A 56962-nucleotide genomic window follows, 5' to 3' on the forward strand; every position below is an offset into this window, starting at 1 on the left:
CGTACCACCCACCGGGAGCAGGTCGGTCAGCTTCGCCTCGCCCGCCCCGTCGTAGATCAGCAACCACGGGGCCCGCCGCCGGCGAAGCTCCTTGAGCACCTCCTGGGCCGGATTGCCCTTCGGCTCTACCCCCAGCTCCTCAGCCAACCGGCCCAGGGCGGTACGCACACTGTGCCGGTCCACGGCGGGGATCCAGGCGATCAGCTCGTAGTCGTAGCCGAACCGGTGCACGTACTCCCGGGCGATGTCGCTCTTGCCGACGGCCTGCTCGCCGTACAGGGTGACCTCCCGCGCCTCGGCCGAGGCCAGCAGGTGGTCGCGGACCGCTTCGAGTTCCTGCGCCCGGCCGACGAAGGCGAGCGGGCGGGGCGGTACCTCGAAGCGGAGCTGCCACGACGGCGGTCCGGCCGGAAAGCGGGGCCGCCAGCCGGGGCCGGCCGGGATCGCCGGCACACCGGCCATGCCGAGCGCGGCCCGCAACCGGTTGTGCGCCAACGCCTCCGAACAGTTGCCAATGTCCGCGGTGCGGTATCCGGACCGGGATCGAGGCACCGGCTCGGCGGCCGTCCGGATGACGATGATGTCGGGCCGCTGGATGTCGGGCCGCTGCCCGGCGGCTGGGTCGGCCGGCAGCAACCGGGCCAGCTCCAGCGACGCGTCCGGGGCGTCGTCCGGGGCCAGGACCATCACCGTGGCCCGTTGCGCGACGTCGGCCCAGAGCCAGTCCACCGGTAGTGGACGGACCCGGGTGCCGGCACCGTCGAGCTGAGCCCGGATCCAGTCCGCCCAGGGCCGCTGGGCCGGCGGGTAGACGAGATAGATCTGTTCCGGCCCGTCGCCGGACTGCAACCCCAGACTGCGCTGGTAGCGGCGACGCATGGCGTCCGACACCAGTGGCACGGTGTCGACGGCGCCGTTGGAGATCGCGCGGGTGAGCCGCTGGTACGCCGTCAGCAGCCGGTGCCGGCTCGGTGACTCGTCCATCAGCGGAGCCAGCACCTGGTCGTACGGCCGGTGCGGCAGCTCGACCTGGACCAGGTCGTCGGCGGTGGTGTCACCGCTGTCGGCGAGGGCGTCGAGGAAGGCCCGCCGGATGTCGCTGCGGCTGCGCTCGCCCTCCGGGCTGTCGCTGTCGTCGAACTGCGTGGCCACGACCATGACCTGCACCCCGACCGGAGCCTCCCGGTGCACCCGGCGGGCGAGTTCGGTCGCGCCGTCGAGCCGGGCCCGCTGACTCGTGAAACAGATCGCGACCGCGTCGCAGACCGCCGCGATCCGGGTGACCGCCGCGTTGCTCACCCCGGCCGGGTCGTCCATCAGCACGTAGTCGTAGTCGGTCGAGCGCAGTTGTCGGCGCAGTTCACTCAGGGGCAGGTCGGGTGGGGGGACCTCGCCGGTGGCGGACGACGGACCGGCGGCCGACGGTACGGGCAGCCAGACCACGTCCAACCGGCCGGCGTCGCCGGTGAGGGCGGCGTACCGGCGGACCAACGGTCGGGCACCCGCCCCGTCCAGCGGCGACACACCGGGCGAACGGAGCATCAGCGTGTCCAGCACCCGGGCCAGCTTCGCCGGTAGCAGGTCGACGGTCCGTCCCTCGTCGACGTGGTACATCTGCAGGTACTGGTGCACCCGCATGCCTTCGAGGTCGGAGTCGAGCACCAGCACCCGCTGGCCGGCGCTGGCCAGGATCCAGGCCAAATTGGTCACGATGCTGGTCCGCCCGGTGTTCCCGGTCGCGGCCACGAACGAGACCACCCGGGTCGGCCCGTGATCAGGGATGCCACCGCCATTGTGTCCCGACCCCATCGCCGCCCCATGCATATCGATCAGCTCATCGCTCGGCAGCTGGTTTGACAAAATTCTCCACGTCCACGTAGTTCTGCCAACTGGCATAGTCCTCGGCCGGGGTACGGCTTTCCGCAATGAGCCGACGCAGGGAGCGCAGAAGAGCGTTACGCGGAACCGCGTCGAGTTCTTCCGTACCCATCCCGGATGCGTCGATCAGCTCTGAGACAAAACGTGTCTCGTCCTGTTCCACTGGATGCGCCATGACCGGCCCCACTTTCGTCCCTATCGGCGATACCCCCGATTCCAGGGGCGAACGGGACATGCGCCACCTCGATGGCTTATCGTAGCGTCCGTCGATGCGATGGCCCGCCTCCGCGCGTACGCCGCAACGCCACACCCGCCCACCCAGGGCCCGCCACTGCCCACATCCGTCCGGCCGACACGCGGGAGAATCCTGAGTGGAATCGCCATTTCACCAGCTAGCCGGCCGCGCCTTCGCCGAGTTCAGCCAGGGCGGCGGCGGGCCTGCCATCATCCGGTCGTTACTCGCCGGCCAATACAGTAAGAACCTGCTGCTACTGCGGGCGATAGTCGAGTTGACGACAGAATCCGGGCACCGCGATCTGGCCCCGATCGGCCGGGCCTACTCGTCCATCCAGGAAATCCGCCGGTACGCGCCGCAGGCCGCCCGGACGGTGTTGACCTACCCCTCGGTCAGCGCCTGGGCGATGACCACCGTGGTGCAGCTCAGCAACGGTGTGGCCGGGACGCATCCCGGGCGTATCGGCGCCCTCGCCACCGCCGTCGCGCTACAGGCCCGGGTGCCGGTGGCCATCACCCTGCCGGCGACGAGTTGGTCGGCTGGCGCTCTCGCCCTACCCTCCCTGGGTCGGATCCTCCTACCGCAACCCGACGCACCGGTGGTCCCGGTTCGCACCGGAGCCGATGGGGCGGCCCTCACCGTCGACGGGGGGTTCGTCTCGTTGACCAGCCCCGACGACCCAGGCCGAGCGGACCGATGGACCGGATCGGCCCCGTCGGACGGCTCGACAGACCCGGCCGAGCCGGGTGGAAGACTGTGGCAGCCCGTACCCCGGCTTTCGGCCGCCCACGGTGGTCTGGCCCTACGTCTCCGGCTCGACGACCTGGGGGCGTTCTCCGGGATCGGCGAGCAGAGCCCGAAGCCGATGGGCCGGGCCGAACTGGCCGAGTGGCAGGGCCTCATCAGCTCGGGTTGGCGGCTGCTCGTCGAGGGACATCGCCCGTACGCGGAGGAGATCGCCGCCGCGATCACGATGGTCGCGCCCCTGCGTACCCCGGACCGGGGCCAGGTCAGCGGCACCTTCCGCAACGCGGTCGGCTGCGTGGCGATGTCCCGCCCCGCCGATCACCGATCGGCCGCCGTCACCCTCGTCCATGAGCTGCAACACACCAAGCTGTCCGCGTTGATGAACCTCTTCCCGCTCGTCGAACCCGGACCGGACGACCGCTTCCACGCACCCTGGCGTACCGACCGGAGGCCCCTGGCCGGCCTCTTGCAGGGCCTGTACGCGCATCTGGGCGTCGCCGCGTTCTGGCGCCGGCAGGCGCGGCACGAGTCCGAACCGACGCACCTCCTACGCGCACAGGTGGAGTTCGCCCGCTGGCGAGAGGCCTGCCGGGAGGTCGCCGACCTGCTCCTGGAGACCGGGCGGCTGAGCCGGGTGGGGCGGTATGTGGTCGGGGGTGCCCGCCGGACGCTGGCCGAGTGGCAGGGGGAACGGCTGCCGACCCGTGCGGTGGCCATCGCCCGGCGGCTGGCCGAAGAGCACCGGGCACGTTACGAGGAGACCTCCTCCAGCACCGGCGCCCCCGGGCAGCCCTGACCTCCCCGCCCTACTGTCCGGCGTTCTTCAGCAGCTCACGGGCCATGACGATGCGCTGAACCTGGTTGGTGCCCTCGTAGATCTGGGTGATCTTCGCGTCCCGCATCATCCGCTCGACCGGGTAGTCACGGGTGTAGCCGTACCCGCCGAGGAGCTGGACCGCGTCGGTGGTGATCTCCATGGCCGCGTCGGAGGCGAAGCACTTGGCCGCCGCACCGAAGTAGGTGAGGTCGGCGTCGCCGCGTTCCGACTTGCCGGCCGCGACGTAGGTCAACTGGCGGGCCGCCTCCAGCTTCATACCCATGTCGGCGAGCATGAACTGGACCCCCTGGAACTGGGCGATCGCCTTGCCGAACTGCTTGCGCTCCTGGATGTAGCCCCGGGCGTAGTCGAGCGCCCCCTGGGCGATGCCCAGCGCCTGGGCGGCGATGGTGACCCGGGTGTGGTCCAGGGTGCGCATCGCGGTGACGAAGCCGCTGCCCAGCTCACCGATCATCCGGTCGGCCGGAATCCGGACGTTGTCGAAGTAGACCTCCCGGGTCGGCGAGCCCTTGATGCCCAGCTTCTTCTCCGGAGCGCCGAAACTCACCCCCGGGTCGGACTTCTCGACCACGAAGGCGGAGATGCCCCGGGACCGGGCGCTCGGGTCGGTCACCGCGAACACCGTGTAGTACTCCGAGACGCCCGCGTTGGTGATCCACCGCTTGACGCCGTTGAGCACGTAGTGGTCCCCGTCACGCACCGCGCGGGTGGTCATCGAGGCGGCGTCGCTGCCCGCCTCCGGCTCGGAGAGGCAGTAGGAGAACATCGCCTCGCCCCGGGCCACCGGGGGCAGGTAGCGCTGCTTCAGCTCGTCCGAGGCGGCCAGCAGGAGCGGCATGGTGCCCAGCTTGTTGACCGCGGGGATCAACGACGAGGAGGCGCAGGCCCGGGCCACCTCCTCGATCACGATGGCGGTGGCGAGCGCGTCCGCGCCCGCCCCGCCGTACTCGACGGGGATGTGGGGGGCGTGGAAGTCGGCGGCGCGTAGCGCGTCGTACGAGGCCTTGGGGAATTCGCTCGTCTCGTCCGCCTCGGCGGCGTTCGGCGCGACCCGCGCCTCGCACACTGCCCGTACGGCCGCGCGGATCTCGTCGTGCTCTTCCGGTAGCCGGTAGGCGTCAAACGCCGATTCTGTCGTCATTATTGCCCTCCCCTGGCGGGTTGTCGTCCCTCGCCGATTATCATGCGTGTCTGTAGCGTCTGCTCATGGCCTGCCGCGTGGATGTGAGGATACCGACCAAGCTTCAGGTGCCCCTTACCGCCGCGTAGGCTCACGAACTATCGTCGCCCTGCGAACCCCGGCGGCAGATACATACAGAAAGATCCTGTTCGGTGCCCGGCCGAGGCGCCGCGGCAAAACGCGACGCGAAGATGCGCCGCCCAGTGCGAGCGGAGAACACAGGCGTGACGATCCCGTACCCGAACACCCAACCCGTGCCGGCGATCGCGACGGTCAACCCGCCGTCCGGCGCTTCCCGCCCCCGGCTGACCTTCCTCGGCACCGGCTACCTGGGTGCGACGTACGCCATCTGCTTCGCCGAACTCGGCTACGAGGTGATCGGCTTCGACGTCGATGCCGACAAGATCGCCAAGTTGGCCAGTGGCGAGGTCCCCTTCCACGAGCCTGGCCTCGACGAGCTACTCAGGCGCAACCTGGCCGCTGGCCGGCTGCGGTTCAGCACCGACATCGCCGAGACCGCGGACTTCGGCGACGTCCACTTCATCTGTGTCGGCACCCCCCAGCGGGCCGACGGCATGGGGGCGGACCTCTCCTACGTCGAGGCGTCGGTCAGCGGACTCGCCCAGCACCTCACCCGCAAGGCCCTGATCGTGGGCAAGTCGACCGTCCCGGTCGGCACCGCCGAGTGGGTCGAGCAGTTGGTCGGCAAGTACGCGTCGGCCGACCTCGGGGTCGAGGTGGCCTGGAGCCCGGAGTTCCTCCAGGAGGGTTTCGCCGTCGAGGACGTGCTGCGCCCCAACCGGATCGTGGTCGGGGTCAAGAGCGAGTGGTCGCACGCGATGCTCTACAGCGCGCACAAGGGCGTGTTCGACCTGGCCGCGACCGAGGACCGCGAGGTGCCCGTGGTGGTCACCGACTTCGCCACCGCCGAGCTGGTCAAGGTCGCCGCGAACGCCTTCCTCGCCACCAAGATCTCCTTCATCAACGCGATGGCCGAGGTGTGCGAGGTCGCTGGTGGTGACGTCACCCAGCTGTCCCGCGCCATCGGCTACGACCCGCGCATCGGCAACCGTTTCCTCCAGGCCGGCCTCGGCTTCGGCGGGGCCTGCCTGCCCAAGGACATCCGGGCCTTCCAGGCCCGCGCCCAGGAGCTGGGTGCCGGCGAGGCGCTGCGCTTCCTGCACGAGGTCGACCTGATCAACCTGCGTCGGCGTACCCGGGTGTTGCAGCTCGCCGCCGACCTGCTCGGTCGCCGCTACGGCCCGGCCGGCCCCGACCTGTCCGGCACCCGGATCGCCGTGCTCGGCGCGACCTTCAAGCCCAACACCGACGACGTACGGGACGCCCCGGCGCTGGCCGTCGCCGCACTGCTGGTCAAGGCCGGCGCGGACGTGCACATCTTCGACCCGCAGGGGATGGAGAACGCCCGGCGGGCGCTGCCGTCGGTCACCTACGAGGACACGATGGTCGACGCGGTCTCCGGCGCCGACCTGGTCTGCGTACTCACCGAGTGGGCCGACTTCCGCAACGCCGACCCGGTCGCCCTGAGCGAACTCGTCGCCGGCCGACGGGTCGTCGACGGCCGCAACTGCCTGGACGCGGCGCTCTGGACCCAGGCCGGCTGGGAATACCGGGGTATGGGTCGCCCCTGATCCGCTGACACCTCGGCCGGCCGCCGACCCTGCTTCCGGGGTCGGCGGCCGGTCTTTTTCCGATCTCGCCCCGGCGAGGGACTATCGAAGAGTTGCTTAGTTTCGGCATGCTTCGGGAAGAGTCCATACCGCTGGTTGGCCGGGTCCGGGAGGTGCCATGAGTACGTACCAGTGCTCGTCGTGCGGTCGCGAGATCACCTCGGCGCCAAAATGTCCACACTGTCACGCCGAGCAGCCCGAGTGGTATGAGGACCTGGGCCGCCTCGAACGCTCCATCGCCGACATGAAGGCTCGCGAGGCGGCGCTCGGCAACGAGCAGAGGCAGATCGCGGCGCAGATGCAGGCGGCGCTCTTCCAGCGCGACATCCTGACCCACGCCGGCGACGAACGAGCCCGGCAGGCCACCCGACCGCGCCGGGTGCTGCGCCGCCGGGCCGGGCGACGTCCGCCCACCGCCGAGGGCGGGGTGCGGTCGGTCACCACCCCGGGGGTACGCCCGGGCACCGACCCCGGACCCCGACCACGCGTCCCTCGGCAGAACACCGTCCACGCCGGTGGTCGAGACCGTCCACCGCCACCCTTCGTGGCAAACGACGAATCGGCCTTCCTCGGACCGGACGCGCCGCAGCCCCGCCCCGAAGCCTCCACCCGCGAGGTGCAGAACATCCTGCTCGGCCTCGGCGCGCTGCTACTCGGGGTGGCCGCCGTCGTCTTCGCCGCGATGGCGCTCAGCTCGCTCGACGACTTCAGTCGACTGGGGATCCTGGTCACCGCCACCGCCCTGATGCTCGCCGCCCCGGTCGCGGTGGCCCGGCGAGGGCTCACCGCCACCGCCGAGACGATCGCCGCGGTCGGCCTGCTCCTGGTGCCGTTGGACGGCTATGCCCTGTGGACCGTCGACCAGGTTCGGGACATGGGTGCCTCCGGTCATGTGCTCGCCAGTCTCACCTTCCTGGCCACCGCGTTGATCGCCGGTGGCTACGCGCGGGTGACCGGCTTGAACGTGCCCCGCTTCGCCGCTGTGATCGCCGTACAGCCGATCCTGCCCCTGCTGGCCTACAACTGGATCAGCGGTCCGGTCGGCTGGGCCTTCGTACTGGCCGCGGTCGCCGCGATCGACCTCTACCTCGTCCGGTTGCTTCACACCGAGCGCCGGCCACGCCGGATTCCCGGCGACGACCAGCCAGACCGGGTAGCCGGTGGGGACCAGCCAGACCGGGTAACCGGTGGGAACCGGCCCGACCGGGCTACTGACGACGACCGGGTCGGCGGGTTTGCTGACGACGATCGGCCGGAGGCCGCTCGGGTTCCCGGCGGGAACCGACCGGGGCACGCTGACGACGATCGGCCGGAGACCGCCCGGGAGGAGGACGACGCGGTCCTCATCACCGAGCCCATCGGCCAGGCCCCGCGCAGCGGACCACCGCGAGCCGGAGTCCAGGCGGATCCGGGCGTCTCCCGCTGGCTGATCGACCTGACCGGGGCGCTGCACGGTCTCGCCGTGGTCCTGGCCCTCGGCTACGCCATCGCCGCCCTACTCCGCGCCGGCACCGTACCCACCGCCGCCCAGGCCGGTTTCGCCCTGGTACTGGCCGCCGGGGTGGGGCTCGCCGGGGCGTTGGCCCTCGGCCGGGCGGCGCTGATCGACCTCGCCGCCGGGGTGCTGACCCTCGCCGTCATCGGCGCCGTCGGTCGAGTGGCGGCAGTCGCCCTACCCGGCCGGGCCCTGCTGGTCATCGCCGCCGCCATCGCCCTCGCTGGGCTCGGCGTACGGGCCCTGCCGGAGATCACCCGACGCGGACCGCAACTGGCGGCGGCGGTGGCGCTCAGCGTCACGGGTCTCGTCGTCGCTGGCGGAGCCCTACGGGCGGCGCTGGCCCCGATCCGGGCCGCCCTGCCGGCCTGGGACGCCGACCTCGTCTTCTACGCCGACAAGCTCGCCGCCGCAGTCGGTCCGGCCGGCTGGCAGCTCGCCACCACCGCCTTCCTGCTGACCATCGCTGCGGTGCTCGCCCTCCCGTCGGAGATCCGGCACGAGTTCGCGGTCATCGGGGCGGCCCTCACCGCGCTCGCCATCCCCGCCTCCTTCGGGCTCGCCTGGAGCGTCGCACCATGGCCGCCGGTCCTGGCCGCCGTCGGGATCGGGGTGCTCGGTCTGTCGGCCCGGACCGACCGAGCCGCGCTCACCCATGCCGTCGCCGCTGCCCTGGTCGGGCTCGCCGGGGCCGGCGCGGCGCTGGCTCGCCCCGGCCTCACCGCGGCGGTCCTGTTCACCCTGGCCGCCGCCGGAATACTCATCTCGTTGCTGCCGATGATCCGCAACGCACCGGAGCAGGCCGGGCTGATCGCGGCCTGGGCAGCCGGCGGGGCGGCGTTCGCCCTGCCCGGGGCGGTCGCCGCGTTCGTGGCGGCGACCATGCCGGCCGAATCCACGCCCACCGTCACCTCCCTACAGGACGCCACCGCTCCGGTCCTGGCCGCCAGCTTCCTGGCGGTCTGCGCGACCCTGGGCTTCGCCGCGCTCGCCCAGGTCTCACATCGACAGATCAGCCTGCCGCTGGCCCTGGGCACCGGCTTCGGCGCTCTGACGGTGACCGCCGCCGCCTTCGGCGCGCCCGGAGCCACCATCACCGACGCCTGGGTGGGAGCACTGCTACTGGTCGCGGCGGTGCTGCTCTTCCTCGCCCCCTCCATCGATGCCGGCCGGCGGGCCGACCGGCTGCTCGACGGCTCCGACTTCGCTGCCGCGGCGGCGACCGCCGGCCTGGTCGGGACGCTCGCCCGGATCGCGACGATCCTGGCACCCGGTTCCGAACTGGTCGCCGCGGCCCTGATCGTCCTGGTGGTCGCCGCCGGGGTACGGGCGATGCCGGTCGAATGGCGGCGTGGCCCCATCCTCGGCCTGTCGATCAGCGGTGGTGTCATCGCCCTGATCGCCGCCTACACGGCGCTACCCGACGGAATCCGGGCGCTGACCGCACCGGGCCGGCTGTGGGAGGCGGACCTCGGTAACTGGCCCACCGGCAGCCCGGACGCGACCGCGTGGCAGGTGCCCCTGGCGCTGCTCCTGCTCTCCGCCGCCGCCGCGATCGTGCTCCCCCGACCGTGGAAGTACGACATCGCCGTGGTCGGGGTGGGACTCGCCACCATCGGCGCGCCGGCCGCCCTCGGCCTGCCCTGGTGGTCGCCGATCGTCCTCGGTATCGCGGTCGCCACCGGGTACGGACTCGCCGCCGTCGCGGCCGTCGATCCCCGGGCCGGCCTGGCCCGAGCCGCAGGCGCGGTCGCCATCGCGCTGCACGCGATCGGGGTCAGCCTGGTCCGGCCCGGTACGACCGCCGCCGCGCTCGGCACCATAGCGCTGGTCGGTGTCGTCGTCGCGGGGGTCGCCCGGTCACTGGCCGGACCGCCAGACCGGATCGACGACGAGGAGGTGCCCGCCCACCTGGCCCAGATCGGCGGGGCAGCCACCGCCGGGGCACTCCTGGCCCTACCGGGCGCGGTCGCCGCGCTGGCCGCCACCCTCGGCTGGCCCGCCGGCACCGTGGTCACCAGTGGACTCGCCGGATCGAGCCTGGGCCTCGCCGTACTGGCCCTGGTCCGTCGACAGGTGCCGCAGTTCCTGCCGTACGCCACCTTCGGCATCGCCGTCGGAGCGACCATCACCGCCATCGCCTCACTCCCCGCCGGTCTGCCCACCGGGGTGTACGCCGCAGCGGCGGCCCTGCTGGGGGTGCTCGCCGAACTGATCCGGTCCACCACGACCCCGCCGGCCGTAACCCATCGGTCGAGCCGCCGCTGGTCGGTGCTGCTCGACGAGGCGATGCGCCGGATGCCCCGCCGGTCGGCCCGTGGCCAGTGGTCGGTGAGCCCGGCCGCCGGTGCGCTGGCCGCCGCCGTGGTGCCGATCGCCCTCGCCGTCCTCGCCATCGCGCCGACGCTGGTCGCCGCGTTGTTCGATCCGTACCGGACACTCAGCCGAATCTGGCAGGGACCGTCGCCACAGCTGCTCGACCCACCGGCTGACGCGGTGGACGGCACCAACGTGCTGGCCGCGCTGCTGCTCACCATCACGGCGGCGCTCGCCGCCGTGGGGCTGGCCGGGGGCCGACCGGCCCGGGCCGTACCGGTGGTCCTGCCCGGCGCCGCGATCACCCTGCTGATCGCCCCGATCGCGCTGGGTTTCGGCTGGCCGAGCAGCACCATGGCGGCGCTCGCCGTCTTCACGATCGCGATGCTCGGGCTGGCGCTCACCCCGCCCCCACCGCCCGCCGAGCGGGCCCGCTCGCTCCGCGTCGCCCGCGTGCTGGTCTTCGCCATCGGACTGGCCGCCGGTGGTGCGGGGCTCGCCGGTGCCCTGGCCGCCCGCAATCTCACTCTCTTCACCCTCGGCGCTGCGGTGGGCGTCGGCGCGGTGGCCGCGCTGGCCGGCCGTACCCAATCCGCCCGGATCCTCGGCTGGCTCTTCGCCGCCATCATGGCGCAGCTCTTCGTGCTCACCGCCGGGCTGGTCGCCGGCCTGGCCCCGGTCTGGTCCGCGTTCGGCGTACTGGCGGTCGGGGCGGCGCTGCTGGTGGCCGCCGCGACCCTGCCCCGACTCCGGCACCCGGCGGCGACCCGCGAGGCGGCGACCGTGGAATGGAGCGGGTACGCTGCCGCGCTGATCGCCGGGGCGCTGGCCTTCGACTCTCCCCGGCACATCGCCGCGCTGCTGGCCGCCTGGGGCGCGGTGCTCGGCATCTCGGCGACCCGGCCCGGCCGTCGGGTCGTGGAGCGGCGGATCCTGTTCTGGGCCGCCGTCGGGTGCGAGATCACCGCCTGGTGGCTGCTGATGACCGTCTCCGACGTCGCCCTGCCGGAGGCCTACACCCTGCCGTTCGCAGCCCTCGCCCTGCTCGTCGGGGTGCTGGAACTGCGCCACCGGGCTGATCTGAGCAGTTGGGTGGCGTACGGCCCGGCGCTGGTCGCGGCGTTCGTACCCACCCTGGTCATCGTGCTCAGCACCAGCACCAGCACGCTGCGTCAGGTGCTGCTCCTGCTCGGTGCGGTGGCCACATTGATCTTCGGCTCGATGCGCCGCCAGCAGGCACCGGTGGTGGTCGGCGCGACGGTCACCGCGATCGCCGCGCTGCACGCCCTCGCCACGGTCGGTCCGTGGCTGGTGCTGATCCCGGTCGGCGTCGTGCTGCTGGTGCTGGGGGCGAGCAACGAGCGGCGACGGCGTACCCAGGAACGCCTCCGGGGCGCGCTGCGCGGCATGCGTTGACGGCCGGTCGTGAGCCGCGCGGCTCCCCGCAAGACCGGACCGCGCGGCTCGGGCCGAGTCCCGCCGCGCGGCTCGGCTTGAGCCCTGCCGCACGGCTCAGGCCAGCGAGGCGCGGAGGGCGGCTCAGGCCAGCGAGGCCCGCCGCGCGGCTCAGGTCAGTGAGGCGCGGAGGGCGGCGTCCTTCTCGGCGACCAACGTCTCCAGATCCGCCTGGAACGCCGTCATTCGGGCACGCAGGGCGTCATCACTGGCGGCCAGGATGCGGACGGCCAGCAGGCCAGCGTTGCGGGCACCGCCGATCGACACGGTGGCCACCGGCACCCCGGCCGGCATCTGCACGATCGACAGCAGCGAGTCCATCCCGTCCAGGTACTTCAGCGGCACCGGCACCCCGATCACCGGCAACGGGGTGACCGACGCGACCATGCCGGGCAGATGTGCCGCCCCGCCGGCACCGGCGATGATCACCCGGATCCCCCGGTCGGCTGCCGCCCGGCCGTACTCGATCATCTTGACCGGGGTACGGTGCGCCGACACGACGCCCACCTCGTAGTCGACGCCGAACTCGTCGAGCGCCTCGGCGGCCCCCTTCATGGTGGCCCAGTCCGAGTCACTACCCATGATCACGCCGACCAGGCTCACTTGCCCTCCCGCAGCCATCGTGCGGCGCGTGCGGCACGCGCCCGTACGTCTTCCATGTCGTCGCCGAGCACCGTGACGTGCCCGATCTTCCGCCCGGGGCGGACCTGCTTGCCGTAGAGGTGCACCTTGGCCCCGGGATCGGCGGCGAAGAGATGATGCAGCCGCTCGTCGATCGACATCCCGCCGTCCGGACCACCGAGCACATTGGCCATCACCACGGCCGGCGCGGTCAACGTGGTCTCCCCCATCGGATAGTCGAGCACCGCCCGCAGATGCTGCTCGAACTGCGAGGTCCGGGCCCCCTCGATGGTCCAGTGCCCGGAGTTGTGCGGCCGCATGGCCAACTCGTTGACCACCAGCCCCGACTCGCCGACACCGTCGACCTCGAAGAGTTCGACGGCGAGCATGCCGACCACGCCGAGCGCGTTGGCGATGTCGATGGCGAGCTGCTGGGCCCGCAGGGCCAGCGCCTCGGGCAGTGCCGGGGCCGGCGCGAGCACCTCGACGCAGATGCCCTCGCGCTGCACGGTCTCCACCACCGGGTACGCCGCCACCTGTCCGAACGGCGAGCGGGCCACCTGCACGGCCAACTCCCGGCGCAGCGCCACCCGTTCCTCGACGATCAGCGGAGTGCCGGCCTCGATCAGCCGGGCGGTCTGCTCGGTCGCCTCCTGGGCGTCGGAGACCAGCCACACCCCCCGGCCGTCGTAGCCGCCCCGGGCCGCCTTGAGCACCACCGGCCAGCCGACCCGGTCGCCGAACTCGACCACGTCCTCGGGCAGGTTGACCGGCTGCCAGGCGGGCATCGGTGCCAGCGTCGACAGCCGTTCCCGCATGGCCCGCTTGTCCTGGGCGTAGATCAACGCGTCCACCCCCGGATGGACCGGTACGCCCTCGGCCGCCAGCGCCCGAATGTGCTCGGTGGGCACGTGCTCGTGGTCGAAGGTGACCACGTCACACCCCTTGGCGAAGGTACGAAGGGCGGCGAGGTCGGTGTGGTCCCCGTACCGGACGTCGGCGGCAACCAGCGCGGCACCATCCTCCGGGGTGAGCGCGAGGACACGCAGGGACTGGCCGAGGGCGATCGCGGCCTGGTGGGTCATCCGGGCCAGCTGGCCACCGCCCACCATGCCGACTACGGGAAGACCGGTACGAGGATCCATAACGGCGATCAGCGTAGCGTCGACCGGGCAACCGCCCCCAATCGCTGGCCCAGAAAGTGAGCATCCCCGTGCGCGACCTTCTCCGTGGTCTGCCCGTACTGGCCCATCCGATGCCAGAGTTCGACGTCGAGGGTGCCCCGCCGGAGCCGACGGAGCTCTTCGTCGGCTGGTTGACCGAGGCCGTCGCCGCCGGGGTGACCGAGCCGCACGCCATGACCCTCTCGACCGTGGACGCCGACGGGCAGCCCGACGCGCGGGTGCTGATCCTCAAGGACCTGGACGCCGAGGGCAACTTCGCCTACGCGACCACCTCGACCAGCGTCAAGGGCCGGCACGTCGCCGCGAATCCCCGGGTGGCGCTCAGCTTCCACTGGCGGGAGCAGGGCCGGCAGATCCGGGTACGCGGCATCGCCCGGCCCGCCGACCCCACCGTCTCCCGGCAGGACTTCCTGGCCCGGCCGGAGGGCTCCCGGATCGCGAGCCTGGTCGGCCGGCAGAGCGAGGTGCTGACCGATCGGACAGAGCTGACCGAGGCGCTGGCAGCGGCCCGGGCCAGGATCGCCGCCGACCCGACCGTGGCCCCCGACACCCACGTGGTGTACGTCGTACGCCCCGACTCCGTCGAGTTCTGGCAGGCCGATCGGCAGCGCGAGCACATTCGGTTGCGCTACCGGCGGGCCGGCGACACCGGCGACTGGGTCCGGGAACTGCTCTGGCCCTAACATCCGACTAGCACGCGGCCGCCCGGCACTAGCCGGCACTAGCCGAGCTGCGCGATCAACTCCTCCACCGAGGTGACCGGTCGGTCGCAGACGAACCCCCGGCAGACGTACGCGGTCGGGGCCCCGTCGAGGGTCGTCCGGTCCCGCAGCAGCGGCACGCCGGCCTGGTCGGCGGTGCCCGCCACGATCACCGCTCCGGGCGGGGCGTGCCGGTGAGCGGTCCGCAGCAGCGGCTCCTCGGCCCGATCGGTGGTGACGATCGCAATCTCGTACGGGCCGGAGAGCAGCGCCTCCCCCACGGCCGCCGCGTAGCCGGTGAACCGGGCGTGCTGCCCGACGATCGGCGCGACCGTGCCGAGCGCCAGTTCGGCGGCCTCCCGATAGCTGGGCTCCCCGGTCAACGCCGAGTACGTCACCAGCGCGGCGACCAACGACGACAGCCCCGACGGGGTGGCGTTGTCGGTCGGGTCGGCCGGTCGGGTGACCAGTTGTTCGGCGTCGTCGGCGGTGTCGTAGAACCCGTCGTTGCCGGTGGCGAACCGGGCTAGCGCCGTGTCGAGCAGCCCGCCGGCCAACTCCAACCAGCGGCCCTCGCCGGTGATCTGGTGCATGGCGCAGAACGCCTCGGCCACGCAGCCGTAGTCGTCCAGTACCCCGGCCGGCTCGCCGACCACACCATCCCGGGACACCCGGCGCAGCCGCCCGTCGACGATGTGCACGTTTGCCAACTCCTCGGCAGCCTCCCGCATCGCCCCCCAGGCCGCGTCGGCGACGCTCTCCATCGTCTGGGACGAATCATCCTCGCCGGCCGGGCCGAAGGTGTCGGCGTACTGGCTAAACTCGGCGATGGCGGTGATCGCCAGCCCGTTCCAGGCGGCGACCACCTTGTCGTCCCGCATCGGCTGCGGGCGGTTGAGCCGAGCCGCCAGCAGCCGGTGGGTGACGTTCCACCAACGCTGCTGCACCGCCGGGTCGGCGTCGTCGATGTCCCGGGCCAGCCGCAGCACGCTGGTGCCGTGTTCAAAGGTGCCAGCGGAGGTCACCCCGAACAGGTCGGCGGCCCAGGCCCCGTCCTCCTGGCCGAGTACCTCGACTAGTTGGGCCGGGGTCCAGGCGTAGGTCAGGCCTTCGACGCCGTCGGCGTCGGCGTCCAGCGCCGACGCGAACCCGCCCCCCGACCGGTGGAGATCGTTGGCGAGGAACCAGGCGGTGTCCTGGGCGACCCGGCGGGCCAGCGGGTCACCGGTCAGCCGCCACAGCTGGGTGTAGACCCGCAGCAGCAGCGCGTTGTCGTAGAGCATCTTCTCGAAGTGCGGCACGGTCCAGTGCCCGTCCACCGAATAGCGGGCGAAGCCGCCGGCGAGCTGGTCGTAGAGGCCACCTCGGGCCATCGCCTCGCAGGTGTGCCGGACGATCTCCAGCGCCTCAGCGGAGCCGGTGCGCTGGTAGTACCGCAGCAGGAAGAGCAGGTTCATGTGCGGCGGGAACTTGGGTGCCCCGCCAAAGCCGCCATTCGTCGAGTCGTACTCCTTGGCGAGCTGCTCGGCGGCGGCGTCCAGCAACTCGGCGGTGAGCGGCGCGGTGGGTCCCCCGACGGCCTGCGCGCCGCCGATCGCCTCGACCACGGCCGCCCCCTGCCGCAACACCTCTTCGCGCTGGTCACGCCACGCCGTGGTCACCGATTCCAGCAACCGTACGAAGTTGGCGCGGGGAAAGTAGGTGCCGCAGAAGAACGGGGTGCCGTCCGGGGTGGCGAAGACGGTCATCGGCCAGCCACCCTGCCCGCTCATCGCCTGGGTGGCGGTCATGTAGACGGCGTCGACGTCCGGGCGTTCCTCCCGGTCCACTTTGATCGACACGAAGTTCTCGTTCAACAGCCGGCCGACGGCCTCGTCCTCGAACGACTCGTGCGCCATGACGTGGCACCAATGACATGCTGAGTAACCAACAGAGATCAGCACCGGTACGTCCCGTCGCCGGGCCTCGGCGAACGCCTCGTCGCACCACGGCCACCAGTCGACCGGGTTGTCGGCGTGCTGCTGTAGGTACGGGCTGGTCGCGCTGGCCAGTCGATTCACCTGACGACCATATCCAGCCCGGGGGCCGCCCCGCGCGGGGTCCGCCCCGGCCGATGCGATCGCGCTGCCCGGAGGGCTACGAAGCCCCGTCGGCGCGGAGCGGGAAGATCCGGGCCGACGGGGCGTCCAGCAGCGAGCGCAGCACGATCACGATCTTGTCGGAGGGCATCGGCTTGAAGAAGTGGTAGCCCTGGGCGGCGGTGCAGCCCAGCTCGGCCAGGACCGCCCGCTGGTCGGCGGTCTCCACGCCTTCGGCGACCACCCGTAGTCCCAGCTCCCGGCCCAGCTCCACGGTGGTCCGGACGATCGCGGCGGCCTCCGGCGACTCGGCCATCCGCATCACGAACGACCGGTCCACCTTCAACTCGTCCACGGTGATGCGGGTCAGGAAGGTCAACGACGAGAATCCGGTACCGAAGTCGTCCACGGCGAGCTGCACGCCCATCGCCCGGAGGGCGGCGAGCACGTCGTCGATGACCTCCAGCTCGCTCATCATCACCGTCTCGGTGATCTCCAGGACGACCCGGTGCGGCGGCACCTGGTGACGACGCAGCGTGTCGGCCACCTCGGCGGGCAGCCGGGGATCGAGCAGGCTGCGGGCCGACAAGTTGATCGAGATCGGTACGTCGAGGCCGTGCCGAGCCCACTCGGCGGCCACCGCGAGTGCCTTGTCGATGACATAGCGGGTGAACGCCCCGAGCAGTTCGCTGCCTTCGACCGGCCGAACGAAGTCGGCCGGGTTGAGCCAGCCCCGGCGAGGATGCTGCCAACGGATCAGCGCCTCCACCCCGGTCGGTGCCCCGGTCGTCAGGTCGACCGCCGGTTGCAGGGCCAGGACGAGCTGGTCGTCGCTCTCCAGCGCCTCCCGGAGTTCGGCCAGCAACGCGAGCTGATCGGTGCTGGCCGCGTCCCGACTGCTGTCGTACGCGGCGACGCTGCTGCCGCCCTCCTTCGCCTGGTACATGGCGATGTCGGCCCGGCGCAGCAGCTCGGTCATGTCGGCGGTGCCCGCACCGGCCACCACCACGCCCACCGAGACCTCCACCGACATCCGTACGCCGGCCACCTCGGACGGATCGGCGAGCCGGTCCACGATCTCCCGGGCCCGACGCAACGCGGGCAGCGTCGGCGGGAGCCGATCGGCCCCGGAGGTGGGCTCGCCGAGCACCGGCAGGCCGGTAATCAACAAGGCGAACTCGTCCCCACCGAGGCGTCCGAGCAACTCACCTGGTCGGGCCAGCGTCGCCAGCCGGGCACCGGCCACCTGGAGCAGCTCGTCACCGGCCGCGTGTCCCAGCGTGTCGTTGACCTCTTTGAAGTCGTTGATGTCCAACAGCAGCAGGGCCACCGGATGGTCGTGACCGAGTTGATGCAGGGCCAGGTCACCCTTGCTGAGCATCGCCGCTCGGTTGACCAGGCTGGTGAGCGGGTCGTGCAGCGCCTCATAGGAGGAGCGGGCCGTCACGATGCGCAGTTCGCAGTGGGTGGCGGCGTCGTGCAGGGCCGCACCGAGGGCATCGCCGTACGCTGACAGGGCGTCCTGCTCGCGCTCGTCCGGTCGGACCGAGCGGGGGAACCGGACCCGCAGCTCTCCGACGTGCACGGCACCCACCATCAGGGACCGGGTCAGTCCGTGATCGCTCCCCTCCGGACGCGGTGGCAACGTCAACTCCCGGTCCACCACTCGACCACTCGCGTCGCCCCGGTAGCGCCACCACCGTCCGTCCCGGCGGAGTACGTCGACGTCGACCAGTTCCGCACCGAACAGGACCAGCGCGCCGCCGATACCGGCGGTGGCGACGTCGCGTTCGTCGAGTTGGTTGAGCGCCCTGGTGGCCTCGGCAAAGGCTCGCCAGGTCCGGCGTTCGTCATCGGCCCGTAGCTGGTGGTGGTAGGTCTGGTGAAGCAGCCACAGCGCGGGGGGCAGGAGCATCAGCCAGCGGGGGTCGAGATCGACCAGGGTGACCACAGCGAGGCCGAACAGCACGTTGCCGACGAACATCAGCAACTTTCCCCGCAGCACCCGCAGCAGCAGCGGCCCGAGGGGCAACCGGTGGCGTAGTGACATCGTGATCCCGGCCACCCCCACCGCGACCAGCAGATAGGTGATCGCACCGAGGGCCAGTCCGACGGCGAGGCTGGGCGTCAGTCCGGTCCCGAGCGGGGTGCCGAAGATGGCGGTGACGCCGGCGGCGAGCGCCACGGCGATGGTCAGTGCCGCGGCGTTGTGCACGACCTTGACGGCTGGCCCCCGGTCCGTGAAGATCGCTGACAGGGTCCAGGCAAGTCCGGTGCCGAGCAGGGTGGCGGCGGGCAGCCAGCCGGGTGGCGCGAGATAGCAGGCGACGACGAAGGCCGCTTCGCCCCACGCGACGCCGACCTCGCCGGTCGCGATCCGGAACCGTAACCGGGCGAGGTGTGCACACATGGTCACCCCGACGACGAGGCCGAACCGGACCGGGGCCGGTAGCGCTTCGTCGGATGGCGGATCCGCCGGCAGGGCGAGACCCGCCCCGGCCACGACGAGCGCGGTGACGAGCAGGGTGCCGGTGACGGCCTGGAGGCGTGGCGGAAGCTCCGTAGAGCCGCTGTGGGCGACGAGCCGCCGGATCCGCTCGCCGGTCGTCACGGATCTCCCCCGGCCGGACGCCCTGTTGCGCTGGGCATCCGACGGCCTGGGCATCGGGCCTCGGGCCTCGACCGGGTACGCGCCGACGTGACCCGTTGTGCGTGGGGGAAATGCGGGGCGACGAATCGTCCCACCGACATCGGTGCCCCCTTCCGCGCATGCTGCGGGGACTTTTGGTCCCCGGCGGGAAGGCTAAGCCAAACCGGTGGCGTGCAACAGGGGTCGGAGGGCCCGGTTGGCCGGCATCATGCCCCCGAGTGTGGGTCCCGCCCCTGGTGAGCGGCTTTGGCGGACTTTCCGTCGGGTTCCTGGGCCACCTGGCCAGCTGTCGGATCAAGGACTGTGGCTGCCGATCGGTCGACGGAACCGTCAGCCGGCTGGTCCGGGAACCGCTCAGGCAGACGGCGCAGCCGACCGTTCATGTTGCGGATCAACAGCACCGTGGCGATCGCCAGCAGCACGATGAGGAACAGGCCCATCGGGCCGGCCAGCCCGCCGGTCCGGGTGTCCCCGAAGTTGTTCTCCGCGAGCACCTGTGCGGCGGTCAACATGACTGGACTCCTTCGCAGTGCGCAACTGGGTCCACGTTACGCCCCCACCCGTCAGCGTGGATCGGTGGTGTCCACGGCCCCAACGGCCCGCACCCCGGCGAACAGGTCGGACTCCGGCAGCGGGCTCTCCACCAGGGATCGAGCAAGCTCGAAATCTTCGGTCGGCCACGCCTGCCGCTGGATCTCCATCGGCACGTGGAACCAGAAGCCGTCCGGGTCGACCTGGGTGGCATGGGCCCGCAGCGCGTCGTCCCGGACCGGGAAGTACTGTCCGCATTCGACCTGGGTGGTGATCCGCGCCCCCTTGTCCGGGCCGTCACCCCACCGCTGGAGCCACTCGACGTACGGCGACTCGTGCCCGGCAGCCAGCATGGCCTCGTGCAACGCCATGATCTTGGCCTTGGAGAAGCCGATGTCGTAGTAGAGCTTCAGCGGCTGCCACGGCTCGCCCAGTTCCGGGTAGCGGGTCGGGTCGCCGGCCGCCTCGAACGCCGCCATGCTGATCTTGTGACACATGATGTGGTCCGGGTGCGGGTAACCGCCGTTCTCGTCGTAGGTGGTCACCACGTGCGGGCGGAACTCCCGCATCAGGCGCACCAGCGGACCGGCGGCAACCTCGACGTCCTGGAGCGCGAAACACCCCTCGGGCAGCGGCGGTAGCGGGTCGCCCTCGGGTAGCCCCGAGTCAACGAAGCCCAGCCAGGCCTGCTCGACGCCGAGGATGGCGCGGGCGGCATCCATCTCGGCACGCCGGATATCGGCGATGTTGCTCCAGACGTCGGGACGGTCCAGCTTCGGGTTGAGGACGCTGCCCCGCTCACCCCCGGTGCACGTCACCACCAGGACCTGGGCTCCCTCGGCGAGGTACCTGGCCATGGTCGCGGCACCCTTGCTCGACTCGTCGTCCGGGTGGGCGTGGACGGCCATGAGGCGTAGCTGCTCTGCCAACTCGGGCACTCCCTCGTCTGTTCCCCGTTACCGACCCGGGCCGGATAGTCTGACCTGCGCCTGGTCGGGCCACCTGCCGGCGCCGGCCGACCAGCCGACTGACAAGATGGACCCTGTCATTCTGGCCGATATAACCGACAACAAGCGTAGGAGATTTCCTCCGGTGTCCGAGACGCACGCCACATCCGTACCGACCTTCCCGCCCGGGCGGTACGGCCGGCGTCGTGCCACCCGGCGTGGCCGGCCATGGCTCGTGGGCCTGTTGGCGGTCGGGCTGTTGGCGGCCATGGCACTGATGTCGGTACGGCTCTACCAGCAGTACGGGGATCCGGCCTACGACGCCGAAGTGATCACCTACACCGACGTCACCGACACGCAGATTCTGGTGAAGTTCCAGGTCACGGTGCCGGCTGACAGCTCGGCTGTCTGTGTGCTGCGGGCCCGCTCCCGGGATGGTGCGGAAGTGGCCCGGGAAGAGGTCCGGGTCACCGCCACGGCCGGCGAGGAGCACCTGGTCGTGCAGCACCGGCTGGTCACCACCGGCCGGGCCTTCCTCGGTGAGGTGCTGCGCTGCCGGGCCGCCGACTGACCCTGGTCGCCACCCGACCTCGGCCACTGTCGCCACCCGACCTCTCGGCACTGTCGCCACCCCACCTCAGCCGCTTCAGGCCGCTGACAGGGCCGGCCAGGGACGGCTCAGACCGTTGACGGCCCGGACCACCGACGGGTTCCGCCGGCTGGCAGGCTGACCCGCCGACCCGGGCGGGTGATGAGGCGAGCGAAGATCATCGGACGTCGTTGCGGCGTCCCACTGGTAACTTGGTAGTTCTTGTCAGTAACGGTAGGCCCGTCCCGCCGTCCATCCAAGGAGATCGTCTGTGACCGACCGCGAGGCGCCCGCCACCTGGTTGTCCCAGGACGCGTACGACCGACTTCAGGCCGAACTCGACGAGTTGATCGCAGGTCGGCCGGCCATCGCCGCCGAGATCAACGCCCGGCGTGAGGAGGGCGATCTGCGGGAGAACGGCGGCTACCATGCCGCCCGTGAAGAGCAGGGCAAGCAGGAGGCACGCATCCGCTACCTCCAGGAACTGCTGCGTACCGCGCAGGTCGGCGAGGCACCGAGCGCCGACGCGGTCGCCCCCGGCACCGTGGTCACGATCCACTTCGACGACGACGAGTCGGACACCGAGACCTTCCTGCTCGGCTCGCGGGAGATCTCCTCGACGACGGACCTGACCGTCTACAGCCCGGAGTCGGCGCTCGGCAAGGCGATCCTTGGCGCCCGGTCCGGGCAAACCGTTACCTACACCGCGCCGAGCGGTGCCGACATCAAGGTCACCGTGGACCGATTCGAGCCCTTCGGCGGCTGAGTTCGACCACTCGCCGGTCGGGCTGGGAGACGACTCTCCCAGCCCGATCAGGCGAAGACCACCTGGTAGCCGCTGCCCCGCAGCGCGCTGATCAACTTCTCGGAGTGTTCCGCCCCCCGGGTCTCGACCGAGAGCGCCACCTCGACCTCACCGAGCCGCAGATGCGGATTCTGCCGCTGGTGCTCCACGTCCACCACGTTGCCCCGGTGCTCGGCGATCTGGTGCAGCAGTAACGCCAACTGCCCTGGCCGGTCCGTACACCGCACCGTGAACCGCAGGTAGCGACCGGCCGCCGCCAGCCCGTGCTCGATCACCCGGAGCAACAGCAGCGGGTCGATGTTGCCGCCGGATAGCACCGCCACCACCGGCGTCTCGACCTGGACCGCACCGGCCAGCAGGGCGGCCACGCCGACCGCCCCCGCCGGTTCCACCACCTGCTTGCTCCGCTCCAACAGCATCAGCAGAGCCCGCGAGATGTCCTCCTCCGAGACCGTGACCACCTCGTCGACCAGTTCGCGTACGTGCGCGAAGGTGACGTCACCGGGACGTCCGACGGCGATGCCGTCGGCGATGGTGGCGTGCTCCGGCAGCCGTACCGGTGCGCCGGCCACCAGCGAGGGCGGAAAGGCTGCCGCGCCGGCCGCCTGCACCCCGATCACCCGTACGTCCGGCCGCAGCGCCTTGGCCGCGACCGCGATGCCCGAGATCAGGCCACCGCCGCCGATGCCGGCGACGATCGTCCGCACCTCGGGGCACTGCTCCAGGATCTCCAGCGCGACCGTGCCCTGACCGGCGATCACGTCGTGATGGTCGAACGGGTGGATGAAGACCGCCCCGGTCCGGTCGGCGAACTCCTTCGCGGCGACCAGTGACTCGTCGACGCTGCTGCCGACCAGTTCGATCCGGGCGCCGTACCCCTTGGTGGCCGCCACCTTCGGCAGCGGAGCGCCCACCGGCATGAAGACCGTGGCCGTGGTGCCGAGCAGGCCGGCGGCGAGCGCCACCCCCTGAGCGTGGTTGCCGGCACTGGCCGCCACCACTCCGCCGGCCCGCTCGGCCGGGGAGAGTCGGGCGATCCGCACGTACGCCCCCCGCACCTTGTACGCCCCGGCGCGCTGTAGATGCTCGCACTTGAGCCAGGCGGTGCCGCCGAGGGCGGCGCTGAGTGGCCGGGACGGCTCCAACGGGGTGGTACGGGTGATGCCGGCGAGCAGTTCCCGCGCGGCCTGTACGTCGGCCAGGCCGACCAGCTGCGTCATGCCTTGATGGTGTCACCCGCCTCCGGCGGCACCGGCAGGTAGGGGACGATCATGGCCGGCAGCACCGGAGCCGACGGCTGGCCCCGCGCGATCCGGCGGTCCTGTGCCGTGGAGATCTTTCTGATCAGCACGATGAGTAGCACCCCGGCCACGATGCTCGCGATCATCGGCAGCAGGTTGCGGGGCAGCGCTGCGGCGTAGTAGTCGGCGTACAACCCGGCGTGGTAACGGCCCTCAGGGAAGGGCAGTTCGTCTGCCTTGCCGCGATCAACCACGTCGACGTACCAGTCGGAGATCACGTATACCAGCCAGGCGGCCCACCAGACGCCGACCAGGACCGGGGTGCGCGCCCGCCACAGGCTGTCCCGGGCGATGTTCGCCATCACCCGGCAGGGTACGACGAAATTGGCGAACGGCACGAGCCAGCCGGCGATGGCCCAGCCGCTGGAGAGGGTCTGTCCGGCATCCGGAAAGGCTTCGAGGTTCTTGTACGCCCGGTAGCACCAGATGATGACCAGTACGGCGGCGGCCACGATGGCCACGCCACTCGCGATGGCCAGCAGCGCCTCGGCGAGGATGGCGAGCACCAACGGATCGGCGTCGCCGTCCCGGGTTGTCTGCTCGGCCACGACCCGACCGAGGCCCGGCACCAGCGCCAGCGCCACGTTGGTGAGCACCGTCACGCCGACCAGGATCATGGCCGCGAGGCCGACTCCGCCCAGCCGATAGGTGGTGGCGGTCGGCCACAGGATCGGTGCGTCCGCCGGGGTCCGGCAGGTGGAGCACTCGGAGAAGTGCGGGGAGATTTCGCCCCCGCAGGTGCCGCACGACATGACGAGCCATCCTCGCGTGTTAATAGGTGCACACACGCTAAAGGATCATGATGTTGACCGTCGATCCGTCGATCGGCTCGCCCGACCCGGCTCAACCGGCGGCGGCCCGCTCGCCCGACCCGGCTCAACCCGCGACGGTCGGTACGCGCGGCCAGTTCGGCGCGTGCCGGGGCCACGGGGCGGCCAACTCGAACTGACCGGCCACGGCGAGCAGCAACAGCTCCGAGCCCGGCGGCCCGACCAGTTGCGCTGCGACCGGCAACCCGTCCGGTCGCAGCCCGACCGGCACCACCAGCGCCGGCAGGCCGGCGATGTTCCACGGTGCCGCGTACGGGGCGTACCGGATGCTGGTCAGCAGGTTGGCCCGCCAGGACCCACCGGCCCAACCGGTGGCCGACGGAGGCGTGGCGGCCAGCGCCGGGGTGAGCAGCAGGTCCACCGAGTTGTCGGCGAAGAACCGGATCGAGCGTTCCCGCCACTGCGCCCGGTCAGCCTCCCGGACCAGACCCCGCCGGTCGACCCAGTCGCCCACGGCCGCATGCCGCCGGCTACGTCGTTGCAGGCTACGCCGGTCCAGGCCGCTCGCCCGAATCTCCTGGGCCGCTGCGGCGAACCAGGTGGCGGTGCCGCGCAGACTGAGCGCGGTGGGATAGACCGGGTCGATGGCGATCGTGTCGTGACCGGCCGCCGCCAGCAACCGGGAAGCGGTGGCGACCGCGTCCCGGTTGGGCTCGTCGGCGCGTACACCCCGCACGGGCGAGCGCAGCGAGGTCGCCACCCGCAGCCGCTGCGGGGGCACCAGCTTGTCCGGCCGGCGGCCGGCGAGTACGGAGAACCCCACCGCCGCGTCGGCGACGGTGGTGGCCAGGATGCCGTGTTCGGCCAGCCCGAACCAGTCGTTGGCACCGAGCTGACAGGGCACCACGCCACGCCCCGGCTTGAGCCCGACGAGCCCGCAACAGGCGGCCGGGATCCGGATCGAACCCAGCCCGTCGTTGCCGTGCGCGATGGGCACCAGCCCGGCCGCCACCGCTGCGGCGGACCCACCCGACGAGCCGCCCGGGGTCCGGTCGGCCCGCCACGGGTTCCGGGTCACCGAGGTCTCGTCGTCGGTGAGCGCCCAGAGGCCCAACTCCGGCATCCGGGTCACGCCCAGGATGACCGCGCCCGCCCCACGTAGCCGACGGACCACCTCGTGGTCGTCCTCGGCGATCGGGCTACGGGCGGCAGCGGAGCCGTTCCAGGTGGGCAGGCCGGCCACGGCGGTGTTCTCCTTGACCGCGACCGGCACCCCGGCCAGCGGCAGATCGGCCAACTCCTCCTGCTCGTCGACCTTCTCCGCCTCGACGATCGCCTCACCGGCCCGGACCACCCGGAACGCGGACAACTCGCGATCCGCAGTGGCGATGTGGTCCAGGTGGTCAGCAACGACCTGGGTCGCCGACGCGTCACCGCGTCGGACCGCCCGGGCGATCTGCTTCGCGGTCGCGCCCACCCAGGTCTGCGTGATCTCCTGCACGGCCACCCCTCCCCAGCGCCTCAGCCGAGAGCCTGCTCCAGGTCGGCGAGCAGATCATCGGCCGTCTCGATGCCGACAGACAGTCGCACGAGATCGGCGGGAACTTCAAGCGGCGAGCCGGCAGCACTGGCGTGCGTCATCCGGCCGGGGTGCTCGATCAGGGACTCGACCCCACCGAGCGACTCGGCGAGGACGAACAGCTTGGCCTGGTTGCAGACCCGTACCGCCTGCTCCTCGCCACCGGTGACCCGGAAGGAGATCATGCCGCCGAAGCGCCGCATCTGCTTGGCCGCCGTCTCGTGCCCCGGGTGGTCCGGCAGCCCCGGGTAGAGCACCTGGCTGACCGCCGGGTGGCCGTCCAGGTAGGCGGCGATCCGCTCGGCGTTGTCGCAGTGCCGGTCCATCCGTACGCCGAGGGTCTTCACGCCGCGCAGGGTCAGCCACGAGTCGAACGGCCCGCTGACCGCGCCCATCGCGTTCTGGTGGAAGGCCAACTCCTCACCGAGGTTGGTGCTGGCGGCGATCAGCGCCCCACCGACCACATCCGAGTGGCCACCGACGTACTTGGTGGTGGAGTGCATCACGACGTCGGCACCGTGCGCGATGGGCTGTTGGAGGTAGGGCGAGGCGAAGGTGTTGTCCACCGCCAGCAGGGCACCCGCCTCGTGGGCGATCTCGGCCAGGGCGGCGATGTCGGCGATGCCGAGCAGCGGGTTGGTCGGTGTCTCCACCCAGACGAGCTTCGTCTTGCCGGGTTGGATGGCGGCCCGGACCGCGTCCGGGTCGGAGACCTTCGCCGCCGTCCAGCCCAGCCCCCAGCGCTGCGCCACCCGGGCGACCAGCCGGAACGTGCCACCGTACGCGTCGTCCGGGATCACGACGTGGTCCCCTGGCCGGCAGACGGTACGCAGCAGGGTGTCCTCGGCGGCCAGACCGCTGGCGAAGGCCAGGCCGATCGGCCCCCGCTCCAGCGTCGCCAGGCAGGCCTGTAGGGCATCCCGGGTCGGGTTGGCCGACCGGCTGTACTCGTAGCCCAACCGGGGTTCGCCGACGGCGTCCTGCGCGAAGGTGCTGGTCTGGTAGATCGGCGGGATCACCGCCCCGGTGTGCGGGTCCGGCTCCTGGCCGGCATGGATGGCGAGCGTCTCAAAGCCGTGACTCATCTGAGTGAGGTTAGTCTGCCCGGATGGCCGACTGTGTCTTCTGTGCCATCGTCGCGGGTTCGGCGTCGGCCTTCCGGGTCGCCGACGAGCCGACCGGGGTGGCGTTCCTCGATACCCGGCCGGTGTTCCGGGGACATGTACTGGTGGTGCCCCGGGAGCACGTCGAGACGCTGGGCGACCTGCCCGCCCCGGAGTTGCCGGGCTACTTCGGCCTGGTCCGGCGGGTCACGCTCGCCGTCGAGGCCGGGCTCGGCGCGGGCGGCACCTTCGTGGCGATCAACAACCGGGTGTCCCAGTCCGTACCGCACCTGCACACCCACGTCGTGCCACGAACCAAGGGCGACGGCCTGCGCGGGTTCTTCTGGCCACGGCACCGGTACGCTGACGACACCGAGGCCGCCGACCACGCCGAACGGATCGCCGCCGCCCTGGCAGCCGCGTAGGTCAGGCAGCCGCATAGGTCAGGCAGCCGCATAGGTCAGGCAGCCGCATAGGTCGGGCTCAGGCCGGGACCCGACCCATCTCGGCCAGGATCCCGGTGCCCTGGCCTACCTCGATCAGGTAACCATCCGGATCTCGCAGGTAGCAGCGGATCTCCACACCGTGGTCCTTCGGCTCGGTGAGGAACTCCCCGCCCCGGGACCGCCACTCGTCGTACACCGCGTGGACGTCGCGTACCCGGATGTTCATGGCGGAGCCGAGCATGCCCGGTTCCGGTGCCGCCCGAGCCTGGATCTCCGGTTTGTCATCGGTCGGACCGCCCTCGGTGTTGAGCACGATGTAACTGTTGTGGAACCGCAGGACGCAGGGCTGCCGTTCCCGGACCGGTTCCGCCCCGAGCACCCGCTGGTAGAACTCCCGCGACCGGTCGACGTCGCGCACGATCAGCAGGTGGGTGAGGACGGCCCCCTCCTCGGGCACGAAGTAGTCGGGTGCCACGCTGCGCATCGTCTCGTTCCTCCCGGTCGGCTACCGACTTCCTCCCGGTCGGCTACCGCCGACTACCCGGCTGACGGACGGCAAACACACCCGAGGCCCTCAGGCGTGCGCCGGCCGGACCCGGGTAAGGATGCGGGGGCCACGGACGTTGTACACGCTGGACAGGTACGAGAGGAGTCCCATCGTGTTCCTTCGTCGCATGAAGGCTGAACTGCCCGCCCCGGACCAGGCGCTGCCCGGCCGGAACACCCCGGTCCGGTCGACCGATCGGCACGCGGTGCTCGACAGCAACCTGCGTGGTCCGTGGCCAGCCGGGGCCCAGGTCGCCGTCTTCGGGATGGGCTGTTTCTGGGGTGCCGAACGGCTGTTCTGGGGCCTGCCCGGGGTGATATCCACCTCGGCCGGCTATGCCGGCGGGTTCACCCCCAACCCCTCGTACGAGGAGGTCTGCTCCGGCCACACCGGGCACGCCGAGGTAATCCAGGTGGTGTACGACCCGGCGAAGATCAGCTACGAGGATCTGCTGAAGGTCTTCTGGGAGAACCACGACCCGACCCAGGGCATGCGCCAGGGCAACGACGTGGGCACCCAGTACCGGTCTGCGATCTACACCACATCGCCGGAGCAACAGCGGATCGCCGAGGCGTCCCGGGACGCGTTCGCCCCGGTGGTCGCCCGTACCGGCCGTGGGGAGATCACCACCGAGATCCGTGAGCTGGGCGACTACTACTTCGCCGAGGACTACCACCAGCAGTACCTCGCCCCGTCGAAGAACCCTGACGGATGGTGTGGTATTGGCCCGAACGGCATGACGTGCCCCGTGGGGGTCGCCCGGATGGGCGGCTGAGCAGCGAAAACACACCCCCGGTCGCCGCTGCGGGGAGCGGGCGGCCGGGGGCTACTCGGCCACGTAGGTGCCGCTGCCGGGCACCCCGACGACCAAGCCGCGAGCCTTGAGCGCGTCCACGGCGCGGGCGACGGTCCGGCGGGCGCTGCCGTACTCCTCGGCCAAGGCGTCATACGTGGGCAGCCGCGCGCCCGGCCGGAACTCCCCCGCAGCGATGCGGCGGGTTAGGTCGGCCTCGATCTCTCGGGCGGTGTGCGGGATGGGCACGCGCACAGGGTCGCGCGTTCCCCTGCATGCCCTACTTACACCCCTGGCACTGCTTGCCCTGATCGCATTGCTGGCACTAGATTGCCAGGTGGAGGCGCGATCAGCGGTAGCCGTGACGGCGGCGCGGGTCGCTGCACGCACGAGGGGCGTCCCGTCGCCTGGCAAGCGGCGGGGCGTCCCGTTCCGTTTCTGGAGGGGTGCCGATGCTGTCCGAAGAGAAACCGCTACGAGTGCCGGTCGACATCAACGGGTGGCGGTGGCCGTTGTGGGTCGGGCGGGTGGAGTGCGGCGAGTGCGGCGAGGCGGTCGCGGCAGAGCGATGTACGGCGCTCTCCGAACTGGCCGAGGCGATCGAGCTGCACGCGTCGAGGTGCCAGCGGGCCTGAAACGACGAAACCCCCGGTACCCATGTAGGTGCCGGGGGTTTCGTGTGTCTGTGGTCAAGCGGGCAGGAGAAGGTACAGCGCGAGGGCGGCGGAGTCCTGTGTCGGCTCGGCAGTGTCGCGGCGGCCGGGCCTCGTGACGGCGGTGCTCATGATCTCGTTCTCTCCTGGTCCGCAGGTCATTGGAGCTGTTCGTGACCCCATGTGCGGAGGCGACGGGGGCTTCCTTAATACCCGCCAACTGCGCACATGGGTACGCCGGTCGCCTGCCGTGGTCTACGACCGTCACCCTCGCGTCTCGGCCGTGCCGGTCGCTAGATGATTGAGTCCTAAATCTTTGCTGGTGGGAGGTGCTGGCGTACTGAAATAGGGAAGGGTGTCGTTGTCTGCTCGTGACAGCTGACATCAACACCCTTCTGACCGCACTGTACGTGTTCGTAGACGATCACCTGGTACCGCGTCGCCGCCGTCCCGGCCGGCCCCAGCAGTTGTCCGACGCCGAACTGGTCTGCCTGATGATCACCCAGGTCCTGTTCGACTTCCCTCGTGAACGGCACTGGATCCGCTGGGCCGGCACCCACCTGCGCGACATGTTCCCGTACCTGCCGACCGCGTCCGGCTACGGCAAACGGGTCCGCGGCAGCGGTCAGCTCATCGCCACCGTGCTCCGGGCCCTGGCCCATGTCACCCCGACCAGTGCCCCGATCCTCAGGTTGATCGACTCCACCCCGGTACCGTGCGGCACCTCACGGGAGACCACGAAACGTTCGGACCTGGCCGGGCATGCCAGCTACGGCTACAGCGCCTCACACTCCCGCTACTTCTGGGGCATGCGCCTGTATCTACTGGCCACAGCCGAGGGCATGCCCGTGCTGTGGTGCCTGGCCAACCCGAAACTCGACGAACGGGAGGTGATGGCCGCCCTCATCGAGGCCGACCACCACCTAATCGCCGACGGGCAGGTCATCCTGGCCGACCGTGGCTTCGCCAGCCCGGAGTTCGACCAGTTCTGCGACCTGCGCAGCATCCACCTGGTCCGCCCGAAACGCGCCAACGCCACAGCCGACGCCCCACGCACCCCGGCCGAGAAAGCCCTGCTCCGCGCCCGCCAATGGATCGAGTCGATCTTCCAGAGCCTGAAAGGCCAACTCTCCCTGGAACGACACGGAGCCCGCCGACACGACGGCCTGTTCGCCCGCGTCGGTCAACGCCTACTCGCCCTGGCCGCCGTGATCTGGCACAACACCAACATCGGCGCACCCAACCCAAGATCACTCATCGCATACGACCATTGACCAGCAAGAATTTAGGACTCAATCATCTAGCGGGGGCCGAACGGGGCGAGCCATCACGACGAGCGAGGCGGCCAGGCCGACTGGGTAGCGCGCTCAACTCCGCCATGAGCGCGCATCGCGGCAGATCCGGACGTCTGGGTGTTCCCCCTTTGGCTGGAGCGAGCTTGTCCTATCCCTGTGCTCTAATCCCGTCATGCATGTCGTCGTCACAGGCGCACTCGTGGAAAACGGCGCGGTCCTGCTAGTACACCGCAGGCCGACCAAACGGGTATACCCAGATGTCTGGGATCTGCCCGGGGGGCAGGTCGAAGCGGGTGAGTCGGAACTACAAGCCCTCGCGCGTGAGATGCACGAGGAGCTCGGTGTTCACATTGTGGCGGAGTCCGCTTCACGGTTGGGCGTCATGCACGACGGCAGTGGTGAGGACGCCGTTCACGTGGGCGTCTGGGAAATTGGAGACTGGGTCGGCTCTCCGACCAACCGTGCACCTGACGAGCATGACGACATTGCATGGGTCGGGATCAGCGAGCTGGGCGGTCTTCCCCTCGTGCATGGCGTCTTGGCGGCATTGGTTCGTTCTCTGCCTGAGTTTGAGTGCGCCCGCAGGCACTCAGATGTCACCGACTGTAACCAGGACAACCGAGTAACCAAGGCCGACTGTCGTGCATGTGCTGGGACGGATTCGTCAAGCGCGCGGTCAGCGCCATGAGAGTGCGCTTCCTGGCGACCTGACGCGATAATCCATCAGTGAACTACGAAGACCGCACGGACTTGCTGCCGCCGGATGCTGTCCTGGGCCCCGATGTGCTCGAACGTCTTCGGTCTGACGATTCAGACCCGGTGGGTTGTCTCAACGAGGTTGGTGAACCGCAGGTCACCGAGGCGGTTCCCCGTGCGGCGATCGCCGCCTTCATCGCCTCGGAGGCTGCAGACGGGGCACCGGAGCCAGCCCTTCATGCCGAGCGAGATGCAGCGGAGTGTGGCTACGCGTTCGGCCAATTGCTCCTTGGTTCCTTCCCTAGCGATCGACTGACCAGCGACGGGGTCTTATCCGACCTCAACCGGATGTACCTGTTCGCCCTCGTTGATCTCGTCGACGAGGCCACACCCTCGTTCAGCACCCAACTGTCGGCCTACCTCGCCCAACGCGCCCGACGATTCCCCGAGGCCGAGGCCCTCGGAGGTGCGCTCGAGGAAGCGACGTCCTTGGCCTGGTGTATGGGATTCGGTACTGCGGTGGTCTTGGCCGACCGTCGGTAGGGATACCCTCTGCCGAAGCACTCACATCGGCAAGACCGAGCACCGTCTTGACCGACCGACTGTGACGCTGCGTGACACGCGGTCGGCGGCTATGAGCGGACGAGGTTGGCGGCAGTCCGCTGCCAAATCCACCGAGTGCTGTCGCCTGCTCATCAAATCTGGCCGTTCCGGCTCCAGATCATGACGCCGGTGGGGCGTGGTTGACTACCGGTCCATCCCTGGAACAGACGGATAGCGAGCTCGTCGGAGCGCCACCATCGATCACACGGCCCCGATGCCTCCGGGACGGGCGGCAGTGCGGCGAGGAGCTCGCCAAGGTGTGCATTGGTCATGTCGTTGGGGACCCACGCCTCCAGCGAGCTGGGCGGCACAGGCTCCCAGTCGTAAAGCTCGTCCATCAGCGCGTGTCCCTCAATCAGGTGATTGATCGAGGGACAGACCTCCAGGAAGGGACCGCCCGAGCTCACCCCGAATCGGCCGTCAGTGTGCGCGAGGTAGAACACGGGTGACGACACGCGCTCGCCGTACCACGCGAATGACCACCCCGTGCGCTCCGCCCGAACCATGTCGAGCAAGTCGAATTGCCAGCGGCGCAGGGTGTCGAGGCGCTCGTCGCCAATGCGGACGCTGCGGCGAACGTCGTAGCGCAAACCGCCGAAGCGGGCGGCGAAGTCTTCCCGCCTAACGGTCAACTCAAGAGGTGCCGCAATCAGCCGTCCCGACCGGTCTGGCACTTGCATAAAGTCGGTCAGCAGTCGAGGCTGCTCCGGCTGCCGGGTCCCGGCGCGGCACAGGAACACCTGAGCCCTCGTTGACAGACCGTCGGGGTTGTCGAGCACGTGCACATGAACTTCCCAGCTGACTGGTGCTCCGCTCCTGCGAGCCTATGACATGCGCGTCAATGACTGCCAGCGGACATCCGACGTACGCACATCGGCCAGATGAGTGCATGGTCCGCCGGACCTAGCAGACCGGCCGTGGTCCGGCCTCGGCACGCGGCAGAATGCATAGTGCCCGGCGTCGTCAGGGTCGACCGCGCCGCCCTCGCACGCGCATGCCAGCGGTGTAAGTCTCCGGGACCCAGGCCAGCCCGGCGGTCACTCGACCGGTCAATCGGGCTGGGCCGATCTCGTGGGCGGGATCGTCCGGGCGACTCATGCGGCGCGGTCCCGGCGGCTCATGGCCTTGCGTACGCGGGCGTGCAGCCGGCGGTTTTCGTTGCGGCACGGCCGGCACAGCCGGCGGAAGCCGTCGAGGGTGCGCCGGTCGCGGCCGAACGCCGACAGCGGGCGGTCGGTGCCGCACTGCGGACACTTCCTAGTGGTCACGTGAGGGCCTTCCGCCGGTTGGCGCGGTGGATCTCGACAGCGCGAGCCACAGAATCGGCGCTGTACGTAGCGTGCCAGGCGACCGAACGGACGGCCAATTCGTCGCGTAGTTCGCGCTCGGCAATGGCGGCCAACTTCTCCGGATCGTCGCCATAAATGGGAGGACGGCCCGGCATAATAAGGCGGTGCGGTCGAATTGCCATGTGGCCAATGTCTCTATGGCTACCAATCTCGGCACGTTCCATGCCCCATTCCATAGCGACCGCGGTGCTTGTTAGCACCTTCATGTCGAGGGTAAAAACGTGCGCAGTGTCGCTCGGCCACTGCCCAATTCGACGCCATTGTTGACCGGCACCGGTGATGTGGCGCATTGTCAACCGGGCGCGGCGGCCGGCGAGTTGGGCGAGTCGGGTAGCGGTCGCGGGGTCGATGTGGCCTGGTTTTGAGCCGCCACCGATATTCGCAATCATGCCATTTCCCTTCTATGGAATGGTTATTGGGTTTCTGGAAATGCCGAACGGATTCGGGCTCACAGTGACGAGCCATGCCTACCGGGAGGGCTTCGGTGGGGGCGGGGGGAAGGCGGCCCCCGCCCCTGCGCGACTGCTCGCGCAGCGCGGCGAACGCACACGCGCAATTCCATAAAGGAACGATGTGATGCGTTCGCTTGCACGTTTACTATTAGCTAATTAGCTCAACTACATTTCATGCCAGCAAGCAGCACACATTAACTCGCCTGCAAGAACGGTGCGGCGTCGACAGCGTGGGCAAAGGCGTATCGGCGTGTGTGCCTTGCTGGTAATCAACAAGGCACACACACCAACCACATTACTCACGCATTCTCGTCGCTACCCTGCTCAATCGGGGGCAGGCCGGCAAGTCGCCGGGCCAATTCCTCCGGCGTGCCTGCCGCTACTTCGGCACGGTAATACTCCTCGTCGGTCATGCCGGCCCGGCGGACGGTGCGGGACCGGCCGGACCTCTCCACGGCATAGAAGAAATTCGCCATGGCGTAATCCAGATTTATCGCGTTCACCTCCCCAGAGGGTCGGAATGGCGGGGGCCGGGTTGTTCACTTGCTGCCCAGCAGGGTCCGATGCGGGCGGTCACGCATCGACCCCTGCGCGGGCGGCGCACTCGGGCGGTCGGCGGCGCGGCAGGCGTTGGAGCAGTAGCGCCACCGGCCCTCCCCCTGCACCGGGAACGGCTCGCCGCAGTGGCGGCACGCCCGCGTGGGGGTTACCGACTGCGGCCCAGGCTCGGGGGCCGGCTGCGGCTCCTCGGCCACCAGGACGCCAGCGGCGCGGGCACGCTCGCGGACGTGGAACTCTTCGTCCCACTCGGCGGACAGCGTCGCTGTCTCCATCCGGGCCAGCAGGACAGCCGCACGAGCGGCCTTGGCTGCCTTGCGTCGCTCGGCGGCGGCGCGGCCTCGGGTCGGCGCACCCTCGCGGTTGGCCTTCTTCCAACCGATGTCGTGGCTTTGCTTGCTCATCAGAGCGGCCCCCGAATCTGCTTGACGATCTCTGCGATGTGGTCGGGCGTTCCGCTCTCATAGCCTCGGATCTGACGGGCCATCCGGCGGATGTCCTCGGCGGCCTCCTGCTCGGCCCGGATGGCGGCGGCGGTTGCGGCCACCTCGGCATCCCAGGCGGCGGCCTCAGCGTCGGTCATCGGGTGGCCGGCGGCGTCGTATCGCTGGTTCATCAGGAACCACTCGCAATCACGCGCAGCGCGCGCAGGAGGTCATCCACGCTGCCCAGACGCCGGAAGCCGTCAACGACGTTGGTGTGCGCGTTGTACTTGGTCGACCGGGGGATCAGCACGGCCAGCCGGTCTGCCATCTTGCGGATCTCGTCCCGGTCGCGCTCCTTGCGCTCCTCGACGTACGGCGTAACCACCTCGACCAGCGCAAACTGCGCGTTCACAGCCGGCGGCATCAGGGCGCGGTGCGCGGCGATGATCTCATCGCGGCGGGCCTCCCAGAACACATCCGGCTTGGGCTGCCTCACCTTGCCGGCCAGCGCGGCGGCCTTCACCTCGGCCTTGTCGTCGGCGTACTCGTCGGCCAGGTCGTCCATCTTGTCGGCGGACGCCTCCAGGGCCTCAACGGCGGCGGTCAGCTTGTCGAGCGCGGCGGCCACCTCGGGCACCTCGGCGGCGATCTCGTCAACGAACGGCGGCAGGTGCGGCGCGCGGCGGCCAGGCTTGGCGAGGTGCTCGGTGCCGTGGCTGGTCTGCGTGACGGCGGTGTCGAGGTTGGGGAACTGGACGCTAGACACGGGGGAACTCTTCCGTTGCTCGGGCGTCTCCGCGTTTCCGAGCGAGGGGTAGCCGGTGACCGACCGGCGGCGGGGTGGATCAGTTGGCGAACGGGTCGTGGTCGCGGGCGGCCTCTTCACAGACGAGGCAGCCGGGGACCGGCCACAGCGAGACGTGCGCGCGGTGGCGCTGCCACTCGTCGCGGTTGCGGGCGGCGTGGCGGACGTTGCGGGGGTGGGCGGCGCGGGCGTCGCGGGCGGCCATCAGGGCGGCGAACTCGGCGGCCCGGCGGCGGTCACGGTTGCTCATCCGGCCACCCCGAGCGGGGCACAGGGCGGGGTCGCGCAGACTCCGCACGCGGTGCCGATCTCACCGGTCGACAGGATCGCTACGTAGGCGGCCCGGTGGCCGCATCCGTTGGCCTCACAGCGGAAGTTGGACGCCATCAACAGCTCGTGCCGGCGCTCGGGCGAGACGTGAATGGCGGTCAGCGGGTTAGGCATCGGGGAGACTCCAAACGGGTGTAGAGCGGCGCTCACCGGGGGCCGTCCAGGTCTGCGGCGTCAGGCGGCCGAGCGGCGACGGTGCCAGGCACGCAGCGGCCAGGCGGGCGAGCGTGTGCATGAGCTGCCGCATCACAGCCGCTCCCACAGCGGACGATCGCCGGGCCGGGTGTACGTGCGGTGGCGCATGATCAGGCGCTCGCGGCGGGTGCGGTCGGTGTAGATCGGGGCACCCCGCCAGAGATGCACGCCCATCCATCCGCGCTTCCCGTGGACTACGGCGCTCATGAGGTATTCGCGGGCGGCGGCGGCGAACGTCTTGCGGCCGGCGGGCATGATCTCGCCAACGGCCGGGCCGCGCTTGACGGCCACGCGAGCGCCGATCATCTGCGTGTCGGCGAACATGCCACCGGGGGCACCGGTCATCAGCACCGGGTCAGCGTCGTAGTCGAGCGTTTCCAGGGTGGAGAGGTACGCCTCGAACAGCGCCGGGCCTTCCGTGAACCGGCCGATCAGCCAGCGGAACGTTTCCAGGTCGGTTAGCCAGGTCTCGATGGCCCAGGCTGCGGAGCGGGCGGCCGGCGTCATCTCGTCGCCGTATCGGTATGCGTCCACGGGGTCACCTCCAATCGGTTGCAGGGCAACGAAAAACGCCCCGGTCGTTGTGGGAGATGCGACCTCCCACAACGCCCGGGGCGTTGGCTTTTCGGTGTTGCTGGCCGCGCCGTGTGTGTCGCATACACGCGGTGCGGGGGGCTGCCCTATCGGGACAGGCGGGCGGCGCGGTGCGCCAGGTAGTCGGCCACGGTCGCGCGGAACGCGGTGGTGGCTTCGTCAGTCAGTGGCCGGGGCCGGGTCGCGGTGGTGCGGCGGGTGATCGTCGGGGCGGTCATAGTTCCTCCACTCTGGGCAGTGGTAGACGGCCAAGCCGCCCGGACATGGGTGGGCCGATCTCCTGGCGGCAACCAAGATCGGCTCACTCATGACCGGGCGGGTCGGGGTGCGCGCGGACGGGTTGCCGGTCGTCGCGGTGCGCGGGGTCCGCCCGTCTCGGGCGGTGGTCGTGCGGGGGGCTTGTACTAAGTACGTCCCACAGAGGTAAAACGCCCTGTTCAGAGGCTTGCGGCGCTGCCGGGCGGATGGCTGGGGCGGGCCGGCGGGCCACACTTGTCTCGCACTCTGTATGTCCCCATCGGGGGGAAACCAGCGGCGGACCACCTCTGTTGTCACCGAATACGTCCTACAAGGGGGGAAACCCGATCTTGACGGGTGCGGGCGCAGCGGGGGCGGCCCGACTACCTGCCAGGTGGTAAGTCCTCAGCGATGTAAGGGCGGCGGGGGTCGGACGCGGGCGCAGCGGGGCGGCCCAAGAATTACCCCCCGGATGGCGCACCCGGGACCGGCGAGTGTCGGCACCCTGCCGTCACTTACCCCCTGATAACGCACCCATCACCGGGCGCGGGCGCAGCAGGGGATGCCCAGGGACTACAGAGAGCATTATAAGTAACTACAGTTAGTTATAGTAGAGGGTTATAAGGGGGAGGAAATAGAACAGATTGAATGGGGAAGGAAAGCGGGCGAGGAAGCAACGAGAGTCGGAACTCCATTACCCCCCGGATGGCGCACCCGCGTCGGCACCCCCTCGGCGGCGCTGCCGACCAGCGGGCGGGGGCTGCGGCGGGATGGCATCGGAAGCGGGCTGTACGCCACGCTGCCGGCCGTGCGGGCTGTCCGGGGGCATCGGGACGGCGGACGCACAGTGGCCCGCTACGGGGCACGTAGCGGGCCACTTGTTGACACCGGGCGGGACGGGGCGTGCGCGACCTATGCAGTGCCGGCCCAATACAGCGTTACGCGGGCGTTCACGGTGCCCCATGGGTCGGCCTTGGTCGGGCGGCCACCCTTGCGGGTCGCTCGGCGGACCGTGATCCGGTCAACGAACAGGGTCACGAAGTCGCGGCGCTCCCCCACCGTGGCGGCGTCCCACCATGTCCGCTCGTCGCCATACGCGCTCGATGTCCAGAGGTCAAGCGGCAGCTTGGCGGTGGCCTGCTCGTCCAGCTCGGCCAGCCGGGCGGTAAGGGCATCGACGCGCGCACCGGTCACCGTGACGGCGCGGGTAAGCGCTGCGGCGGCGGCACCCGAGGCGGTACCCAGGGCCTCGGACTGCTGATCGAGGGCGGCAGATGCGTCGGCCAGCTCGGCGGCCACTGCGGCACGCTGCACGGCGGTCTCCGGCGTCGCGGTCGCGGCCCCGTAGCGGCGGGTCGCCTCGGCCAGGATCGACGCGGTGGTCTGGTCCTCGTCGGCCGGATCGATGGAGTTGAGCAGGCGGTCGATTCGCATGCGGACCCAGCCATCGAGCGCGGTCAAGCTGATGGTGTTAGAGTGCCGGCCCGCCGGGGCGGTGCACATGTAAGCGTCGCGATTCGCCAGGGTGGCGTTTGCGACGAACCGACGCGCCTTCATCCGGTACCCGCACTCGCACCACAGGATGCCCAGCCCGGACAGTAGGGCCGGCTCGTCGGCCGACTGGATCGCCGGCCGGTCGCGGCCGGTCAGGATGGCTTGCAGACGCCAGAACTCCTCGGTGGTGATGATCGGCTCGGCCGGCGGCGGCAACACGCGGGCGTCTTCCAGGTCGTACGCGGTGCGGTAGCCGGTGATGTTGTCCCGATCATCGAGGATGGCGACGGCCGGCAGGCCAGCGATGCGGGGGTCTCGCAGCCGCTTGTTTAGGTTCCGGTCCGACCAGGCACCCGACGCGCGAGAGCGGCCGACCGTTGCGCCGCGCGTACGGATGCCCCGGCGGTCGAAGTAGCGGGCCACGGCGTGCACGGCGTGACCGAACAGCACGGCGCGGGCGGCCACCCGCAGCGCGCGGGCCTCGGTCGGCTCGATGACCAGAGCGCGAATGGCGACCGGCTCGCCTGCGGGGGTCTGCGCCATGCGCTCGACGGTGCGGAATCCGAACGGCGGGTTTCCGAGGTGTCCCCCGGCGGCGTGCGCGAGGGCCTTTGCGGCTTTGATTGCGGCGGACTTGTTCTTTGACTCGTTGTGGGCGGCGTCCATTCGCAGCAGAAGGTGGATTAGATCCATCGTGTTATCCGGGCCGAATGTGCCTTCGGTGATGCTGACAATGGTTAGGCCACCGGCGAGCAGCGGCAGCCATTCGGCAAGGGCGATACGCGGATCTTGGCGGGTGAGGCGGGAGACGTAGAAGACATACAAGTGCGTGATTTCGCCGGCCTTGATCGCCGCCACCATCTGGTCGTACGCCTCACGGACTACGCCGACCTGATACCCGGATCGGTCGATGTCCTCAAACATGCGGACGGTTGCGCCGGGGTGGTCGTGGTTGGCGCGCTCTGTGGTGGCGGTGCGCTGCGTTGCCGGGGACGCCTCGGACTTGTTCGCGCGGGCGGACGACTGCCGCACGTAGGCGGCGGGGCGAGCGGTGATCATGACTCCACAGTAGTGCATGGCCCGTCATATTTCAAGAACCCGGACGGCTACTGCACCCACGGCCCGACCGGCATGACCTGCCCGGTCGGCGTGGCGCGTACCGGAGGGTGAACCGGTGGAGGTAAATCACTGGCAACGCCGGTGAGCGGTGGATAGTTTGGCCGTACACGGGAAGGGAGGTGGTCCTACTTTGTATCGCAATGGGACTCGTGAGGTGGCTGTCCGCTAGCCGCTGTCCTTGACAGTTTCCGCGCCCGTTCCGCCATGGGGTGGGCGTGAATACCGCCGAGACCGTGTGGCAGCGGTGCGGCGAATCCACGACAGCCATCCGACCCCCGGGGTGCCGGCCCAGTCCAGCCGGTCCACGCGACAGCGTGAAGCCCCGGGGGTCGCCTATTGTGCGGGTGGGACAGCAGCGGAGGGTGGCCCGTGTCACGGCGCGAACTCGTGGTGCTGGGTACGGCCAGCCAGGTGCCGACCCGACGCCGTAACCAGAACGGTTACGTCCTGCTCTGGGACGACGAGGGGATCATGTTCGATCCCGGCGAGGGCACCCAGCGGCAGATGCGACTCGCCGGTCTCTCCGCCACCATGCTGACCCGGATCTGCATCACCCACTTCCACGGCGACCACTGTCTCGGCCTGCCGGGGGTGATCCAACGACTCTCACTGGACCGGGTACCGCACCCGGTGGCGGCCCACTTCCCGGCCGAGGGGGTGGACTACTTCGAACGCCTGCGGCACGCCAGCGTCTTCTACGAGACCGCCGAGGTCCGGCCCGAACCGATCACCCGGGACGGGCAGCAGGTCGAGACCCACGCCGGCACCCTGGAGGCGCGGCGGCTCTGGCACTCGACCGAGACGTACGGGTATCGACTGGTGGAGCCGGACGGCCGACGGATGCTGGCCGACCGGCTGGCCGCGTACGGCATCACCGGCCCGGCCATCGGCGACCTGCTCCGCGACGGTCACGTCGACGTCGGCGAGCGCCGCGTCCCGCTGGCCGCGGTGAGCGAACCGCGACCCGGTCAGCGCTTCGCCTTCGTGATGGACACCGGCCTCTGCGATGGTGTGTTCGCCCTGGCCGAGGGGGCCGACCTGCTGGTGATCGAGTCGACCTTCCTGGCCGAGGACGCCACCCTGGCCGCCGAGGTCGGCCATCTGACCGCGGCGCAGGCCGCGCGGGTGGCGACCGAGTCCGGGGTACGTCGCCTCGTGCTCACCCACTTCTCGCAGCGCTACCCCGATGCGGCGCGGTTCGCGGCCGAGGCGCGGGAAGAGTTCACCGGTGAACTGGTGGTGGCCGAGGACCTGGTCCGGGTGCCGGTCCCGCCCCGGGTCACCCCCACAGGGACTCCGACAACGGCTTCGGCGCCCTGATCCGCCACGACTCGACGAGCAGTTCCCGCAGCTCGTCATCGTCCACTCTCGACAGTTGGAGCACCACCATCGGGTAGTTGACGTAGTGCGCCGGAACGGTGAAGGTCACCGGGTCCGTCGCGAGCAGCGCCTCCCGTTCGCGGGTGAAGATGGCGACCTGTTCACCGTCCTCCAGCAGCCGGGCGAACACCTTGCCCCGCACCTTGCAGGCCGGTGTGCCGTAGGACGTCGAATGCTGGACCTCCGGCAGCGCCGAGGCCAGCTCACGCAGGGTCTCCCAGGTCGCCATGTCGGCACGCTACTACCGTTGGGGGGTGAGCATCACCCTCCGCCCGGCGCAGGCCGGCGACCTGATGTCCGTCGGGGAGTTGCACTACCGTTCCCGACTTTCGGCATACCGGGACATCGTGCCCGCCAACGCGCTGACCGCGATCTCCGCCGACAGCATGGGCCGCTGGTGGGTGGAGCGCTGGCCGTACGAGCGGGACACCCACACGATGACCCTCGCCGAACGGGACGGCCGGCTGGTCGGCTTCACCTACCTCGGGCCGAATCCCGAGTTGCCCACCATCGGCGAGCTGTGCGCCATCCATCTCGACCCCGCTGAGCAGGGTCGGGGCGTCGGCCGGGTGCTGATGGTCGACGCACTGGAACAGATGCGCCAGCGGGGCTGGCACCGGGCGACCCTGTGGGTGCTGGCCGACAACAAGCATGCTCGACGGTTCTACGAGCGGGGCGGCTGGATCGTCGACGGAGCCGAGCGGCAAGGCGACGTCGGCCCCGCGCTGACCCGCCAGCTGCGCTATGTCCGAGATCTGCCACAGCCATGAAAGTGATTCGCATCACATAATAGGGGATGGTTGGGGAAACGGTGACAGTGCCACCGCTGTTACGGCGGATCCGCGAGGCCGTCATTGGCGACGACCGCGTCCTCTCCGGGCCGTACGGTCCGCGTCGGATCACCTACGCCGACTACACCGCCTCCGGCCGGGCGTTGTCGTTCATCGAGGACTTCATCCGCGACGAGGTGCTGCCGCACTACGCCAACACCCACACCGAGTCCTCCAGCACCGGCCGGCGGACCACCCGGCTCCGGGAGGAGGCCCGTGAGCTGATCCGTACGGCCATCGGCGGCGACGACCAGACCGTCGTCATCTTCACCGGTTCCGGCGCCACCGGCGGCATCGACAAACTGATCCGGATCCTCGGTCTGCACTCCGGGCCGCAGCAGTACCCGGAAGCGGCCACCGACCGGCCCGATCCTGCCGCTCGGTCCGCTGCCGACGCCCGGCCCGTGGTCTTCATCGGACCGTTCGAACACCATTCCAACGAACTGCCGTGGCGCGAGTCGACCGCCGAGGTGGTGGTGATTCCGGAGGATGCCGACGGCCACATCGACATCGGCTGTCTGGAGGTGGAACTCCGCCGCCATCAGCACCGGCCGGTAAAGATCGGTTCCTTCTCGGCCGCCTCCAACGTCACCGGCATCCTGACCGACACCGGCCCGATCTGTCAGCTGCTGCACCGACACGGGGCGCTGGCGTTCTGGGACTACGCCGCCGCCGGCCCGTACGTGGACATCGACATGGCCGGGGCCGATATCCCGCTCGGCCACAAGGACGCGGTCTTCCTCTCCCCACACAAGTTCGTCGGTGGGCCGGGCACCCCCGGTGTGCTCGCCGTACGCCGGGAACTGCTGCGCAACCCGGTCCCGTCGGTGCCCGGCGGCGGCACGGTGGACTATGTCAACGCCGTGGAACACCGATACCTGCGCGATCCGGCGCACCGCGAGGAGGGGGGCACCCCGGCCATCGTGGAGTCGATCCGCGCCGGCCTGGTGTTCCAGCTCAAGCAGGCGGTCGGCACCGAGCTGATCCGGATCCGGGAGGAACGCTTCCGGCGTACGGCGATCACCGCGTGGAGTGGCAACCCGGCGATCGGGATCCTCGGCAACCCGCACATCGACCGGCTACCCATCGTGTCCTTTGTGGTACGCCGCCCGGATGGCCGCTACCTGCACCACAACTTCGTGGTGGCCCTGCTCGACGACCTGTTCGGCATCCAGGCTCGGGGCGGGTGCTCGTGTGCCGGGCCATACGGCCACCGGCTGCTCGATATCGACCTGGACCGGTCGCACCGGTTCGAACAGGAGATCGTCGCCGGCTGCGCCGGGATCAAACCCGGCTGGGTACGGCTCGGCTTCAACTACTTCTTCAGCGACACGGTGGGCCGGTTCCTGATCGACGCGGTGGACCTGGTCGCCACACACGGCTGGAAGCTGCTGCCCGACTACTGGTTCACCCCGGAGACCGGGCTGTGGCGGCACCGGAACGCACCGAGCGAACCGGCGCTGCGCCTCGACGGGCTGAGCCACACCGGGACCGGACCGGCCGGGTCCCGCCGCTACGACCAGGTGGGTGAGGAGGCGCTGGCGGGCTACCTGTCGTATGCCAGGGAGCTGTTCAAGCGGCGCGACGGGCGGGACTGTGCCGATGGGGACGCCGGGGCGTCGGTGTCGGCCACCTTCGAGGAGCTGCGCTGGTTCGTCCTACCGGAGATCTGCCTTCCGGCGCAACGGCACAGCCCGGAGACCCCGTCCTACGGATGATCCCCGGGCTGCGCCGATGTTCTGCCTGCTCGCGTCGCCGTGAGCGCGTCCTGCGAGCGTCGCCGTGAGCGCGTCGCCTACGTCAGCGGGCACCCAGGTGGGCCAGTAGGTCCTGCCGGGTCAGTACGCCCTTGGGCTTGCCGTCGACCAGCACCAGGGCGGCGTCCGACTTCTCCAGCAGGTTGACCGCCTCGCTGACCGGCTGCCCGCCGCCGATCATCGGCAGCGGCTCCGCCATGTGCCGCTCGATCGTGTCGTGCAGGTGGGCCTGGCCGGTGAAGAGCGCGTCGAGCAGGTCCCGTTCGGCGATCGAGCCGGCCACCTCGCCGGTCACCACCGGCGGCTCGGCCTTGAGCACCGGCAGCTGCGAGACGCCGTACTCGCGCATGTAGTCGATCGCGTCGCGGACCGTCTCGGTCGGGTGCACGTGCACCAGTTCCGGAATCCCACCCGGCTTGCTGGCCAACGCCTCGGCCACGGTCGCCTCGGTGCCCCCGGTCTGCATGAAGCCGTACCGGGCCATCCACTCGTCGTTGAAGATCTTCGACAGGTAGCCCCGGCCACCGTCGGGCAGCAGCACCACGACCACGTCGTCCGGGCCGGCCTGACGGGCGACCTCCAGGGCGGCCACCACGGCCATCCCGCAGGATCCGCCGACCAGCAACCCCTCCTCCCGGGCCAGCCGCCGGGTCAGCTCGAAGGAGTCCTTGTCGGAGACCTCGATGATCTCGTCACAGATGGTCCGGTCGTACGTCTCCGGCCAGAAGTCCTCACCGACCCCCTCGACCAGGTACGGCCGCCCGGTGCCGCCGGAGTAGACGGACCCCTCCGGGTCGGCGCCGATCACCTTCACCGCGCCGTTGGAGGCTTCCTTCAGGTAACGGCCGATGCCGGAGATGGTGCCGCCGGTGCCCACGCCGGCCACGAAGTGGGTGATCCGCCCCTCGGTCTGCTTCCACAGCTCCGGCCCGGTGCTCTCGTAGTGCGAGCGCGGGTTGGCCGGGTTCGAGTACTGGTTGGGCTTCCACGCCCCCGGGATCTCCCGGGCCAGCCGGTCGGAGACGTTGTAGTAGGAGCGCGGATCCTCCGGGGCCACGGCGGTCGGGCAGACCACCACCTCGGCCCCGTACGCCCGCAGCACGTCCTGCTTGTCCTGGCTGACCTTGTCCGGGCAGACGAAAACGCACCGGTAGCCCTTCAGCTGGGCGACCAGGGCCAGCCCGACACCGGTGTTGCCACTGGTCGGCTCGACGATGGTGCCGCCCGGCTTGAGTAGCCCGGCCCGCTCCGCGTCCTCGATCATCCGGGTCGCGATCCGGTCCTTGACCGACCCGCCCGGGTTGAGGTATTCGACCTTGGCAAGCACGGTCGCCGAGATGCCCTCGGTCACGTTACGCAGTCGGACCAGCGGGGTGTTGCCGATCAGGTCGACGACGTTTTCGTAATAGTGCACCTCGTTGTGCCCTTCTCAGGGTGCCGACGGCTCGCCGCCGGGCGGATGGTCGCAGGTCAGCGCCAGCCTACGTGCTGTCAGTGCACCACGTGCCCAGGGATCACCGTCTCGCGACGGCGCTCCCACTCCAGGAACCGCTCGGTCTCGCCGAGGACGCTGCCCGCCAGCCAGGTGATCATCAGGGCGTCGTCGGCGAGCCCGAAGATCGCCAGGAACATCTCCGGCACCAGGTCGACCGGGGAGGCGATGTACGCCGTGGCGGCCACCATCAGGGCCAGCCGTAGGCCGCCGTCGTACTCACCCCGGGTGGTGGCCTTGATCATGCGGGGCAGGGCGCTGATCCGCTTACCCAGCGACGGGCCACCCCGCGCGCCGGAGGTCAGTGCCCGCCCCAGCGCCGCGAAAGCCGCCGTCCGCTTCAGTGTCTTCGCCATCTCTCGTGACCTCCCTCTCGCCATGATGCACCCGATGGCAAGGGAAACTCACCGGCGCATCGACGACCCTGATCACTGTTTACCCATCGGTGTCACTTTCTAGGCAGTCGACTACCTCCGACGGCGACAGCGGCCGTCGTACCGCCGCGATAACCTCGGAATTCTCCGAGTGATCTCGACAGGCGAGGGGGACGCTTGATGGGTCAGGCCGAGTCAGCGGTACGGGCGACGCACTCGTGGCGGGGCACCCGCCAGGTTGCCCAGGTGGCGGCCGTGGGTGTGGGCGCGGCGGCGTTGACCGCGATCGCCGCCTCCGGCCTGCTGATCGGTCAGGCCCGGCAGGCGCGACGGGTCATTCCGATGGCCGAGGCACCGCCACCACGCAACGACGGTGTCTACGGCGCGAAGTTTCCCGGCCCGCCGATCAGCATGGTGGTGCTGGGCGACTCGTCCGCCGCCGGCTACGGGGTGCACCGCACCCGGGAGACCCCGGGCGCACTGCTCGCCACCGGCATCTCCCGCCGCCTGGGCCGGCCGGTCCGCCTGCGCCGGTTCGCCGTGGTGGGCAGCCTCTCCGCCGGGCTCCCGCCACAGGTCGAGGCCGCCCTCGAATGCGGCCCGGACCTCGCGGTCATCCTGATCGGGGGCAACGACGTCACCAACCGCACCCCGCCCGCTGTCGCCGTACGCTATCTCGTCGATGCGGTCCGCAAGCTCCGGGCGGCGGGTGCCCAGGTGGTCGTCGGCACCTGTCCCGACCTCGGGGCAATCCAGCCGATCAAGCCCCCGCTGCGCTGGCTGGCCCGCCGCTGGAGCCGCCAGCTGGCCGCCGCGCAGACGGTGGCCGTGGTCGAGGCGGGCGGCTGGACGGTGTCCCTGGGCGACCTGCTCGGGCCCCGGTTCGCCGCCGAGCCCACCCGGCTCTTCGCCTGGGACCACTTCCACCCCTCCGCCGAGGGCTACGCGATCGCCGTCGCCGCCCTGCTGCCCACCGCGCTGGCCGCTCTCGGCTCGGTCCAGGAAACACGTGCCCCCCTCACCGTCGGCGAGGGCGTACGGTCGCTGCCCGCCGCCGCACAGGAGGCTGCCCGGCACGCTGGCACCGAGGTCCGGGGGGCCGAAGTCGGTGGACGCGAACGCGGACCGGCCGGCCGGTGGGCCCAGCTTCGCCGCCGCCGGGCCTGGTTCGGCCAGCCAAGGGCGGACGAGCCGGCCGGCAGCGCCGCAGCCCACCCCGCACCCACCGCCCCCGACGAGGCGGCCGGTTCCCCCAGAGTGGAGGAGAAGGCATGAGGCGCGCTGCTGCCCGAATCGGTCGGGCCACCCTGCTGACCCTCGTGGCCGGTACGGTCGGGGGCGCGGCCATACTCGCCGGTGAGGCGCTACTGGCCCGCAACCGGCGGTACGCCCAACCGAAGCTGGGGCTCGCACTGCGTTCCACGGTCGGCTCGGCCAGCGCTCCCCCGCTGCGCCTGGTGCTGCTCGGTGACTCGGCCGCGCTCGGCGTCGGGGTGGAACACGTCGACGACACGGTCGGTGGCCAGCTCGCCCAGCTCCTCACCAGCGGTGACGGCCCGGCCGAAAGTCACACCCGTCGGGTGCTGATCTCCAGCGTCGGCGTCTCCGGCTCCCGCTCCGCCGATTTGGCTACCCAGGTGGCCCGCTCCCTGCTCGGCGAGCGTCCCCACGTGGCGGTCATCCTGATCGGCGCCAACGACGCCACCACGCTGCGCTGGCCGGGGGAGGCCGCCAGCCATCTCGGTGCCGCCGTACGCCGGCTCCGGGCCGCCGGGGTGGAGGTCGTGGTGGGCACCTGCCCCGATCTCGGTGCGGCGCGGGCACTGGCACAGCCACTACGCGAAGTCGCCGGTTGGCTCGGCCGACGGACCGCCCGCGCGCAGGCCCGAGCCGTACTCGCCACCGGCGGCACGGTCGTGGACCTGGCCGGTGAGACCGGTCCGGTGTTCCGGGCCGACCCCGGGACCCTCTGCCATGACGGCTATCACCCGTCCGCCGACGGATACCGGGTCTGGGCACACGCCCTGCTGCCCGCCGTGGTGCACGCGGCGGCGGTCGCCAGACAGCACTGATCCCGCGCCAGGGGGACGAGCAGGTGGGCAGTCAGGGTTTGCCGCTGCCGGGGCCCAGGGGGGCGGAACAGCCGACGGTCAGAGTTCGTCGCTGACGGCGGCGACGTCCGCGGCGGCGGCCGACAGCACCGACGTCGGGGCACCCGAGCCGATCAGGTCGTTGACGACCACCCGGAGTTGGTCGACCAGGGCTGCGGAGTTCTCCAGCCTCGGGACCTGACGGCGAGGGTGGTCCTCGACATCGGCGGCGAAGTCCGCGATCCGTTGCACGAGCCGGTACATCACGTCCGCCCGGGAGCCCAGGCCGCTGGCGGCCTCCCCCGCCCAACGCGGTCCCTCCCAGTGGCCCACCCGGCGGACCAGCAGGTCGAGTGCCCGATTCAGTTCGTCAGTGCTCATCGCGCCCAATTCTACGGGCGAACGGGACATTTTCCCTGCCGATCGGTCTGAGACGAGCCGGTTGGGTGGGCCGCCATCAGGCGAATTGGCCAGCCGGATCAACGGCCGACCGTAGCCTCCGACGCACCGGACGACGCCCGAACCGGGTGCCAAACCGCTCGGGCTTCCCGGGAATGCTCAGACCCACCCTTCCCAGAAGACGGCTCTGGCCCGCCCCCGGGTATCGGGGACGGGCCAATGAACGATCCAACGGCCCGACGGTCAGTCGTCGCCCTGGAAGTAGCTGATCAGGCGCAGGATCTCGATGTAGAGCCAGACCAGGCTGACCAGGATGCCGAAGGCAGCGGTCCAGGAGTAGCGCTGGGGCAGCCCCATGCGTACGCCCTCTTCGATCTCGTGGAAGCTCAGGACGAAGCTGAGCGAGGCGACCACGATGCAGACCAGGCTGAAGCCGATCGCCAGCGCACCACCGCTACGCAGACCGGTGTCGACGCCGAACAGCGACAGCACCAGGTTGATCAACATGACCCCGAAGAGGCCCGCCATCACAGCGATCATGCCCCGGGCGAACTTCGGCGTGGCACGGATGATCCGCAGCTTGTAGATCATCGCCATCACGAAGAAGACACCGAAGGTGGCGATCACCGCCTGCAGCACGATGCCGTTGTAGAGCGACTCGAATGCCTTGCTCACCATGCCGACGAAGACACCCTCGACCACCGCGTAGGTGACGACGAGCGCCGGGTTGGCCATCCGGGAGAAGGAGATGATCAGACCAAGCACCAGGGCGACGACCGCGGCACCGATCCACGCCGGACCAAGCAGCGCGTCGGGCACCAGCACCCAGGCCGCCGCCGCCGAGACACCCAGGATGCCCAGCAGGGCCACGGTCTTGATGACGACGTCGTCGATCGACATCGGCTGCACGGTGGGCGGCGCGGCCGGGTAGCCCGTCGCCGGGTACGGCTGGCCGGGCTGGGCATAGCCAGGCTGGCCGTACGCGTCAGGCTGACCGTACGGGCCGGGCTGGCCGTAGCCCGGCTGGGCGTGCGGGCCACCATGGGCGTACCCGGCGGCCCGCTCGCGCTCGGCCGCCTGGCCGAGCCGGGCCAGCACCGGGTTGGAAGTCTTCACTGTCAGGCCTCCCTTGGGGGGTCGATGCACGATGACGTGCCAGTCAAGAGTAAACCGACGTCGCGGCCTTTTGGAGATCCATCGCTGGCGGCGGGGTCGCGGATGTGCCCGGGGCGGGGATCGAACCCGCACGCCTTTCGGCAGCCGCTTTTAAGGCGGCCGTGTCTGCCATTCCACCACCCGGGCCGGGAGGCTACGGGGCACACATACACACCCCGGTGACTGTCACCGTAGCGGGTCCGCGCAGACGAGGCTCACCCCGGCGCGCCTTCGGGCACTAGGGTCAGGGTCGTGACGAGCACAGCCCGCGCCGCGCAGGAGGCCGACCTCGATCAGGCCGCACCGGACGATGCCGCCGAAGCCACAGAGCCGAGGCGGAACCGCTGGGCCGTCTGGTTTCGTCGATACCGCCCCGACCTGGCGATCTGCCTGCTGTTCATCTTGTTCTCCGGCTGGCTGACCCACGGACTGTGGCCTGACCCGACCAACCGCACCCTCGCCCTCAACCCCGAGGACCAGACCCTGATCGAGTGGTTCCTGGCCAACGACGCCCGGCTGCTACTGGGGGACTTCGGCCTGGTCAGTGACCGGCTCAACGCGCCCGACGGGTTCAACCTGATGGTGAACGCCACCATCATCGTGCCTGGTCTCATCCTCGCGCCGATCACCCTGACCCTCGGCACCGGCACCTCGTTCGCCCTCCTGGTCGCCGGCAACCTGGCCTTCACCTCGATCGGCTGGTACCTGCTCTACACCCGGACGCTCGGCGCGCACCGGCTCGCCGCGGCCATCGGCGCCGCCTTCTGTGGCTTCGCCCCCGGCATGATCTCCCAGTCCAACAGCCATCCGCACATCACCGCCCAGTGGCTGGTCCCGGCGCTGGTCTGGTGCGTCGTCCGGATGGTCCAACTGTCGGACCCGCACCGGCACACCCCCGGTCGGGCGACCAACCGCCGCCTCGTCGCCATCTCGATCGCCCTCGCCACGCTGGTGAGCATCCAACTCTTCGTCGGCGAGGAGGTGCTCTTCCTCACCGCCGTCACCCTCGCCCTGTTGACGATCGCGTACGCCGTGGTGGCACCGGCATTCGTCCGGCGGGTACTCCCCCGGTTCAGCCTGGCCCTCCTGGCGGCCGCTGGCCTGGCCGCAGCAGTTCTCGCGTACCCGCTGTGGATGCAGTTCGCCGGGCCGCAGAGCGTGCCGAACGGGGTGTTCAGCCCCGACTACTTCTCGGCCGACCTGGCCAGCTATCCGGTCATCTCGCCGCTGTCCATCGGCGGCCTGCCCGATTCGGCCCGGCTGAGCACCGGCCCCTCCGAATACAACACCTTCCTCGGTCTGCCCCTGCTCCTGGTTGTCGCCGGGTGCACCTGGTGGCTGCGGCGGAAGCCACTCGTCCTCGCCATCGTGCCGGTCGGGCTGCTCGCCGCCTGGCTCTCGCTGGGGCCGCGCGTGGTGCTCGACGGCGTCCGGACCGAGATCTGGGCACCGTACGAACTGCTGCGGAACAAGCCGGTGATCGAGGGCGCGTTGCCGATGCGGTTCGCGTTGGTGCTGATCCCACTCATCGCCGCGCTGCTGGTACTGGCCCTGGACCGGGCGAGCCGCACCGAAACCGGCCCGAGTCGCCTCCTGGTGTCGACCGCCATCATCGCCGCGCTGCTGCCCATCGCTCCGGCACCACTGCCCGCCACCACCCGCACCCCCGTACCGACGTTCATCACCGCCGGGCACTGGCGGCAGTGCGTCCCCAGCGACGGCGTACTGGTGCCGGTACCTCTGCCGACGCCGAAGGAACCGGACGTGATGCGTTGGGCCTCGGCCGCGAACGCGGAGTTCCGGCTGCCGGAGGGCTTCTTCATCGCGCCGTACGGGGCACAGGGGCGAGCCTCGATGGGTACGTACAAGCAGCCGACCTCGGCCCTGCTCGCCGAGGTCGCCAAGACCGGACAGGTGCCGGTGATCGACCGGGGACACCTCGACCAAGCCGCTCGGGACGTCGCCTTCTGGGACGCCTCCTGCATGGTGCTGGCCGAGTCGCAGCCCAACGCGACTCCGCTCCGCGAGACCCTGAACGCGCTCTTCGGCCCCGGCATCCGCGTCGCCGACGCGTGGACCTGGCGGGTCTAGCCAGTCGCCAGCGTGTGGACCTGGCGGGTCCAGCCAAGTCGCCAGCGTGTGGACCTGGCGGGGCTAGCTAGGTGGTGGGCTTCTCGGCCACGGCGAGCACCGACTGGCCGAACGGCACACGTACCCGTGCCTCCACCCGACGGAGCACCGGCACGATGAGCTTGTCGTAGATCTTCAGCGGCAGGCCCTCGCGGGGTGCGCCGCGCAGGGCCTTGACGAACACCAGCCAGCCGAAGAAACCAAGCAGGTTGAAGTAGCGCACCCGGACCGGCCGTAGCCCCGCCGCCCGCAACGTCGCCGTGAGCGGTCCGACCCGATAGCGGCGGAAGTGGCCGATCTCCCGATCGAACCTGCTCATCAGCGGAGTGAAGGCCGGCACGACAAGGACGATCCGCCCGCCGGGCCGCAGCAGTCGAGCGAAGTCCTGCAACGCCGCCACGTCGTCCTCGATGTGTTCGAGCACGTTGAGGGCGACCACGGCGGAGTACGTCCCGGATTCCCGGATCGGCACCGCCAACTCGCGGACCTGGACCGTGCCGTGGCCCTTGAACCGTTGGCGCAACTGGGCCAACCGACCGGGGTCGGCCTCCGACGCGGTCACCGGCCGGCCGGTGGCGGCCCACCGGGCGGCGGCATCGCCCAGCCCGGAACCGACCTCCAACGGATCGTCCCCCAGCCATGGCTCGGTCAGGGAAACCACCCAGCCGAGGTGATTGACGGCGGACCGGAGATCCTCCAGCACCTCCGACTGGAGGACGGTGGCCTCCTCAAGTGTCGCCGGCACCCACTCGCTGGCTGAGGCGCTCACCCGCGCGCCACCCCGCCCGCTCCAGCCGGCCGTCGGTCTCGCTCGTACGTGCACCACCCGACGCCCGTCGCCTCGGCTGAACAGCCTGAAGCGGTGACGGCTCGAAGGCGGGGCATGAGGGGCTCCTCGTCATCGTGGCATAGGCCGAAGCCTGGACAGGATAACGCGTACCGGCACCGGCCAAAGGTCCCTCAGCGCACCGGCCGAGGGTCCCTCAGCAGGGTCCTGCCTCGCGCGGGTGGTCCGCCCCTGCCCGTCCCGGCGCGGTGGTCTAGCGCCGGGAATCCAGCTCGACCCGCGGCGTGGCTTCGAGGAACTCCTCCCTCGGGTCGTGCAGCTGGCCCAGGGCGACCACCTCACGCTTGAGGATGAGGGCGAGCGTCCAGTCGACCACCACCCGGATCCTGCGGTTGATCGACGGGATACGGCTCATGTGGTACGTCCGGTGCATGAACCACGCACCGATCCCGGTCATCTTGATGCCGTAGACCTGCGCGACGCCCTTGTGCAGGCCAAGGCTGGCCACGCTGCCCGCGTGCTTGTGCTTGTAGTCGACCGGCGCCTCGCCCCGGATCACGGCGCGGATGTTGTCCGCCATCCGCGCGGCCTGCCGTACGGCGTGCTGGGCACTGGGCGAGCAGAACGCCCCGGGTTCCTTGGTCAGGTCCGGTACCGCCGAGCAGTCACCGGCGCTCCACGCCCCCTCGACGACCCGGTCCCCGTCGACCACCTGCAGGGTGGGCAGGCAGGTCACCCGTCCCCGGTTGTCCCGGGGCAGGTCGGTCTGGTCGAGCATGGGCGAGGGCTTCACCCCGGCGGTCCACACGATCGTGTCGGCCCGGAAGCTGTCTCCGTCGGAGAGCACCACCTGGCCGTCGACGCAGGATTCGAGCCGGGTGTCCAGCCGGATGTCCATCTTGCGTTTGAGTAGCTGCTGGACGGTGTAGGCCCCCATGTCCGGGTCGACCTCGGGCAGTACCCGCCGGGTCGCCTCGACCAGCACCCACCGCATGTCGTCGGGGGAGAGCTCCGGGTAGTACTTGAGCGCGTCCCGGGCCATGTCCTCCATCTCGGCCAGCGCCTCGATGCCGGCGTAGCCACCACCGACGAAGACGAAGGTCAGGGCGCACCGGCGGACCTCCAGGTCGGCCGTGGCTGCCGCCACGTCGAGCCGGTCCAGCACGTGGTTACGCAGGTAGATAGCCTCACCGATGGTCTTGAAGCCGATCCCGTGCTCCCGCAGACCGGGGATCGGCAGGGTGCGGGAGATCGCGCCGGGAGCCACGATGATGTGGTCGTACGGCACCTCGCGAGGCGGCCCGATGATCGGCTGCACGGTGGCGACCTTGCGGGCGTGCTCGATCCGGGTCACCGCGCCGGAGACGATGTGGCATCGGCGCAACGCCCGACGCAACGGCACCACGGAGTGCCGGGGAGAGATGTTGCCGGCCGCCGCCTCGGGAAGGAACGGCTGGTACGTCATGTGTGGCTGCGGGTCGACCACGATGACCTCGGCCTCGCGCGCCCGGAGCTTCTTCGACAGGCGCAGGGCAGCGTAAAGACCGACATGTCCGGCACCGACGACAAGGATCCGCTTGGGCTTCACGGTTCCATCTTTCCCCCGACGGGCGGTTGTTGCTCGGTAGATGCTCCCTTCTGTGACGGAGGACGCCGGTGTGAGCTACCTGACGTCACCCCGGCCCGGCGGTGGGGAAGGTCCCCTTCCCGTACCGGCGACGACAGGAAGGGTGCCTTCCCTACTTCCGTCGGAGCAGCCAGGCGAGCAGCGCCGCGACGCCGACCGCGACCGCGAGCCCGGCCAGCGCCACGGCGAGGTAGGTCCCCTCACCGCTATGTTCGGCGAGCGTCGTCAGCAGCACCGCCAGCACCCCGGCGGCCAGCACCACCCCCAGGGCGCGGGCCACCCAGCGGACCGGCACCGCCGGGGCGACGATCGCGTCCCGGGGCAGCAGGGCGGCCAGCGCGGCCAGGCTGTGGGTGAGGTAGAGCAGGGCGGCCAGCGTCAGCAGCCGCCACAGCACCACCAGTTCGCCGTACGCGCTGGTCGAGAGGACCCAGCCGCCGACCGCGACCAGCACGGCGATGGTGACCCCGGCCCGCCGGGGGAAGAGCGCGGGCAGCAGCGCCACGACCACCAATGCCGGCAGGATCCGAGCGGTCAGCAACTGCGCGGGGTACGCCGCCAGCAACGCCCCCAGGGCGGCGAGGAAGGCACCGAGGCGTACCAACAGCGGCATGAGGGTGATCCGGCTGGCGGCGGTGCCGGCGGCCCGGACCCGACCGGAGACCTTCTTGATCATCGAACTCCTGCCCGGGGTGCGGCGGCCAGCCGGGCCACGTCCCGAAGCACCAGGTCGAGGCTGCCCGCCCCGGCCCAGGCGACCACCGGTACGCCGTGCTCGCGTAGCTGGCCGAGGGTGTTCTCCCGGTCCAACCGCCAGAACCGGTACGCCACCTCGGTCCACGGTCCACTGCGCGGCGGTGCGGCCAGGTCGGGCAACGTGTCGACGGCCACCACGAAGCGCCCGGAGCGGGCGAGCCGGGCCAGCATCGCCGCCGACCGGGAGTCCACCAACGGGGTGAGTACCACCACCAGGGCGCTGGAGGAGAGCAGGTGCGCGCCGAAGACCTCGTCGTACGGCTCGTACGGGGAGGGGACGACCTGTACGTCGAGTAGCCATTCCAGCAGGGTCAGGTACTGCCGCCGGCCGGTGGCGGGGCGCAGCCGCCGGGCGGACGGCCCGTATTCGAGCATCGCCACCCGGTCGCCCCGGTGCAGGTAGTGTTCGCCGATCGCGGCGGCGGCCCGAACCGTGGTGTCCAGCACCGACGCGGTGCCGTCGACACCACCGGAACGGCCTCCCTCGGCGAGTACGTCGAGTAGGAGCACCACCTCGGCGTCCCGGTCGGAGAGGGTTGCCGCGACGTGCAGTTGGCGGGCGCGCAGCGAGACCCGCCAGTCGATGCGGCGTAGCCGGTCGCCGGAGCCGAAGACGCGTACCCCGGCCAGTTCCCCGCCCTCCCCTGGTCGGCGGGACCGGTGGCCGCCGACCAGTCCGGCGGCCCGGGGCATCGCCTCGTCCGCGTCGAAGGGTTCGGTCACCGGATAGATCCGCAGCGCGCGGGCATTGCTCACCACCGGCCGGCTGGTCAGCATCCCATCGCAGGCCGCCACTTGGATCGCCGTCGGCCCGAGCTGATGGCGGCCCCATCGCCGCGCCCGGCCGGTGAGCTGGATGCCGCTGCGGGCACCCCCCGGCACGCTGAAGGCCAGCGGCTGGGCTATCCCGGCGGCCCGCAACCCGCCGGCGCGACCGCCTTCGCGACCGCGACCCCCGGCGGCTGCGCCACGAGAACGGTCACTCTCGCCGTCACCGCCGCTCTCGCCGTCACCGCCGCCGCTACCGTCCTCGGCCTCGTCGACGTCGACCAGGCTGGCCTGCTCGATCCGCAGCCAGGGCGACACCAGCGACCGCACCAGCACCAGGTCGTAGTCGACCGGCTCCGGATTCGCCACGGTGATGTCACCACTGATCCGTCCGCCCTCGACCAGGTAGTTGTCCTCGGCGGTGACGACGACCTGCGGCGCCGCGACGGGCCGGCGGCGCATCGCGTACGCGGTGCCGAGGGCGAACGGTACGGCCAGCACGATCAGGTCGACCCGGCCGAGCAGCACCCCGGCGACCAGGAGCAGCCCGGTCAGCAGTACGGCCCGGCCGAAGGCACGGGTGGGTGCCCAGTCCGGACCGGCTGGGGAGCCCGTCGTCTGGTCCGGGTCGCCCAGCGCGGCCGGTTGGCTCGCCTCGTAGCCGGGTATGGCCGACCGCAGGGTCGTCGCGTCGGTCATCGAGCGGCGTGCCCAGCCGGCGTCCGGCCGGCACCGGCGGTGGCGTAACTGGGCAGCGCACCGCTGGCCGGGGCGGGAGTGGCGGTCAGTACCTCCTCGACGACGAAGGACGGGTCGACCCGGCGCAGCCACATCTCGGGGCGCAGCGTGATCCGGTGCGCCAACGCCGGCACCGCCACCTCCTTGACGTCCTCGGGGACGACGTAGTCGCGACCGGCCATCGCGGCCCGGGCCCGGGACAGCAGCAGCAGTGCGAGCGAGCCCCGGGGCGAGGCACCGACCAACACCGAGGCGTGTTCCCGGGTGGCGGCGGTCAGCGCCACGATGTACCGGCCGATGGAGTCCTCGACCACCACGTCCTCCAGGGCCGCCTGCATGGCCCGCAGCGTGGCCGCGTCCACCACCGGCGACAGTTCGCTCTCCTCCTGGCGTCGGGACATCCGGCGGCGCAGGACATCCCACTCCTGTTCCTGGTCCGGGTAGCCGAACGAGACCCGGAGCAGGAACCGGTCGAGTTGCGCCTCGGGCAGCGGGTACGTCCCCTCGTACTCGATCGGGTTGGCGGTGGCCAGTACGTGGAACGGCGGGTCGAGCCGGTAGGTGACCCCCTCGACGGAGACCTGCTTCTCCTGCATCGCCTCCAGCAGTGCCGACTGGGTCTTCGGCGGGGTCCGGTTGATCTCGTCAGCGAGGAGCAGGTTGGTGAAGAGCGGGCCGGCGCGGAAGGTGAAGTCGGCCTTGCGCTGGTCGTAGAGGAACGATCCGGTGACGTCGGCGGGCAGCAGGTCGGGGGTGAACTGCAACCGGCGGAAGTCCAGTCCGAGCGCCTGGGCGAAGGACCGGGCGGTCAGGGTCTTGCCCAGTCCCGGCAGGTCCTCCAGCAGCACGTGACCGCCGGCCAGGATGCCGGAGAGCACCAGTTCCAGAGCGTCGCGCTTGCCGACCACCACCGTGCCGACCGCGTCGAGCACCGCCCGGGCCAACCGACTGACCTCGGCGGTGGGGACGGGCTGCACCTCGTTCATGTCTTCTCCAATTCGGCGACGATCGCGGCGTAGTCGCGAGGGGACGGGCTGCGGCGGGGTTTGCCGGTGAGCACTTTCCAGAGCGGTTCGCCCAGCAACGCGCGGGCGCGTTCCGGATCGGATTCGCGGGTCAGTCCGTGTCGTTGGCGCAGCCGCTCGTCGACGAGTTCCCCGAGCATCGGCAGCAGTTCCTGGTGGAACCACTTCCGGTCCCCGCCGGCCCGGCCGAACGCCTTCTCCCACCGTTTCACCGCGCTGCGCAGGGCGTCGCGCTCACCTGCCTGGTATTCACCCTGGTGCGGGTCGAGACCCCGGTACGCGTGCCGGCGCGACGGGGGCGGTGCGGCCGCCTGGCGGGTCACCCAGCGCACCGCCAGCAGCGCCAGGAAACCGCCGAAGATCGCCAGG

55 protein-coding genes, 1 tRNA gene and 2 pseudogenes (2 of these 58 running past the window's edge) are annotated in these 56962 nt (G+C 70.5%); 18 read left to right on the forward strand and 40 right to left on the reverse strand.

Annotated features, from left to right (window positions below; genetic code table 11):
• Positions 1 to 1809, reverse strand: partial view of an FxSxx-COOH system tetratricopeptide repeat protein gene (gene fxsT, locus FHR38_RS08525; protein WP_184534164.1) — the start only. It extends 2202 nt beyond the left edge of the window; the window shows 1809 of its 4011 coding nt (coding positions 1–1809); it begins with the start codon at positions 1807 to 1809; its stop codon lies beyond the left edge, outside the window.
• Positions 1810 to 1834: 25 nt separating this feature from the next.
• Positions 1835 to 2041: an FxSxx-COOH-like cyclophane-containing RiPP peptide gene (locus FHR38_RS08530; RefSeq protein WP_184534165.1), complete on the reverse strand. Its 207-nt coding sequence runs from the start codon at positions 2039 to 2041 to the stop codon at positions 1835 to 1837.
• A 208-nt stretch (positions 2042 to 2249) separates the two neighbouring features.
• Here FHR38_RS08530 and FHR38_RS33175 point away from each other — a divergent pair, with 208 nt between their 5' ends.
• Positions 2250 to 3656, forward strand: coding sequence for an HEXXH motif domain-containing protein (locus tag FHR38_RS33175; RefSeq protein ID WP_184534166.1), 1407 nt, complete (start codon positions 2250 to 2252; stop codon positions 3654 to 3656).
• A gap of 10 nt (positions 3657 to 3666) precedes the next feature.
• Here the strand turns inward: FHR38_RS33175 and FHR38_RS08540 are convergent, their stop codons facing one another.
• Entirely contained in the window at positions 3667 to 4839 is a 1173-nt protein-coding gene (locus FHR38_RS08540; protein ID WP_184534167.1) for an acyl-CoA dehydrogenase family protein, read from the reverse strand.
• A 263-nt stretch (positions 4840 to 5102) separates the two neighbouring features.
• Here FHR38_RS08540 and FHR38_RS08545 point away from each other — a divergent pair, with 263 nt between their 5' ends.
• Together FHR38_RS08545 and FHR38_RS08550 are read left to right on the forward strand one after the other, a co-directional pair.
• Complete coding sequence (locus FHR38_RS08545) at positions 5103 to 6530, forward strand: UDP-glucose dehydrogenase family protein (RefSeq protein WP_184534168.1); 1428 nt, start codon at positions 5103 to 5105, stop codon at positions 6528 to 6530.
• 157 nt (positions 6531 to 6687) lie between these two features.
• Entirely contained in the window at positions 6688 to 11796 is a 5109-nt protein-coding gene (locus tag FHR38_RS08550) for an SCO7613 C-terminal domain-containing membrane protein (RefSeq protein WP_184534169.1), read from the forward strand.
• A gap of 150 nt (positions 11797 to 11946) precedes the next feature.
• On the opposite strand, the gene purE is transcribed toward FHR38_RS08550, so the two are convergent.
• Together purE and FHR38_RS08560 are read right to left on the reverse strand one after the other, a co-directional pair.
• Positions 11947 to 12438 carry a 5-(carboxyamino)imidazole ribonucleotide mutase gene (purE, locus tag FHR38_RS08555; RefSeq protein WP_184534170.1) on the reverse strand — a complete coding sequence of 164 codons (492 nt, stop codon included), beginning with the start codon at positions 12436 to 12438 and terminating at the stop codon, positions 11947 to 11949.
• Complete coding sequence (locus FHR38_RS08560; RefSeq protein ID WP_184534171.1) at positions 12435 to 13601, reverse strand: 5-(carboxyamino)imidazole ribonucleotide synthase; 1167 nt, start codon at positions 13599 to 13601, stop codon at positions 12435 to 12437. The genes purE and FHR38_RS08560 overlap by 4 nt, the downstream gene beginning before the upstream one ends.
• Positions 13602 to 13669: 68 nt before the next feature.
• On the opposite strand from FHR38_RS08560, the gene FHR38_RS08565 reads away from it, so the two are divergent.
• Positions 13670 to 14323, forward strand: a complete 654-nt coding sequence (locus FHR38_RS08565) for a pyridoxine/pyridoxamine 5'-phosphate oxidase (RefSeq protein ID WP_312881974.1) — start codon at positions 13670 to 13672, stop codon at positions 14321 to 14323.
• A gap of 38 nt (positions 14324 to 14361) precedes the next feature.
• On the opposite strand, the pseudogene FHR38_RS33535 reads toward FHR38_RS08565, so the two are convergent.
• The 5 genes and pseudogenes from FHR38_RS33535 to mca all read right to left on the reverse strand — a co-directional run.
• Positions 14362 to 15078, reverse strand: a pseudogene (locus FHR38_RS33535) (hypothetical protein); the annotation flags it as partial.
• 74 nt (positions 15079 to 15152) lie between these two features.
• Positions 15153 to 16401, reverse strand: a pseudogene (locus FHR38_RS33540) (thioredoxin domain-containing protein); the annotation flags it as partial.
• Between the two features lie 76 nt (positions 16402 to 16477).
• Positions 16478 to 18943, reverse strand: coding sequence for a putative bifunctional diguanylate cyclase/phosphodiesterase (locus FHR38_RS08575; protein WP_246447038.1), 2466 nt, complete (start codon positions 18941 to 18943; stop codon positions 16478 to 16480).
• 332 nt (positions 18944 to 19275) lie between these two features.
• The gene (locus tag FHR38_RS08580; RefSeq protein WP_184534174.1) at positions 19276 to 19581 is read right to left on the reverse strand and encodes a hypothetical protein; all 306 of its coding nucleotides are present in this window, start codon (positions 19579 to 19581) and stop codon (positions 19276 to 19278) included.
• 51 nt (positions 19582 to 19632) lie between these two features.
• Entirely contained in the window at positions 19633 to 20529 is an 897-nt protein-coding gene (gene mca / locus FHR38_RS08585; RefSeq protein WP_184539410.1) for a mycothiol conjugate amidase Mca, read from the reverse strand.
• A gap of 163 nt (positions 20530 to 20692) precedes the next feature.
• On the opposite strand from mca, the gene FHR38_RS08590 reads away from it, so the two are divergent.
• Positions 20693 to 21118 (forward strand): DUF4307 domain-containing protein, encoded by a 426-nt coding sequence (locus FHR38_RS08590; RefSeq protein WP_184534175.1) that lies wholly within the window; start codon positions 20693 to 20695, stop codon positions 21116 to 21118.
• Between the two features lie 289 nt (positions 21119 to 21407).
• Entirely contained in the window at positions 21408 to 21902 is a 495-nt protein-coding gene (gene greA / locus FHR38_RS08595) for a transcription elongation factor GreA (RefSeq protein WP_184534176.1), read from the forward strand.
• Between the two features lie 47 nt (positions 21903 to 21949).
• Here greA and ilvA read toward each other — a convergent pair whose 3' ends face one another.
• The 4 genes from ilvA to FHR38_RS08615 form a co-directional block, all read right to left on the reverse strand.
• A complete protein-coding gene (ilvA, locus tag FHR38_RS08600; protein WP_184534177.1) occupies positions 21950 to 23161 on the reverse strand; it encodes a threonine ammonia-lyase in 1212 nt (403 codons plus the stop codon).
• The gene (locus FHR38_RS08605) at positions 23158 to 23994 is read right to left on the reverse strand and encodes a DUF4328 domain-containing protein (RefSeq protein ID WP_184534178.1); all 837 of its coding nucleotides are present in this window, start codon (positions 23992 to 23994) and stop codon (positions 23158 to 23160) included. Before FHR38_RS08605 ends, ilvA begins: the two co-directional genes overlap by 4 nt.
• Positions 23995 to 24118: 124 nt before the next feature.
• Complete coding sequence (locus FHR38_RS08610; RefSeq protein ID WP_184534179.1) at positions 24119 to 25519, reverse strand: amidase; 1401 nt, start codon at positions 25517 to 25519, stop codon at positions 24119 to 24121.
• A 14-nt stretch (positions 25520 to 25533) separates the two neighbouring features.
• Complete coding sequence (locus tag FHR38_RS08615) at positions 25534 to 26676, reverse strand: cystathionine gamma-synthase (protein WP_184534180.1); 1143 nt, start codon at positions 26674 to 26676, stop codon at positions 25534 to 25536.
• A 23-nt stretch (positions 26677 to 26699) separates the two neighbouring features.
• On the opposite strand from FHR38_RS08615, the gene FHR38_RS08620 reads away from it, so the two are divergent.
• Positions 26700 to 27119 carry an HIT family protein gene (locus FHR38_RS08620; RefSeq protein WP_184534181.1) on the forward strand — a complete coding sequence of 140 codons (420 nt, stop codon included), beginning with the start codon at positions 26700 to 26702 and terminating at the stop codon, positions 27117 to 27119.
• Between the two features lie 58 nt (positions 27120 to 27177).
• Here FHR38_RS08620 and FHR38_RS08625 read toward each other — a convergent pair whose 3' ends face one another.
• Complete coding sequence (locus FHR38_RS08625; protein WP_184534182.1) at positions 27178 to 27624, reverse strand: VOC family protein; 447 nt, start codon at positions 27622 to 27624, stop codon at positions 27178 to 27180.
• A gap of 175 nt (positions 27625 to 27799) precedes the next feature.
• Between FHR38_RS08625 and msrA the strand changes: the two genes are divergently transcribed.
• Positions 27800 to 28462, forward strand: a complete 663-nt coding sequence (gene msrA / locus FHR38_RS08630) for a peptide-methionine (S)-S-oxide reductase MsrA (protein ID WP_184534183.1) — start codon at positions 27800 to 27802, stop codon at positions 28460 to 28462.
• A 51-nt stretch (positions 28463 to 28513) separates the two neighbouring features.
• Here msrA and FHR38_RS33180 read toward each other — a convergent pair whose 3' ends face one another.
• On the reverse strand, positions 28514 to 28729 hold the full coding sequence (locus FHR38_RS33180; RefSeq protein WP_184534184.1) for a winged helix-turn-helix domain-containing protein: 216 nt from the start codon (positions 28727 to 28729) through the stop codon (positions 28514 to 28516).
• Positions 28730 to 28932: 203 nt separating this feature from the next.
• On the opposite strand from FHR38_RS33180, the gene FHR38_RS08640 reads away from it, so the two are divergent.
• The 4 genes from FHR38_RS08640 to FHR38_RS08655 all read left to right on the forward strand — a co-directional run bounded on the left by FHR38_RS08640 (position 28933) and on the right by FHR38_RS08655 (position 31667).
• Positions 28933 to 29115 carry a hypothetical protein gene (locus FHR38_RS08640; RefSeq protein ID WP_184534185.1) on the forward strand — a complete coding sequence of 61 codons (183 nt, stop codon included), beginning with the start codon at positions 28933 to 28935 and terminating at the stop codon, positions 29113 to 29115.
• A 389-nt stretch (positions 29116 to 29504) separates the two neighbouring features.
• Positions 29505 to 30407 (forward strand): IS982 family transposase, encoded by a 903-nt coding sequence (locus tag FHR38_RS08645; RefSeq protein WP_184534186.1) that lies wholly within the window; start codon positions 29505 to 29507, stop codon positions 30405 to 30407.
• A 193-nt stretch (positions 30408 to 30600) separates the two neighbouring features.
• Positions 30601 to 31116, forward strand: coding sequence for an NUDIX domain-containing protein (locus FHR38_RS08650; protein ID WP_184534187.1), 516 nt, complete (start codon positions 30601 to 30603; stop codon positions 31114 to 31116).
• A gap of 38 nt (positions 31117 to 31154) precedes the next feature.
• Positions 31155 to 31667, forward strand: coding sequence for a hypothetical protein (locus FHR38_RS08655; RefSeq protein ID WP_184534188.1), 513 nt, complete (start codon positions 31155 to 31157; stop codon positions 31665 to 31667).
• Between the two features lie 152 nt (positions 31668 to 31819).
• Here FHR38_RS08655 and FHR38_RS08660 read toward each other — a convergent pair whose 3' ends face one another.
• The 12 genes from FHR38_RS08660 to FHR38_RS08710 form a co-directional block, all read right to left on the reverse strand.
• Complete coding sequence (locus FHR38_RS08660; protein ID WP_184534189.1) at positions 31820 to 32512, reverse strand: hypothetical protein; 693 nt, start codon at positions 32510 to 32512, stop codon at positions 31820 to 31822.
• Between the two features lie 309 nt (positions 32513 to 32821).
• Entirely contained in the window at positions 32822 to 32995 is a 174-nt protein-coding gene (locus tag FHR38_RS08665; RefSeq protein ID WP_184534190.1) for a hypothetical protein, read from the reverse strand.
• Entirely contained in the window at positions 32992 to 33465 is a 474-nt protein-coding gene (locus FHR38_RS08670) for a hypothetical protein (RefSeq protein WP_184534191.1), read from the reverse strand. Before FHR38_RS08670 ends, FHR38_RS08665 begins: the two co-directional genes overlap by 4 nt.
• A gap of 362 nt (positions 33466 to 33827) precedes the next feature.
• Positions 33828 to 34031, reverse strand: a complete 204-nt coding sequence (locus tag FHR38_RS08675; protein WP_184534192.1) for a hypothetical protein — start codon at positions 34029 to 34031, stop codon at positions 33828 to 33830.
• A gap of 36 nt (positions 34032 to 34067) precedes the next feature.
• Positions 34068 to 34490 carry a hypothetical protein gene (locus FHR38_RS08680; RefSeq protein WP_184534193.1) on the reverse strand — a complete coding sequence of 141 codons (423 nt, stop codon included), beginning with the start codon at positions 34488 to 34490 and terminating at the stop codon, positions 34068 to 34070.
• Positions 34490 to 34702 (reverse strand): hypothetical protein, encoded by a 213-nt coding sequence (locus FHR38_RS08685; RefSeq protein WP_184534194.1) that lies wholly within the window; start codon positions 34700 to 34702, stop codon positions 34490 to 34492. Before FHR38_RS08685 ends, FHR38_RS08680 begins: the two co-directional genes overlap by 1 nt.
• Positions 34702 to 35277, reverse strand: a complete 576-nt coding sequence (locus tag FHR38_RS08690; protein WP_184534195.1) for a hypothetical protein — start codon at positions 35275 to 35277, stop codon at positions 34702 to 34704. Before FHR38_RS08690 ends, FHR38_RS08685 begins: the two co-directional genes overlap by 1 nt.
• 79 nt (positions 35278 to 35356) lie before the next feature.
• A complete protein-coding gene (locus tag FHR38_RS08695; protein ID WP_067307613.1) occupies positions 35357 to 35566 on the reverse strand; it encodes a hypothetical protein in 210 nt (69 codons plus the stop codon).
• Positions 35563 to 35760 (reverse strand): hypothetical protein, encoded by a 198-nt coding sequence (locus tag FHR38_RS08700; RefSeq protein WP_184534196.1) that lies wholly within the window; start codon positions 35758 to 35760, stop codon positions 35563 to 35565. Before FHR38_RS08700 ends, FHR38_RS08695 begins: the two co-directional genes overlap by 4 nt.
• Positions 35761 to 35892: 132 nt before the next feature.
• A complete protein-coding gene (locus tag FHR38_RS08705) occupies positions 35893 to 36375 on the reverse strand; it encodes a hypothetical protein (protein ID WP_184534197.1) in 483 nt (160 codons plus the stop codon).
• A gap of 146 nt (positions 36376 to 36521) precedes the next feature.
• A complete protein-coding gene (locus FHR38_RS32815; RefSeq protein WP_281384838.1) occupies positions 36522 to 36653 on the reverse strand; it encodes a hypothetical protein in 132 nt (43 codons plus the stop codon).
• 931 nt (positions 36654 to 37584) lie between these two features.
• Positions 37585 to 39225 carry a recombinase family protein gene (locus FHR38_RS08710; protein ID WP_184534198.1) on the reverse strand — a complete coding sequence of 547 codons (1641 nt, stop codon included), beginning with the start codon at positions 39223 to 39225 and terminating at the stop codon, positions 37585 to 37587.
• A gap of 429 nt (positions 39226 to 39654) precedes the next feature.
• Between FHR38_RS08710 and FHR38_RS08715 the strand changes: the two genes are divergently transcribed.
• Complete coding sequence (locus FHR38_RS08715) at positions 39655 to 40605, forward strand: ribonuclease Z (RefSeq protein ID WP_184534199.1); 951 nt, start codon at positions 39655 to 39657, stop codon at positions 40603 to 40605.
• On the opposite strand, the gene FHR38_RS08720 is transcribed toward FHR38_RS08715, so the two are convergent.
• Positions 40565 to 40894: an MmcQ/YjbR family DNA-binding protein gene (locus tag FHR38_RS08720; RefSeq protein WP_184534200.1), complete on the reverse strand. Its 330-nt coding sequence runs from the start codon at positions 40892 to 40894 to the stop codon at positions 40565 to 40567. The genes FHR38_RS08715 and FHR38_RS08720 overlap by 41 nt on opposite strands.
• 25 nt (positions 40895 to 40919) lie before the next feature.
• On the opposite strand from FHR38_RS08720, the gene FHR38_RS08725 reads away from it, so the two are divergent.
• Positions 40920 to 41435, forward strand: a complete 516-nt coding sequence (locus FHR38_RS08725) for a GNAT family N-acetyltransferase (RefSeq protein WP_184534201.1) — start codon at positions 40920 to 40922, stop codon at positions 41433 to 41435.
• A 41-nt stretch (positions 41436 to 41476) separates the two neighbouring features.
• On the forward strand, positions 41477 to 43213 hold the full coding sequence (locus tag FHR38_RS08730; protein WP_312881977.1) for an aminotransferase class V-fold PLP-dependent enzyme: 1737 nt from the start codon (positions 41477 to 41479) through the stop codon (positions 43211 to 43213).
• Positions 43214 to 43295: 82 nt separating this feature from the next.
• Here the strand turns inward: FHR38_RS08730 and FHR38_RS08735 are convergent, their stop codons facing one another.
• Positions 43296 to 44666 (reverse strand): cystathionine beta-synthase, encoded by a 1371-nt coding sequence (locus tag FHR38_RS08735; RefSeq protein WP_184534203.1) that lies wholly within the window; start codon positions 44664 to 44666, stop codon positions 43296 to 43298.
• A gap of 77 nt (positions 44667 to 44743) precedes the next feature.
• Positions 44744 to 45100: a YkvA family protein gene (locus FHR38_RS08740; RefSeq protein WP_184534204.1), complete on the reverse strand. Its 357-nt coding sequence runs from the start codon at positions 45098 to 45100 to the stop codon at positions 44744 to 44746.
• 198 nt (positions 45101 to 45298) lie between these two features.
• On the opposite strand from FHR38_RS08740, the gene FHR38_RS08745 reads away from it, so the two are divergent.
• Complete coding sequence (locus FHR38_RS08745) at positions 45299 to 46393, forward strand: SGNH/GDSL hydrolase family protein (RefSeq protein ID WP_184534205.1); 1095 nt, start codon at positions 45299 to 45301, stop codon at positions 46391 to 46393.
• Complete coding sequence (locus FHR38_RS08750; protein WP_184534206.1) at positions 46390 to 47190, forward strand: SGNH/GDSL hydrolase family protein; 801 nt, start codon at positions 46390 to 46392, stop codon at positions 47188 to 47190. Before FHR38_RS08745 ends, FHR38_RS08750 begins: the two co-directional genes overlap by 4 nt.
• Before the next feature lie 78 nt (positions 47191 to 47268).
• On the opposite strand, the gene FHR38_RS08755 is transcribed toward FHR38_RS08750, so the two are convergent.
• The 3 genes from FHR38_RS08755 to FHR38_RS08765 form a co-directional block, all read right to left on the reverse strand.
• Positions 47269 to 47589, reverse strand: coding sequence for a hypothetical protein (locus FHR38_RS08755; protein WP_184534207.1), 321 nt, complete (start codon positions 47587 to 47589; stop codon positions 47269 to 47271).
• Between the two features lie 261 nt (positions 47590 to 47850).
• Positions 47851 to 48723, reverse strand: a complete 873-nt coding sequence (locus FHR38_RS08760) for a Bax inhibitor-1/YccA family protein (RefSeq protein WP_184534208.1) — start codon at positions 48721 to 48723, stop codon at positions 47851 to 47853.
• 105 nt (positions 48724 to 48828) lie between these two features.
• Positions 48829 to 48909 (reverse strand) — tRNA-Leu (locus FHR38_RS08765).
• Between the two features lie 105 nt (positions 48910 to 49014).
• Between FHR38_RS08765 and FHR38_RS08770 the strand changes: the two genes are divergently transcribed.
• A complete protein-coding gene (locus tag FHR38_RS08770; protein WP_184534209.1) occupies positions 49015 to 50853 on the forward strand; it encodes a hypothetical protein in 1839 nt (612 codons plus the stop codon).
• Between the two features lie 67 nt (positions 50854 to 50920).
• Here FHR38_RS08770 and FHR38_RS08775 read toward each other — a convergent pair whose 3' ends face one another.
• From FHR38_RS08775 to FHR38_RS08800, 6 genes are all read right to left on the reverse strand, one after another.
• Positions 50921 to 51661, reverse strand: a complete 741-nt coding sequence (locus FHR38_RS08775; protein ID WP_312881978.1) for a class I SAM-dependent methyltransferase — start codon at positions 51659 to 51661, stop codon at positions 50921 to 50923.
• A 271-nt stretch (positions 51662 to 51932) separates the two neighbouring features.
• Positions 51933 to 53267 carry an NAD(P)/FAD-dependent oxidoreductase gene (locus tag FHR38_RS08780; protein WP_184534210.1) on the reverse strand — a complete coding sequence of 445 codons (1335 nt, stop codon included), beginning with the start codon at positions 53265 to 53267 and terminating at the stop codon, positions 51933 to 51935.
• Between the two features lie 151 nt (positions 53268 to 53418).
• Positions 53419 to 53979, reverse strand: coding sequence for a hypothetical protein (locus FHR38_RS08785; RefSeq protein ID WP_376771471.1), 561 nt, complete (start codon positions 53977 to 53979; stop codon positions 53419 to 53421).
• Positions 53979 to 55529, reverse strand: a complete 1551-nt coding sequence (locus FHR38_RS08790) for a DUF58 domain-containing protein (protein WP_184534212.1) — start codon at positions 55527 to 55529, stop codon at positions 53979 to 53981. The genes FHR38_RS08785 and FHR38_RS08790 overlap by 1 nt, the downstream gene beginning before the upstream one ends.
• Complete coding sequence (locus FHR38_RS08795) at positions 55526 to 56554, reverse strand: AAA family ATPase (protein WP_184534213.1); 1029 nt, start codon at positions 56552 to 56554, stop codon at positions 55526 to 55528. Before FHR38_RS08795 ends, FHR38_RS08790 begins: the two co-directional genes overlap by 4 nt.
• A protein-coding gene (locus FHR38_RS08800) for a hypothetical protein (protein WP_184534214.1) crosses the window boundary here: on the reverse strand, positions 56551 to 56962 show its 3' portion. The gene runs 164 nt beyond the window's last position; only the last 412 of its 576 coding nucleotides appear in the window; the start codon falls outside the window, past its right edge; it ends in the stop codon at positions 56551 to 56553. Before FHR38_RS08800 ends, FHR38_RS08795 begins: the two co-directional genes overlap by 4 nt.

The sequence above is a fragment of the Micromonospora polyrhachis genome (assembly GCF_014203835.1).
In the GTDB taxonomy this organism is placed as follows: Bacteria; Actinomycetota; Actinomycetes; order Mycobacteriales; family Micromonosporaceae; genus Micromonospora_H; species Micromonospora_H polyrhachis.

Coding starts and splice junctions, on each gene's coding strand:
- FHR38_RS08540 (WP_184534167.1), bottom strand. CDS start 4,839: ATGACGACAGAATCGGCGTTTGACGCCTACCGGCTACCGGAAGAGCAC.
- FHR38_RS08550 (WP_184534169.1), top strand. CDS start 6,688: ATGAGTACGTACCAGTGCTCGTCGTGCGGTCGCGAGATCACCTCGGCG.
- FHR38_RS08560 (WP_184534171.1), bottom strand. CDS start 13,601: ATGGATCCTCGTACCGGTCTTCCCGTAGTCGGCATGGTGGGCGGTGGC.
- FHR38_RS08580 (WP_184534174.1), bottom strand. CDS start 19,581: ATGTTGACCGCCGCACAGGTGCTCGCGGAGAACAACTTCGGGGACACC.
- ilvA (WP_184534177.1), bottom strand. CDS start 23,161: ATGACGCAGCTGGTCGGCCTGGCCGACGTACAGGCCGCGCGGGAACTG.
- FHR38_RS08605 (WP_184534178.1), bottom strand. CDS start 23,994: ATGTCGTGCGGCACCTGCGGGGGCGAAATCTCCCCGCACTTCTCCGAG.
- FHR38_RS08615 (WP_184534180.1), bottom strand. CDS start 26,676: ATGAGTCACGGCTTTGAGACGCTCGCCATCCATGCCGGCCAGGAGCCG.
- FHR38_RS08620 (WP_184534181.1), top strand. CDS start 26,700: ATGGCCGACTGTGTCTTCTGTGCCATCGTCGCGGGTTCGGCGTCGGCC.
- FHR38_RS08625 (WP_184534182.1), bottom strand. CDS start 27,624: ATGCGCAGCGTGGCACCCGACTACTTCGTGCCCGAGGAGGGGGCCGTC.
- FHR38_RS08640 (WP_184534185.1), top strand. CDS start 28,933: ATGCTGTCCGAAGAGAAACCGCTACGAGTGCCGGTCGACATCAACGGG.
- FHR38_RS08650 (WP_184534187.1), top strand. CDS start 30,601: ATGCATGTCGTCGTCACAGGCGCACTCGTGGAAAACGGCGCGGTCCTG.
- FHR38_RS08670 (WP_184534191.1), bottom strand. CDS start 33,465: ATGATTGCGAATATCGGTGGCGGCTCAAAACCAGGCCACATCGACCCC.
- FHR38_RS08680 (WP_184534193.1), bottom strand. CDS start 34,490: ATGAGCAAGCAAAGCCACGACATCGGTTGGAAGAAGGCCAACCGCGAG.
- FHR38_RS08685 (WP_184534194.1), bottom strand. CDS start 34,702: ATGAACCAGCGATACGACGCCGCCGGCCACCCGATGACCGACGCTGAG.
- FHR38_RS08695 (WP_067307613.1), bottom strand. CDS start 35,566: ATGAGCAACCGTGACCGCCGCCGGGCCGCCGAGTTCGCCGCCCTGATG.
- FHR38_RS08700 (WP_184534196.1), bottom strand. CDS start 35,760: ATGCCTAACCCGCTGACCGCCATTCACGTCTCGCCCGAGCGCCGGCAC.
- FHR38_RS32815 (WP_281384838.1), bottom strand. CDS start 36,653: ATGACCGCCCCGACGATCACCCGCCGCACCACCGCGACCCGGCCCCGG.
- FHR38_RS08710 (WP_184534198.1), bottom strand. CDS start 39,225: ATGATCACCGCTCGCCCCGCCGCCTACGTGCGGCAGTCGTCCGCCCGC.
- FHR38_RS08720 (WP_184534200.1), bottom strand. CDS start 40,894: ATGGCGACCTGGGAGACCCTGCGTGAGCTGGCCTCGGCGCTGCCGGAG.
- FHR38_RS08740 (WP_184534204.1), bottom strand. CDS start 45,100: ATGGCGAAGACACTGAAGCGGACGGCGGCTTTCGCGGCGCTGGGGCGG.
- FHR38_RS08745 (WP_184534205.1), top strand. CDS start 45,299: ATGGGTCAGGCCGAGTCAGCGGTACGGGCGACGCACTCGTGGCGGGGC.
- FHR38_RS08750 (WP_184534206.1), top strand. CDS start 46,390: ATGAGGCGCGCTGCTGCCCGAATCGGTCGGGCCACCCTGCTGACCCTC.
- FHR38_RS08755 (WP_184534207.1), bottom strand. CDS start 47,589: ATGAGCACTGACGAACTGAATCGGGCACTCGACCTGCTGGTCCGCCGG.
- FHR38_RS08790 (WP_184534212.1), bottom strand. CDS start 55,529: ATGACCGACGCGACGACCCTGCGGTCGGCCATACCCGGCTACGAGGCG.
- FHR38_RS08795 (WP_184534213.1), bottom strand. CDS start 56,554: ATGAACGAGGTGCAGCCCGTCCCCACCGCCGAGGTCAGTCGGTTGGCC.